This window comes from Ensifer sp. PDNC004 (assembly GCF_016919405.1).
In the GTDB taxonomy this organism is placed as follows: Bacteria; Pseudomonadota; Alphaproteobacteria; order Rhizobiales; family Rhizobiaceae; genus Ensifer.
In genome coordinates this window covers 2,226,590-2,282,123 of the sequence record NZ_CP070353.1, presented here as the reverse complement: position 1 = coordinate 2,282,123, position 55,534 = coordinate 2,226,590, and the positions used below count along the sequence as shown (strand labels likewise).

The 55,534-nt window shown below is 62.1% G+C and carries 60 protein-coding genes and 1 pseudogene (2 of these 61 cut by a window edge); 31 read left to right on the top strand and 30 right to left on the bottom strand.

Going from position 1 to position 55,534, the window contains the following annotated elements; all coding sequences use genetic code 11:
* From JVX98_RS19355 to JVX98_RS19275, 17 genes are all read right to left on the bottom strand, one after another.
* Positions 1-2,028 carry the 5' portion of a tape measure protein gene (locus tag JVX98_RS19355; RefSeq protein WP_205237123.1) on the bottom strand. The gene continues 387 nt to the left of window position 1, outside the view, so the window shows 2,028 of its 2,415 coding nt (coding positions 1-2,028); it begins with the start codon at positions 2,026-2,028; its stop codon lies beyond the left edge, outside the window.
* Between the two features lie 9 nt (positions 2,029-2,037).
* Complete coding sequence (locus tag JVX98_RS19350) at positions 2,038-3,585, bottom strand: terminase large subunit (protein WP_205239482.1); 1,548 nt, start codon at positions 3,583-3,585, stop codon at positions 2,038-2,040.
* A 22-nt stretch (positions 3,586-3,607) separates the two neighbouring features.
* Positions 3,608-4,054, bottom strand: coding sequence for a phage terminase small subunit P27 family (locus JVX98_RS19345; protein ID WP_205237122.1), 447 nt, complete (start codon positions 4,052-4,054; stop codon positions 3,608-3,610).
* On the bottom strand, positions 4,051-4,371 hold the full coding sequence (locus tag JVX98_RS19340; RefSeq protein WP_205237121.1) for a phage head closure protein: 321 nt from the start codon (positions 4,369-4,371) through the stop codon (positions 4,051-4,053). Before JVX98_RS19340 ends, JVX98_RS19345 begins: the two co-directional genes overlap by 4 nt.
* Positions 4,368-4,781 carry a DUF3168 domain-containing protein gene (locus JVX98_RS19335; RefSeq protein WP_205237120.1) on the bottom strand — a complete coding sequence of 138 codons (414 nt, stop codon included), beginning with the start codon at positions 4,779-4,781 and terminating at the stop codon, positions 4,368-4,370. Before JVX98_RS19335 ends, JVX98_RS19340 begins: the two co-directional genes overlap by 4 nt.
* On the bottom strand, positions 4,778-5,203 hold the full coding sequence (locus JVX98_RS19330) for an HK97-gp10 family putative phage morphogenesis protein (RefSeq protein ID WP_205237119.1): 426 nt from the start codon (positions 5,201-5,203) through the stop codon (positions 4,778-4,780). Before JVX98_RS19330 ends, JVX98_RS19335 begins: the two co-directional genes overlap by 4 nt.
* Entirely contained in the window at positions 5,203-5,499 is a 297-nt protein-coding gene (locus tag JVX98_RS19325; protein ID WP_205237118.1) for a head-tail connector protein, read from the bottom strand. The genes JVX98_RS19330 and JVX98_RS19325 overlap by 1 nt, the downstream gene beginning before the upstream one ends.
* Before the next feature lies 1 nt (position 5,500).
* Positions 5,501-5,989, bottom strand: coding sequence for a hypothetical protein (locus JVX98_RS19320; protein WP_205237117.1), 489 nt, complete (start codon positions 5,987-5,989; stop codon positions 5,501-5,503).
* Position 5,990: 1 nt separating this feature from the next.
* The gene (locus tag JVX98_RS19315) at positions 5,991-6,347 is read right to left on the bottom strand and encodes an HNH endonuclease (RefSeq protein WP_205237116.1); all 357 of its coding nucleotides are present in this window, start codon (positions 6,345-6,347) and stop codon (positions 5,991-5,993) included.
* On the bottom strand, positions 6,347-6,733 hold the full coding sequence (locus JVX98_RS19310) for a hypothetical protein (protein WP_205237115.1): 387 nt from the start codon (positions 6,731-6,733) through the stop codon (positions 6,347-6,349). The genes JVX98_RS19315 and JVX98_RS19310 overlap by 1 nt, the downstream gene beginning before the upstream one ends.
* 32 nt (positions 6,734-6,765) lie before the next feature.
* Positions 6,766-7,917 carry a phage major capsid protein gene (locus JVX98_RS19305; RefSeq protein ID WP_205237114.1) on the bottom strand — a complete coding sequence of 384 codons (1,152 nt, stop codon included), beginning with the start codon at positions 7,915-7,917 and terminating at the stop codon, positions 6,766-6,768.
* Between the two features lie 2 nt (positions 7,918-7,919).
* Entirely contained in the window at positions 7,920-8,465 is a 546-nt protein-coding gene (locus JVX98_RS19300; protein WP_205237113.1) for an HK97 family phage prohead protease, read from the bottom strand.
* Positions 8,462-8,854 carry a hypothetical protein gene (locus JVX98_RS19295; protein ID WP_205237112.1) on the bottom strand — a complete coding sequence of 131 codons (393 nt, stop codon included), beginning with the start codon at positions 8,852-8,854 and terminating at the stop codon, positions 8,462-8,464. Before JVX98_RS19295 ends, JVX98_RS19300 begins: the two co-directional genes overlap by 4 nt.
* A complete protein-coding gene (locus tag JVX98_RS19290; protein ID WP_205237111.1) occupies positions 8,851-10,044 on the bottom strand; it encodes a phage portal protein in 1,194 nt (397 codons plus the stop codon). The genes JVX98_RS19295 and JVX98_RS19290 overlap by 4 nt, the downstream gene beginning before the upstream one ends.
* Before the next feature lie 180 nt (positions 10,045-10,224).
* Complete coding sequence (locus JVX98_RS19285; RefSeq protein ID WP_205237110.1) at positions 10,225-11,028, bottom strand: helix-turn-helix domain-containing protein; 804 nt, start codon at positions 11,026-11,028, stop codon at positions 10,225-10,227.
* A gap of 1 nt (position 11,029) precedes the next feature.
* Positions 11,030-11,305 (bottom strand): hypothetical protein, encoded by a 276-nt coding sequence (locus JVX98_RS19280; protein ID WP_205237109.1) that lies wholly within the window; start codon positions 11,303-11,305, stop codon positions 11,030-11,032.
* A gap of 125 nt (positions 11,306-11,430) precedes the next feature.
* Positions 11,431-11,925 carry a tyrosine-type recombinase/integrase gene (locus tag JVX98_RS19275; protein WP_256442699.1) on the bottom strand — a complete coding sequence of 165 codons (495 nt, stop codon included), beginning with the start codon at positions 11,923-11,925 and terminating at the stop codon, positions 11,431-11,433.
* Positions 11,926-11,928: 3 nt separating this feature from the next.
* Here JVX98_RS19275 and JVX98_RS19270 point away from each other — a divergent pair.
* The 4 genes and pseudogenes from JVX98_RS19270 to JVX98_RS19255 all read left to right on the top strand — a co-directional run bounded on the left by JVX98_RS19270 (position 11,929) and on the right by JVX98_RS19255 (position 17,105).
* Positions 11,929-13,436: pseudogene (locus tag JVX98_RS19270) on the top strand (tripartite tricarboxylate transporter permease).
* Between the two features lie 199 nt (positions 13,437-13,635).
* A complete protein-coding gene (locus JVX98_RS19265) occupies positions 13,636-14,682 on the top strand; it encodes an acyltransferase (RefSeq protein WP_192447881.1) in 1,047 nt (348 codons plus the stop codon).
* Between the two features lie 180 nt (positions 14,683-14,862).
* Positions 14,863-16,626 carry a flagellin gene (locus JVX98_RS19260; RefSeq protein ID WP_205237107.1) on the top strand — a complete coding sequence of 588 codons (1,764 nt, stop codon included), beginning with the start codon at positions 14,863-14,865 and terminating at the stop codon, positions 16,624-16,626.
* Between the two features lie 257 nt (positions 16,627-16,883).
* Complete coding sequence (locus JVX98_RS19255) at positions 16,884-17,105, top strand: hypothetical protein (RefSeq protein WP_090294984.1); 222 nt, start codon at positions 16,884-16,886, stop codon at positions 17,103-17,105.
* A 105-nt stretch (positions 17,106-17,210) separates the two neighbouring features.
* On the opposite strand, the gene JVX98_RS19250 is transcribed toward JVX98_RS19255, so the two are convergent.
* From JVX98_RS19250 to JVX98_RS19220, 7 genes are all read right to left on the bottom strand, one after another.
* Positions 17,211-18,458 (bottom strand): glycosyltransferase family 2 protein, encoded by a 1,248-nt coding sequence (locus JVX98_RS19250; RefSeq protein ID WP_205237106.1) that lies wholly within the window; start codon positions 18,456-18,458, stop codon positions 17,211-17,213.
* A 458-nt stretch (positions 18,459-18,916) separates the two neighbouring features.
* Complete coding sequence (locus JVX98_RS19245) at positions 18,917-19,303, bottom strand: DUF930 domain-containing protein (RefSeq protein ID WP_205237105.1); 387 nt, start codon at positions 19,301-19,303, stop codon at positions 18,917-18,919.
* A 119-nt stretch (positions 19,304-19,422) separates the two neighbouring features.
* Positions 19,423-19,884 carry a YbaK/EbsC family protein gene (locus JVX98_RS19240; protein ID WP_043613094.1) on the bottom strand — a complete coding sequence of 154 codons (462 nt, stop codon included), beginning with the start codon at positions 19,882-19,884 and terminating at the stop codon, positions 19,423-19,425.
* Between the two features lie 87 nt (positions 19,885-19,971).
* The gene (locus tag JVX98_RS19235) at positions 19,972-20,160 is read right to left on the bottom strand and encodes a hypothetical protein (RefSeq protein ID WP_034796970.1); all 189 of its coding nucleotides are present in this window, start codon (positions 20,158-20,160) and stop codon (positions 19,972-19,974) included.
* Between the two features lie 127 nt (positions 20,161-20,287).
* Positions 20,288-20,542, bottom strand: coding sequence for a GlsB/YeaQ/YmgE family stress response membrane protein (locus JVX98_RS19230; protein ID WP_034796969.1), 255 nt, complete (start codon positions 20,540-20,542; stop codon positions 20,288-20,290).
* A 156-nt stretch (positions 20,543-20,698) separates the two neighbouring features.
* Positions 20,699-21,994 carry an L-rhamnose catabolism isomerase gene (gene rhaI, locus JVX98_RS19225; RefSeq protein ID WP_205237104.1) on the bottom strand — a complete coding sequence of 432 codons (1,296 nt, stop codon included), beginning with the start codon at positions 21,992-21,994 and terminating at the stop codon, positions 20,699-20,701.
* Positions 21,995-22,008: 14 nt separating this feature from the next.
* A complete protein-coding gene (locus JVX98_RS19220; protein ID WP_205237103.1) occupies positions 22,009-24,108 on the bottom strand; it encodes a bifunctional rhamnulose-1-phosphate aldolase/short-chain dehydrogenase in 2,100 nt (699 codons plus the stop codon).
* A 202-nt stretch (positions 24,109-24,310) separates the two neighbouring features.
* On the opposite strand from JVX98_RS19220, the gene JVX98_RS19215 reads away from it, so the two are divergent.
* The 20 genes from JVX98_RS19215 (at position 24,311) to visR (ending at position 45,217) form a co-directional block, all read left to right on the top strand.
* Entirely contained in the window at positions 24,311-25,123 is an 813-nt protein-coding gene (locus JVX98_RS19215) for a DeoR/GlpR family DNA-binding transcription regulator (RefSeq protein ID WP_065774466.1), read from the top strand.
* A 115-nt stretch (positions 25,124-25,238) separates the two neighbouring features.
* Positions 25,239-26,228, top strand: a complete 990-nt coding sequence (gene rhaS, locus JVX98_RS19210; RefSeq protein WP_043613083.1) for a rhamnose ABC transporter substrate-binding protein — start codon at positions 25,239-25,241, stop codon at positions 26,226-26,228.
* Between the two features lie 256 nt (positions 26,229-26,484).
* The gene (locus JVX98_RS19205; RefSeq protein ID WP_205239481.1) at positions 26,485-27,981 is read left to right on the top strand and encodes a sugar ABC transporter ATP-binding protein; all 1,497 of its coding nucleotides are present in this window, start codon (positions 26,485-26,487) and stop codon (positions 27,979-27,981) included.
* Entirely contained in the window at positions 27,978-28,958 is a 981-nt protein-coding gene (locus JVX98_RS19200) for an ABC transporter permease (RefSeq protein ID WP_205237102.1), read from the top strand. Before JVX98_RS19205 ends, JVX98_RS19200 begins: the two co-directional genes overlap by 4 nt.
* Positions 28,958-29,962 carry an ABC transporter permease gene (locus JVX98_RS19195; protein ID WP_192447873.1) on the top strand — a complete coding sequence of 335 codons (1,005 nt, stop codon included), beginning with the start codon at positions 28,958-28,960 and terminating at the stop codon, positions 29,960-29,962. Before JVX98_RS19200 ends, JVX98_RS19195 begins: the two co-directional genes overlap by 1 nt.
* Positions 29,963-29,969: 7 nt before the next feature.
* Entirely contained in the window at positions 29,970-30,284 is a 315-nt protein-coding gene (gene rhaM, locus JVX98_RS19190) for an L-rhamnose mutarotase (RefSeq protein ID WP_205237101.1), read from the top strand.
* Positions 30,285-30,288: 4 nt separating this feature from the next.
* Positions 30,289-31,677, top strand: a complete 1,389-nt coding sequence (locus tag JVX98_RS19185; protein WP_205237100.1) for an FGGY-family carbohydrate kinase — start codon at positions 30,289-30,291, stop codon at positions 31,675-31,677.
* A gap of 688 nt (positions 31,678-32,365) precedes the next feature.
* Entirely contained in the window at positions 32,366-33,982 is a 1,617-nt protein-coding gene (locus tag JVX98_RS19180) for a globin-coupled sensor protein (RefSeq protein WP_205237099.1), read from the top strand.
* A gap of 41 nt (positions 33,983-34,023) precedes the next feature.
* Positions 34,024-34,317 (top strand): STAS domain-containing protein, encoded by a 294-nt coding sequence (locus JVX98_RS19175; RefSeq protein ID WP_192447869.1) that lies wholly within the window; start codon positions 34,024-34,026, stop codon positions 34,315-34,317.
* Between the two features lie 3 nt (positions 34,318-34,320).
* On the top strand, positions 34,321-34,686 hold the full coding sequence (locus tag JVX98_RS19170; RefSeq protein ID WP_025425897.1) for a response regulator: 366 nt from the start codon (positions 34,321-34,323) through the stop codon (positions 34,684-34,686).
* A gap of 19 nt (positions 34,687-34,705) precedes the next feature.
* On the top strand, positions 34,706-36,997 hold the full coding sequence (locus JVX98_RS19165) for a chemotaxis protein CheA (protein ID WP_205237098.1): 2,292 nt from the start codon (positions 34,706-34,708) through the stop codon (positions 36,995-36,997).
* Positions 36,998-37,002: 5 nt separating this feature from the next.
* The gene (locus tag JVX98_RS19160) at positions 37,003-37,473 is read left to right on the top strand and encodes a chemotaxis protein CheW (RefSeq protein WP_043613065.1); all 471 of its coding nucleotides are present in this window, start codon (positions 37,003-37,005) and stop codon (positions 37,471-37,473) included.
* A complete protein-coding gene (gene cheR / locus JVX98_RS19155) occupies positions 37,470-38,378 on the top strand; it encodes a protein-glutamate O-methyltransferase CheR (RefSeq protein ID WP_043613064.1) in 909 nt (302 codons plus the stop codon). The genes JVX98_RS19160 and cheR overlap by 4 nt, the downstream gene beginning before the upstream one ends.
* Entirely contained in the window at positions 38,375-39,433 is a 1,059-nt protein-coding gene (cheB, locus tag JVX98_RS19150; protein WP_205237097.1) for a chemotaxis response regulator protein-glutamate methylesterase, read from the top strand. The genes cheR and cheB overlap by 4 nt, the downstream gene beginning before the upstream one ends.
* Positions 39,433-39,822, top strand: coding sequence for a response regulator (locus JVX98_RS19145; RefSeq protein WP_025425902.1), 390 nt, complete (start codon positions 39,433-39,435; stop codon positions 39,820-39,822). Before cheB ends, JVX98_RS19145 begins: the two co-directional genes overlap by 1 nt.
* Complete coding sequence (gene cheD / locus JVX98_RS19140; RefSeq protein ID WP_043613058.1) at positions 39,819-40,373, top strand: chemoreceptor glutamine deamidase CheD; 555 nt, start codon at positions 39,819-39,821, stop codon at positions 40,371-40,373. The genes JVX98_RS19145 and cheD overlap by 4 nt, the downstream gene beginning before the upstream one ends.
* A gap of 73 nt (positions 40,374-40,446) precedes the next feature.
* A complete protein-coding gene (locus JVX98_RS19135; protein WP_205237096.1) occupies positions 40,447-40,839 on the top strand; it encodes a hypothetical protein in 393 nt (130 codons plus the stop codon).
* 358 nt (positions 40,840-41,197) lie between these two features.
* Entirely contained in the window at positions 41,198-42,874 is a 1,677-nt protein-coding gene (fliF, locus tag JVX98_RS19130) for a flagellar basal-body MS-ring/collar protein FliF (protein WP_205237095.1), read from the top strand.
* A gap of 843 nt (positions 42,875-43,717) precedes the next feature.
* Positions 43,718-44,458, top strand: coding sequence for a transcriptional regulator VisN (gene visN / locus JVX98_RS19125; protein ID WP_192447866.1), 741 nt, complete (start codon positions 43,718-43,720; stop codon positions 44,456-44,458).
* Between the two features lie 12 nt (positions 44,459-44,470).
* Entirely contained in the window at positions 44,471-45,217 is a 747-nt protein-coding gene (gene visR / locus JVX98_RS19120; protein WP_192447865.1) for a transcriptional regulator VisR, read from the top strand.
* Between the two features lie 106 nt (positions 45,218-45,323).
* Here the strand turns inward: visR and JVX98_RS19115 are convergent, their stop codons facing one another.
* From JVX98_RS19115 to motA, 6 genes are all read right to left on the bottom strand, one after another.
* Positions 45,324-45,764 (bottom strand): hypothetical protein, encoded by a 441-nt coding sequence (locus tag JVX98_RS19115; protein ID WP_043613045.1) that lies wholly within the window; start codon positions 45,762-45,764, stop codon positions 45,324-45,326.
* 5 nt (positions 45,765-45,769) lie between these two features.
* Entirely contained in the window at positions 45,770-46,846 is a 1,077-nt protein-coding gene (gene flhB / locus JVX98_RS19110) for a flagellar biosynthesis protein FlhB (RefSeq protein WP_205237094.1), read from the bottom strand.
* Between the two features lie 198 nt (positions 46,847-47,044).
* Complete coding sequence (gene fliG, locus JVX98_RS19105) at positions 47,045-48,076, bottom strand: flagellar motor switch protein FliG (RefSeq protein ID WP_034796925.1); 1,032 nt, start codon at positions 48,074-48,076, stop codon at positions 47,045-47,047.
* Positions 48,077-48,105: 29 nt separating this feature from the next.
* Positions 48,106-48,714 carry a flagellar motor switch protein FliN gene (gene fliN / locus JVX98_RS19100; protein ID WP_205237093.1) on the bottom strand — a complete coding sequence of 203 codons (609 nt, stop codon included), beginning with the start codon at positions 48,712-48,714 and terminating at the stop codon, positions 48,106-48,108.
* Positions 48,715-48,774: 60 nt separating this feature from the next.
* Entirely contained in the window at positions 48,775-49,710 is a 936-nt protein-coding gene (locus JVX98_RS19095; protein ID WP_192447862.1) for a FliM/FliN family flagellar motor switch protein, read from the bottom strand.
* Between the two features lie 4 nt (positions 49,711-49,714).
* The gene (gene motA / locus JVX98_RS19090; RefSeq protein WP_043613037.1) at positions 49,715-50,593 is read right to left on the bottom strand and encodes a flagellar motor stator protein MotA; all 879 of its coding nucleotides are present in this window, start codon (positions 50,591-50,593) and stop codon (positions 49,715-49,717) included.
* A gap of 181 nt (positions 50,594-50,774) precedes the next feature.
* Here motA and JVX98_RS19085 point away from each other — a divergent pair, with 181 nt between their 5' ends.
* The 7 genes from JVX98_RS19085 to JVX98_RS19055 form a co-directional block, all read left to right on the top strand.
* On the top strand, positions 50,775-51,554 hold the full coding sequence (locus JVX98_RS19085) for a DUF1217 domain-containing protein (protein ID WP_205237092.1): 780 nt from the start codon (positions 50,775-50,777) through the stop codon (positions 51,552-51,554).
* Between the two features lie 2 nt (positions 51,555-51,556).
* The gene (gene flgF, locus JVX98_RS19080; RefSeq protein ID WP_192447861.1) at positions 51,557-52,282 is read left to right on the top strand and encodes a flagellar basal-body rod protein FlgF; all 726 of its coding nucleotides are present in this window, start codon (positions 51,557-51,559) and stop codon (positions 52,280-52,282) included.
* A gap of 18 nt (positions 52,283-52,300) precedes the next feature.
* The gene (fliI, locus tag JVX98_RS19075; RefSeq protein WP_192447860.1) at positions 52,301-53,692 is read left to right on the top strand and encodes a flagellar protein export ATPase FliI; all 1,392 of its coding nucleotides are present in this window, start codon (positions 52,301-52,303) and stop codon (positions 53,690-53,692) included.
* Positions 53,692-54,246, top strand: coding sequence for a flagellar protein (locus tag JVX98_RS19070; protein ID WP_192447859.1), 555 nt, complete (start codon positions 53,692-53,694; stop codon positions 54,244-54,246). The genes fliI and JVX98_RS19070 overlap by 1 nt, the downstream gene beginning before the upstream one ends.
* A 180-nt stretch (positions 54,247-54,426) precedes the next feature.
* Positions 54,427-54,807: a flagellar basal body rod protein FlgB gene (gene flgB, locus JVX98_RS19065; protein WP_192447858.1), complete on the top strand. Its 381-nt coding sequence runs from the start codon at positions 54,427-54,429 to the stop codon at positions 54,805-54,807.
* Between the two features lie 5 nt (positions 54,808-54,812).
* The gene (flgC, locus tag JVX98_RS19060; RefSeq protein WP_034796910.1) at positions 54,813-55,232 is read left to right on the top strand and encodes a flagellar basal body rod protein FlgC; all 420 of its coding nucleotides are present in this window, start codon (positions 54,813-54,815) and stop codon (positions 55,230-55,232) included.
* A protein-coding gene (locus JVX98_RS19055) for a flagellar hook-basal body complex protein FliE (protein ID WP_043613027.1) crosses the window boundary here: on the top strand, positions 55,232-55,534 show its 5' portion. It continues 39 nt past the right edge of the window; the window shows 303 of its 342 coding nt (coding positions 1-303); the start codon lies at positions 55,232-55,234; the stop codon falls past the right edge of the window. The genes flgC and JVX98_RS19055 overlap by 1 nt, the downstream gene beginning before the upstream one ends.

Genomic DNA, 55,534 nt, shown 5'->3' with positions numbered 1-55,534 from the left:
GCCGACCTGGTTGAAGGCGTCAACGAGGTCGTCGAGGATCTTGTCGGTGATGCGATCGAGCGTGTTGATGGCGACGTCGCCCATTTCCTGCCAATCGAGCTTGCCATCAGAGAGCGCATCCTTGAGATCGCCCAGGGCGCTGCGCTGCGTGTCTTTGCTGAACTGGAATGCGTCCCGCGCCTTGTCCTGTTCCTCGGCGAGCTGCTGCGCCTCGGCCGAGGCCTGCGCATAGGCTGTCGAAAGGGCATCGATCTGATTGCGCAGCTCCGGCGTCGCCGACTTCATATCGGCGGTCTTGATCAAACCGGCCTCTTGCGCGGCGTTCAGCAGATCCTGTTGCGCCGCTGCCTTTTCGACGGCAAAGCCGTAGTCATCGACCAACGGATTGACGGCACGTTGCGCGTCGGCTTCCGCCAGAACTGCCGTGGTGCGTCGCTCGATTTGCTCGACCTCACGCGCGAACACGTCACTATCGGACCCGCCGCCTTTGGAGCCCACCGACACGCCGCCACCACTGCCGCCGCCAGACGTGGGCTTTTGGTTCTTGTCCACTTCGGCGAGCTGCGCCGCCAACAGTTGGTATTGCCGATAGAGCGCCTTGCCCTGCGCAAGCTTCACATCCGCATCGTATTCGAGCGGCGCAAAGCGCATTTCCGTGCCGGTCATGTCCTTCGTCATCTTGCGGAAAGCCATGGCACGGTCGAAGGCCAGCGTTATTTCCGCATCATGGGCGATCGACGCTGCTTTGACCGCCTCCATCTGCATGGCGATCTGGTTGCGCAGCGAAGCCGTGTAACCCTCGGACGATTTGCGGGCCACATCGAGTGCCGCGGCGTGCTGGTGGATCGCACCTTCGGCGTCGATCATGGCCTTTTCGGCCGCCGATGCGCTGTCGCTCAAGAGGAAGATCGCGGCCGACGCTGCGCCAACCAGCAGCCCGATCGGCCCCAGCGCCGTAGTAAAGGCGCCGGCCGCGAGCGTGCCAGCGCGAAAAGCCGTCAGCAACGTGCCGAGCGCTATAACGGCATTCCCGATGCCGGCGACGAAACCGAGGATAGCGCGGCCGGCAAGCGCGCTGATGATGATCGTCGCGAACTGCACGATGGCATCCGCCGTATCCTTGAAGTTGTCGGCAAGGAATTGCAGGGCCTCGACGAGCTTGGCGCTGGCACCGGCCGAGCTGTCGGCGTGCCCGATGTAGGCCGTGAACTCGTTGTTGATGCGCGTCATCGCATCCTTGATCGTCGAGTTCTTCGCCCGGAACTGCGCCTCGATCGGCTTCTGTGCGTTGATGATCGCCCGGAAGACACGGTCAGACGTCAGCTTGCCTTCCGCGCCGAGATCCTTGAGCTGCGCGATCGTCACCCCGAACTCATCGGCAATCGCTTGTGCGAGGATAGGCGCGTTCTCGCGTAGCGACCGCAGTTCGTCCCCCTGCAGCACGCCAGAGCCGAGCGCTTGCCCGAGCTGCAGGATGCCGGCGGCCTGTTCGCTCGCCGATGCGCCGCCCGCCTTGAAGGCCTTGGCGACGATATCGGTCGCAAGGGCAATCTCCTGCTCGCTCTTGGCAACACCAGAGGCCGAGCGCACCAGGCGGGCGTAGAGATCAACATAATCCTCCAGGCTGGCCCGCGCCGCGTTCGCGCCGTCCTTCAACTGATCGAGCGAACGAACCTGCACGCCGGTCGATGCCGCCGCCGCCCGGATCTTGTTGCCGGCTTCGGTCCAAGCATCGGCGTAGGCCGCGACCTCACCAACACCAAGCGCCGCCGTCAGACCCCCGACCGACGCCATGGCCGCCTTACTATAGACGCCGATCCGCGCCGAGGTTGATGCCAGCGCCTGGTTGATCCGTGCCGTCGAGCGAATGGCGTCGTCTTCCATCTGGCGCGTCGCGCGCCGAGATCCTTGCGACATTTCGCGGTAGGCCTTGGCCGTGATGCCCGAGGCCTTCGCCATCTGCTTTTCCAGCGCGTTCAGTTTGGCGATAACCTCGATCGCCAGTTGCTCTTCGCCGCCTTCGGCCATCGTGATCTCCTAGAAATACGCCATGTCGTCGGACCAATCGTCCGAATCGTAGATGGACAGGCCGGTTTCCCCGGCAGCGCAGCGCGCTACCGCCATGGCGGCCGCAACAGCGCCGTCGATGCGATCCTTGCTCTTGCCCTTGTGGAACGCCTTGTTGCCGGCGCTATCGACGTGCACGTGAATGTTTTCGAAGTTCCAGCGGAGAATTGGGTGGCCGCCGTGACGGAAGCGCCGGCCGAGAATGGCGCGCTCCAACTCCTTGATGGCCGGCGCCATCGTCACCCAGCCTTGTCGCATCTCTACGACCGGCAAGTTGTCCTCCAGCAGGTTGTTCATGATGTTCCGCGCCATATGCGGATCGAAGGCGATCTCGCGCACCTCGAAGCGAGCGCAAAGCTCCCGGATCTGATCTTCGACGATACGATAATCGACAACGTTGCCAGGCGTCGCCGTGATCAATTCTTCTTCCGCCCAGGTCGGATAAGGGACGCCATCGCGATCGGCGCGGCCGCGCAGATTGTCTTCCGGGCAGAAAAACCATGGATGGACGATGTAGCCGTCCGCACCGTCGCGCCAGCAAGCAACGATAACCGAGAGATCGTTGACCGATGAAAGGTCAACTGCAAGCCAACAAGGTTCGCCTTCCAAATCGTCGATGTCGACCGGGAATTTGCCCTCGTCATAAACCAGCATGTCAACGAAAGGATCTGCCGAGCCGTCCAGCCAGACATTAAGGTTGAGCTGCTGGAACGAGGTTCGGGCCGCCGGCACTTCCTTTGCCTTGCGCGCAAGAACCCGCATGCCGGCAATGTCGGGATAACCGCAAGACATACCCGGATTGGCTGCGAACCACACCGCCTCATCTTCCCAATCGGCATCGCGCGACGTTTCGAAGAGAATCGGCAATACCGTCTCGTCAATCTTCTCACCGCGCGCCACCTTGCGCGCGTAGTCAAAGAACTCCCAAGCGACGTTTTCCGTGCCTCGGCCGGCCGTGCTGATGACCATCACGAGGGAGTTCGGAACTTTGATCAGGCCGCTTTCGATCGCCTCCCATAGGTCGCGTTTCGGCCACGCGTGGATCTCATCGCAGAGAGCGAAAGCGGGCGTATGGCCATGAGCAACGCGCGCGTCGGCCGAGATCGCCTCGAACCATGCACCTGTTTTCGGGTTCTGGATGCGGTTCTTACTGTCCGTCATCCGCAGCTTGCCGTCGAACCGCTCTTCGGCCTTCAGGATGCTATAGGCCTCTTCATAGGCGATGCGCGCCTGCGACCTGTCGGAGGCTGCGACCATGTTCTCGGCGCGAGGCGTGCTCTCAGGCCCGATGGTGTGCAACAGCGACAGAGCGGCGCCGAGCGAGGTTTTGCGATTGCCGCGCGGCAGCATCATCGCAACGGTGCGGATGACGCGGCGACCGTCTGGATGACGGGGACCATAGATCCGGCGCACAATACGCTCTTGCCAGCGATCGAGCTGAAACGCCTTATTTGGCAGCGTCGATTTCGGGTGCTTGAGAACGCGCAGGAACTGCACAGCTCGCTCGCCGTAGCCCATCGGATCATCGATCGGGCTGTCGTCAAATATCCACGAGTTGTCCAAAGAGATCCTCCATCTGCTGACGTTCGCCGCCCCCTGCTTCGCCACCGCCGTCGCCGCGCATCTTCGGACGCGAGCGGGCGGCCGGCGTCAGGCCGAGTTCGGCCGCGAGGCGGGAAACGGTCGATTGCGCTTTGCCGTGCAGTGTGACGGCGGGGTTTTTCACAGGGACGCCCTTCGGGCTGGCGATGACCGCGCCGAAATCATCGATCGCCTTCTGCGCGAGGCGCATGTTGTGCAGGGCCATCACGTAGGCCTCGACGCTGCCAAGCATCGCGTCCGTCAGCAGCTTTCGCTTGCGCAGATCGTCAACGACATCGAGCCATTCCTGATGCATCCCTGCCGGGATATGCGCCGGCACGTCCGGTATTTCCTCCAGCCCGCCTTCGATCACTACGAGATCCGCCTTTCGTCCGCGCGTGCTCATGTGCCTGCCACCGCCACGGTTCGAAGCTCCAGACCCCGGCGGCGCCGGATTTCCTTCACTTCCTTGATGTTGTGGTTCTGATCCTCGAACACGACGCGATCGGCGTTGCTGATGCCGTCGATGTAGCGCAGGCGAAAAATGACCAGCGTTTCATCGCTGGCGCCGTAACTGCGCATGAATTCCTCCGTGCTCGCCTGCACGATCTCGGCCCGCACCGTGGCGATCGTTGTCCAGGTGTATTGCGGCGTGCCGGCGGGATCGACTTCGTAGGTAGAGCGCTGGATGGCAATCGTGCGATCGAGGCGGCCGGCTCTCATTCGACGATCTCCACCAGCGTTTCGATCGTCACGACGCCATGGGCGGTTTCGCCGTCTGGATCTCGCAAATGCCGAACGTCGGTCACGTGGCAATCGACGCAATGAAAGTCTGCCCCAAGCTCAATACGAGCCGGCCGAATGGCCGTTCGGATCGCCCAGGTGATCGAGCGCACGCCGGCTAAGCCGGGTTCTTTTTTCCAGACGTGCACCGTGAACACGACGCGCCAACGATCGCGTGCCAAAGCGTCTTCGTCTTCGATCGAGTGGCCCTCGCCGAGAATAATGGAGGGGTCGATGATCGGACGTTGGCTGCGGTCGAGGATCTTGCCGGCCGGCACCAAAGCGGTAACGCCGGCCGTGCCAGCGAGACGCGACCGGATGCCGACCTGCACGGCGGTCTCAATGCTCATTTGCTTCCCCAGTTCTGGCGGATGGCTTTGCGGATGGCGCGATTGATGCGCCCGCTGGTCTTCTTTTTGTTGATCCGAACGGCGGGCCAGAAGAACGGCTGCGCGTCAGTCTCGGCGGTCCCGTATTCGACCAGGTGCGGATAGCGCACGCCGTCATTGCCGACCGTCACCTTCGCGGCACCTTCAGGCACCATCGTCGAGCCGCCCGGCTGCGAGTAGGGCGGCGTCGTCTGACCGGCCGGCGTGACGGTGATGCTCTCGATCAGGTCGCCCGTATCTTTCGACTGGAGCGCGATATGGCGCATGTCGTCAGCGATATCCTCGGCGGCCTTCACAACCTCCGGATAGACCGCTTCCTTGATCTTCTTCGGAATGGCATTCAGCCGCTGCTGGATGCGGGAAAGGCCGCCGTCGTTCGCCATCAGAAGGTCCAATTACGATGTTCGCGAACGATCTCGCGCACGCTGAAAGGCACCTCGACGATGCTCACGCCGACCAGAGACGTTTCGCGGTTTTCGTACCAATGCCCGACGAGCTGGAAGATGGCCTGTTTGAGATCGGCCGGAACGGTATCGCCCGGAAACTCGACGTCCATTTTGAAGCCGAGCAACCGGTTGATGTGCGCTTCCGCCGCCTCGATCTGCCGCCTGAGCAGGGCGTCATCGTCATTGCTGACGATGTTGAGGTTTTCTTTCACGTGCGCGAGATCGACGATCATTTTAGGCGGCCGATGCGTTGACGCGAACGACGTTGGAGTTGATGCCCAGCGTCGCGTTCAGCTTCATGACGTTGTTCGCCTGGTCGAGCGCTTCGGCCGCGCTCATCACCTTGGCAATGAACAGGCGCTGCGAGTTCTTCGGGCTGGCGCCAGTGGCCGGCTTATCGTTGAACTCGATCTTGAAGGCGTAATCGTGCGGCGTCTTTTCGGCGGCAAGCAATGCGACCTGACCGGCGTCGGCATAGTCGATACCCATCACCAGTTCGCAGTTTCCGGCGTTGCGCGTGCCCTTGAGCTTCTGCGTCCGGTTCTTGCCGATGTCGTCAAAGGTGATCTCTGCGCTGGTGTCGCCGAGCGAACCGATGTTCTCCATCGAGCCGATCTCGGTCCAGTCGATGTCGGTAAAGTCAGCAGCGACAAAATCGACGTTCTTGGCGGCAAGCGCCTCGCCGATGAACACCTTGCTTCCGGCAGTCGCGACAATAGGCATGTCAGTAATCCTTTTGCTGGTTGCGCCGCTCTTCCGATTGCTTGGCGCTGTTGTGGCAGGGACGGCAGAGAGGCTGCCAATTGGCGCGGTTCCAAAAGAGCCGCTGGTTGCCCTTGTGAGGCTGGATATGGTCGACGAGGGTGGCAGGGGCGCCGCAGCGCCGGCAGGCGGGGCATTCCCTCAGAAACGCCTTGCTCTCGCGCTCCCATTCCGCCGTATAACCACGCTCGCGAGCGGTCGGACGCTTGGCGTCATGCCGAGCTTTCCGCTCGCGAGCGCGTCGGATCTCGCATGCGCAGGCGGTTCCGGACGGCACCAGACGCCCACAACCGCATATGCGAGACCCCTTAACCGGCATCAGGCCACCGGCCGATCGTGAACGCCGCCCATGACAGCGACGGCGCCGGCTGCGATCGAGGTGCCGCCGTTCTTGGTCAGCACCAGGCGCACGTAACGTTTGTGGCCGCGATAGCCGACCTTGGCGACGCTGTTGGCCGCAAGATCTTCCGGCAGCTCGCCGAGAACGTAGTCGTCCGGAACGTCGGTGAAATCCGCCGGCGTGGTCGTATCGCTTTCCTGAAGCTTGGCCGTGAAGTCGCCAGCCCCGACGATCGCGCCGGAATTGATGACCAGGGCGATACTCTCGACGCCCTTGAGGTCGATGGCCGCGCCTTCGGTGGTAGCGGCAAGTACGGCCGGCGCGATGGCCTGCACGATCTTGAGGTTGTGGACGATGTCCCGCATGTCGTTGATCTCCGTTGGAAAGGGCGACGGGCTCAAGCCGCCATCTTGAGCTTGCGCAGAGCCTCACCGAGCACCGTGCCGCCACCAACACGACGGCGGGCATGGAAGCGGACAAGGCCCTTGTGAGCCATGGTGTAGGGATCGCGCAGGACGCTGAGCTGCACGCGGTCGTAGATCCGATAGGCGCGGTTGAAATCGCCAAAGACGATCGGGAAAGCGTTCTCGGCGATATCGGGCATGTCCACGGCGTCGATGACAGGGCGACCGAGAAGCGTGGACGGCTGGCCGGCCTGGTAGGAAGGCTGCCAGAGATAGTTGCCCTGTCCGTCTTTCAGCGTGCGGATGATGCCGAGTGAGGTGCCGTTGAGCATCCAGGACGCGCTGTTGCGGTAGGCTTCCGGCAGCGAATACATCATCTTGACCAGGGCATCGGGCTGGATGTTCGCGACGTGGCCGTTCTTGAACTCCTTAATGCCGGCCGCCTGCATGAAGCCTTCCGGCTTCTTCACGCCGTCGCCGCTGATGAAGGCCGGCCCTTCGATGCGACCGAACTCTTCCGACAGGTCCGAAGCCACTTCAGCATCGACGTTGATGGCGCTGTCTTCGAGGAGACGCAGGCTCACGTCGACATAGCAGGCGGCCTCATGGACCGGGATTTCGAGCTGGCCGTAGCTGGAGCCGGTTTCCTTGCGCTCCTCATCCTCACCGACCCAATGGGCGGTCGGACGGCCCGTGCGTTTCGGCAGGATGACGCCGCCGGAAGAAGTGCTGCCGACGCGGGCGGCCTGACGAACCGGCGAAAGCTCGACGAGGCCCTTGACCACTTCCGCAACGAACTCGGTCGGCGCGAGATAACCGCCCTTGGTGTCATCGCCGACGATGAGAGCGCGGATCTCTTCGGCTTCCATCGGCTCACGGCCCATGCGCAGGAAGTTGGAAAACGCGCGCTGTTCAATCGGCCGTTCGTCGTCGCTGGTTGCGCCACCGGAGCCGCCAGGGCGGTTCATGCGGGTCTCGATGTCATCGAGGCGCGTCGTAAGAGCCGCGATGCCGCCGAGCTGCTGTTCGGCGCGGGTCTGAAAATCCGTCCAGCCGGCTTGCATTGCAGCTACGGCGGCCGATGCAGCGGCGAGCGCATCGGCATCATTCGGTTCGGAACGGGTTTCGAGCACTGTGTTTTTCATGGTCACTTCCTTGGCTGAAGAGAGCGCGTTGCCTCACGGCAAGCTTTGACGAAGGCCGCTGCGCTCTCGTTCAAGCGGCCAGAGCTGCGAATGTCAGTGATCCGCGCGCCGCTGGCGCTCGGCAGACCGACGATGGAGATTTCGGCGATATCAATCGCGGACAGGAGGCGGACGCCGCCGGCTCCCCGCTTCTCGCCGCCAGGCGATACACGGAACCCGATCGAGAGGCCGTTGACGGCGCCGGCCTTCAGGCGGACATGCGCCTTACGGCCCTCGTCGATGTCGAGGATCAGATTGCCGCGCACGAAAAGGCCGGTGTCGTCTTCGCGGATCTCGGACCAAACGCCGATGATTTCGGACGGATCATGCGCCCAGAGCATCAACGGCTTGGTGCCGGCTCGCTGGTGAACCGCGAGAGACCGGGCGAACGCGCCGCGCTGGACAACCTCATTGTGGCCGTTGCGCTGGCCCCAGATGACGGCATAGCCGGAAAACTCGCCGGCATCGCTCGGCGGCTCATAGCGGGTGGAAAGGCCGAGGTGGTTCATCGCGCCGCCGCCATGAACTTGGTGCGGTCACCGGCAAAGGCATCGACCTGTTCGCGCACCCACGGAACCGACAAAACGCGGATGATGTGGGTGTGGCTGCAAGGCAACTCGACGCCGCCCTGCATGACCTTCCACCGCAGGACACAGCGCGCCAGAGATGCGATCGCGACGCGCTCGCGGACCTCGGCGGTAATGGTGCCATCGGCTTGCGCCAGGTCAGCCAGATCGTCGGCCATCTGAAGCCGCGAGCGGCGCTGCGTCAGAGAATCCGGACCTGCAAGCGTCAGCATCAGGCCTGTCAGTTCTCCGGTCGCCGGATTGCGGAGCTGCATTTCGGCGCCGCGATCCTGATCCTCGACATTGGCGAGGATGTCATCGAGATCTTTCATTCCTCGGTTTCTCCGGTGGTTTCGTCGCCCGTAGCGGCGCTGATGTTCGGGTTCACGTACTCGTTGCCGCCCTCGTAGGGCGGCAGGCCTTCCCACTTGCGGGCTTGGTTCGGGTTGATGACGCGCGCCGAAATCAGGCTCGAATAGGCCGACGCGCGCTCGCCCAGATCCGCGCGCGTAAGGTCGTCGCGGTCGAAGACGATGCGGAACCGCTTGCGCTCTTCGCGCGTCAGCAGCGCCCTTCCGAGCGAGCCTTCGAGCGTCCGCAACCACGGCTCCAGCGTGTAGGTCAGGAACTCACGGCCCATCTGTTCGGAGTTCGACCAGGTGGCCCGCTCCAGTTCGAAGAGCATCGACGGCGGCACCCGGAAGGCGCGCGCGACTTCGAGGATTTGGAAGGTGCGCAGCTCATGAAACTGCGCGTCGGTCGAGGCCATCGTGAGCGGGCGGAACGTAGCGCCTCCCCAAAGAATGGCCGTCTTGCCGGCGTTGTCAGAGCCTTCATGGCTCTCCCGCCAGCCCTTGCGCATCCGCTTGTTGCCTTCGTCCCCGAGATCCTTTTCCATCTCGATCACGCCCGAAGGCTTGGCGCCGTTCTGGAAGAGCTTGCCCGCATAGGTTTCCATGATCGCGAGCACACCGATCGCCTTGGCGGCCAGGGATACCGGGGAGCCGTCGAAGGGGCTCCGGACGTGGACCACGTTGCGAGCGCTGATAACGCTGCCGTTCAGCCGATAGGTCGGCTCGCGCGTCATGGTGTCATAGGCGACGCTCATGGCGCTGTGCTGGTAGCGGATGACCTCACGGACTTCATCACCCACGCGGTTGACCCACGCCAGCCCGCCTTCGTTACGCGTCAGCGCATCGGCAACCAGGTCGCGGATCAGCTCAAAACCCGAAGTCCAAGGATTTGCCTCTCCGCGCAGAAGACTGGAAACCGGATGATCCGGGCGGGCCACTTCGGCGCCGCCGTCCATGACCTCGACGACACAGACATCGAGCGTAGCGGCGGCCTCCGAAATTACCCGGACAGCGGCCGACACGGCCGGCACTTTCAAGGCTGCGACACCGGAGACCGAGAGCGCGCCGGGGGCCGTTCCGGTCCAAAGCGCGAGCATCATTTCATCGGGAGACGCGAACGAGCTGTCGCGGGTCTCAAGGGCGGGTGATTTTCGGAACCAATTCAGCATTCCGATTTTATGCCAGAGGGTAGATTTTTCCGAAATTAGCCAACTGCGGACACTCAAAATCAACCTAACTCATTGGTATAAAACAGAAAATTGCTCCTAATTAGAAAAAATATAGAGCGAACCTTCCCCCGCCGGTCCCGCCCAAGGGCCGAAAGACGGAGACCACCCCCCGCCGCACCCTCAGCCGGCGGCCTGCCTTCGGTCTTGGTGCATGGCGGCCACGATGAAGGCCAGTCCACCACCTTTCCGCGCCATCTCCGCCTCGGTTGCGGCATCCTGCCGATCTGCCGTGATCCAGTTCAACACCTCGACCTCGGCCGCTTCGCCAAGTCGGTGGAGCTGCGCATACCAGCGCCGTTCGGCTGCTGCGCGTGCTGCATCCGCATGGCTCACGCTCCTGCCTCCGCTGATCGGCAACAGCAAGGGTCTCTGCGCGGGCCGCTCTCTCCCTCTCCCAAGCCCCTGCTGCGCTCGCTGCGGCGCCTGTGGCTGCGGCTTATCCGGCCGCGTTTCCACTCGCTCCGGTTCGATGGGTTTATTCGATGGGTTACTTCGAAGGGTTTGGGTCGCAGGGCTGCGACGTTTAACGTCGCACGCTTGCGACCTTGAACGTCGCACGCTTGCGACCTTTGCAGGCTGTTCATCCGGGCTTGCACCGGTCTTCATTCGAGCATCCCAGTCCTCGACGACAGCACGGAAACGGTCCCAGTTCGGCCGGTATGCTGCGCGATGGGACTTGCCGCCATGGCTGGCCTTATCGATCAATTCGAGATCGTGAAGCTTCTCTGTGGCACGGATAACCGTCGCACGATCAATGCCCAGCATCGTAGCCAGGCGATCAATGCCGGGATCGCATTGACCCGTGCGTTTGTTGAAATGGTCGATGATCGCGGCAGCGACACGCTTCGTTGCCTCGGTCAATCCGGTCATGATGTTCAGCGCCTTGTGCGCGAACAGGATGTCATTCTCCTCGAGGATCGCCATGCTACGCGTGGCCGCCCTCGCGTGCCATCACCATGGCCTGTACGGCCTCAATCGCACGCAAGCCGAAGTGTTCTTTCAGCGTGGGAACGATGCGCCCGACGCACTCATCTCGGTGCAAGGAAAGCCATCGAGCAGCATCGACAACAGCGCTGCTGACGTTTGACAAATCGGTCTTAAGTGATTGATCTTCGGTGTCAGGTTTGACAGATTTTTCGCTGCAAGGTACTGAAATGGCCTGAATGACACTGGATTGAAAATCCGCGTGTCGGTGGTTCAAATCCGCCTCCGGGCACCATCACTAAAATCAACCTTTGATTTTATTGTGGTTTCTCGCCCTAAACGTCCAGAAAATCTACATCACCTTAAAAAGGTGGACACTTTTGTTCCCGCTTTGAGCGCGTGTCAGTCGTCGATTGCATCATTGTCGAAGATAGCCACAGCCGCCTTTGCCAGCAATTTCTGGCGGGCGGCTTTCGTGTGTCGCGTGACCTCTTTCGAGGTCGTGTGACCGGTCATCGACATGATCTGATGTTCACTTGCGCCGCGATCGGCGAGGCGAGCTGCGGCCGCCTTGCGCAAGCCGTGCGCAGAGCAATGAAGCAGCCCCGCTTCGTTGCAGCGTTTGCGGAACCAGTTGCCGAAACCGTTCGACGTGAAGGGCTTGTTAAACTCGGTCACCAACAACGTCAGGTCTCCGCACGGGCTCTTTTCGATGATGTCGGCGAGGGTGGGGTGGATTGGGATGGCGAGTTTTACGGGTTTGTGCCGGCGGTTCTTGAACTGGGTGAAATTGAACCAGCCGTTGGATATGTGCTGCTTGCCAAAGAGCACGATGTCGCTACGCCTCTGCGTCGTGTAGATCATCAGCGCGAGCGCAAGTCTTGCCTTGGTGCCGATCGGATGGCGTGTCTTAAATTGGGCGACCTCGGCCTCGGCATGACCGTGGCGTTTACCCTGCAGAACATCGCGCTCTGCTTTATCGGCTGTCTCATCGGCACGCTGGTGGGCGTGTTGCCCGGCGTCGGCCCGGTCTCCACCATCGCAATCCTCCTGCCGGTCACCCTCTCGCTCGATCCGACCGGCTCGCTGATCATGCTCGCCGGCATCTATTACGGCGCCCAGTACGGCGGCTCGACCACGGCCATCCTCGTCAACATTCCCGGCGAAGCGACATCGGTCGTCACCGCCATCGACGGTCACAAGATGGCGCAGAAGGGCCAGGCAGGGCTTGTGCTCGGCCTGGCGGCGATCGGTTCGTTCTTTGCCGGCACGGTTGCCACATCGTGATTGCCACCCTCGGCGTTCCGATGACGCGCATGGGCCTTCTCTTCGGCCCGACCGAGTATTTCTCGCTGATGATCATGGGTCTCGTCTTCGCCGTCGTGCTGGCGCACGGCTCGCTCCTGAAGGCGGTGTCGATGATCCTCGTCGGCGTGCTTCTTTCCTGCGTCGGCGCCGACATGGAGACGGGCCGTGGGCGCATGACCTTCGGCATTGAGATGCTTCAGGACGGCATCGAATTCGTCGTGCTGGCCATGGGTATCTTTGGCTTCGGCGAGATCTTCAAGAACCTTGCCGACCCGGAATCCCAAGATGTCGTGCGCAGCCGCATCGGCCGCCTGTGGTCAACGCCAAGGGAGCTGAAGGAAAACTTCCCGCCGATCCTGTGCGGCACCTTCCTCGGCTCGGTCCTTGGCGTTCTGCCGGGCAACGGCGCGATCCTCGGCCCCTTTGCCAGCTATGCGGTGGAAAAGCGCATGTCGAAGCGGCCGCGGGACTTCGGCCATGGCGCGCCGGCGGCGGTCGCCGGCCCGGAAAGCGCCAACAATGCCGGCGCGCAGACCTCCTTCATCCCGCTTCTCACCCTCGGCCTGCCGCCGAATGCGGTGATGGCGCTGATGGTCGGCGCGATGATGATCCAGGGCATCGTGCCTGGGCCACAGGTGATCGAGCGCAATCCGGAACTGTTCTGGGGGCTCATCGCCTCGATGTGGATCGGCAACCTCATGCTGGTCATCATCAACCTGCCGCTGATCGGGCTCTGGGTGAAGCTGCTGCGCGTGCCCTATCGCCTGCTGTTTCCGGCGATCGTCTGCTTCTGCTGCATCGGCCTCTATTCGATCGCCAACGATGCCGCCCAGGTGATGATGGCCGCCCTGTTCGGGATCATCGGTTACGCTCTCTACAAGCTCGAATTCGAGCCTGCGCCGCTGGCGCTCGGCTTCGTGCTCGGCCGCTTGCTCGAGGAGAAGCTGCGCCAGTCACTGATCATCTCCGGCGGCAGCCCGCTGACCTTCCTGCAATCGCCACTGTCGGCCATTCTGCTTGCGATCGCCGTTATGGCGCTCGTGGTCGCCATCTCGCCGTCGATGCGGCGAAACCGCGACGAGGTCTTCAAGGAAGCCTAGGGCTTGGTTTGAAACCTTGGTAAAGGCCATGGGCGTGCCGCGCCCGTGGCCTTTTTTGTTTTCGGGTCGGCGGAAGAGGTATCGCCTCTGGTCGATCAAGAACATCGCTCCTCTTCACAAGTGCGCGGAAGCGGCGTAATCTCCAAGGATATTCTTAAGTAGAAATAATTTAAGTATTATATCCTGCGGGGACAAAGGAATGGCTGCGACGGGAGCGCGCGGCGACAGGCGGGAGCAAATTGACGGGCTTCGCGTGATCGCCATGACGGGGGTATTGTACGTTCATTACTGGAACGAGCATCCCACACTTGAATCGGTTCGAGTTTCACTCTTCTTCATCATCAGCGGCTTCCTGATCGGGGTGATCCTGCTGTCGGCAAAAGACACCCAGGCAACGATCAACGTCACCAACTTCTACATTCGCCGATCGCTCCGCCTGCTTCCGGCCCTGTTCCTGATGCTGTTCGTGGCGGCGTTGTTCAACATGGACGGCATACGCAACAGCCTTGTGTGGCACACGTTTCAGATGTCGAGCCTGTATTTCGCCATCACCCAGGACTGGGAGCCCTGGGTTGCCGCGCATCTCTGGAGCCTCAACATCGTCGAGCAGTTCTACCTGACCGCTCCGCTGATCATCATCTTCCTGAGCCGGCGGCATATATTCGTGGCCTATGTCCTCATCTTCACGATGTCGGTGATCGCGCGGACCTATAGCGACGAGCTCGGTCTTCTCGCCTGGTCAAACATCGTTCTTGCCTTCGACCCCGTGGCGGCCGGGGCCATCCTGGCGCTGGTCAAGGACAATGCCGACGTGCGGGCGGTCCTGACGAGCAAACTCAACAACCTCGCGTCGGTCGCCATCATCGCGTCGCCCCTCTTCGTCGGTATCAAGTTCGGCCACTCGGAAACCTATAAGTTGCTTTGCATCTACGCGCTGGCGTCAATCGTTCTGAGCTCCTACATCGGATACAAGGGCGTGTCCGCCTATCTCCTGGCAAACCCCGTCACGCGCTTCCTCAGCCGGGTCAGCTACGCCACCTATGTGTACCATATGGCGCTCTGGTGGCTGGTCGCGGAGCAGTGGCCGGCGCTCTACAAGGCAGGGCCGATGACATTCCTCGTCATGAGCACCATCACCGTGATCGTCGCGACGATTTCCTGGCATCTGGTGGAAAAGCACTTCGACGCCCTGAAAGCCCTGTTCCCGGTAACCCAGCCGGTGCCGCTTGCCGCCGAGCGTGCCTGACCCCGGCTATGGGACGGGCCGGAGCAGGGGGCGCAATTTTTGCGAACGACCAGAAGCGCCGACGCAATATTTGCGCGTCGAGGCGGGTTTCTTAAGTCCGTGTTAACCACGTATTTGATTGTATCGCCACAATCACAGCGGCCCATGATGGGAATTTTTCAATTTTAAGATGTCACTAATATGGTCAGCATTCTCACGAACGCTGGGGCGATTTCTGCGCTCCAGACTCTGCGTACGATCAATTCCGGCATGGCCGAGGTACGCGGGCAACTGAACTCCGGCCTCAGAATTCAGACAGCGGCGGACAACGCCGCCTATTGGTCGATTTCGACAACCATGCGCTCCGACGCCAAGGCCGTGTCCGCGGTTCAGGACGCGCTCGGGCTTGGAGCGGCCAAGGTCGAAACGGCCTATGCGGCGATGGATGCCGTTACCGATATTCTCAGCGAGTTCAAGGCCAGGCTGGTGACGGCGAGGGAGCCCGGCGTCGACAAGGGCAAGCTCCAGAAGGAACTTGACCAGCTCAAGCAACAGATCCTGAGCATCGCGGATTCGGCGAGCTTCAGCGGACAGAACTGGCTGAGAACCAGCGTCTCCGACATCAATGACAGCGACCTGAACCGCACTTCCGTCGCCTCCTCGTTTTCGAGAGACGCCCAAAACGGCGTGTCGCTGAACACGGCCGACTTTTTCCTGCGGGACTCCTCGCTGTTCAACAGCACCGGCGGCGGCATCCTGCAGGCCGATACGCGGGATCTGAGAACGGTCGGCGGCATCCGCTTCGTGACCTCGGTCGATGTCGATGGTTACACGACCAACAGCAACTACAACAACCGGGCGGGCCAGGCCGGCGAATTCGTGTTCCATTTTGCCGGACCGATCAGCTTTGCGAGCCCCGGCGACACAATCACCTTCGACGCCACCGTCGACAAGGATAGCCCCTCCCAGGGCCTGTCCCTGCCGCTGCATACGGGCAAGACGATCGGCGTCACCGTGGATCGGGCGACGGTCGATACCGTGCTCGGAGCCGGCGCCAACGGCGTGATATCGGACTACACGCAGTATGCCGCCGTCCTGAAACATGCGGTCGAGCAGGCCGGAACCGGCGCCACGGTGCAGACGTACCGGCACGATTATGAGCCCTATCCGCCGATCATCGATCAGATCGGCTTCAAGACGCTGCAGAATTCCGGGCTTAACGGATCCTATGTCGAGGTCTCCAACTTGGTCATCAACACGACGACCGGAGGTGCCGGAGGGCTTTCGCCCAATGCCGGTTTCGGAACGCGCGGATCGGAGATGACGCTGACCTTCGAGCAGTTCGAGGTCTACAAGGACGTTGTCGTGTCGTTCAATTTTTCGGTGAACGGCGAGGCGCCGAGCACCCACGCCTTCGATCGCAACCAGGTCAATGCACTGCTTGGCAAGGATACGGGCAAGATCGAGACGGTGGACGAAATGGTGATGGTGCTTCAGTCGCTCATCACCCGGCCCGACACGATCATCCAGAACAACGGGTCAGGCGGGATCCTGATAAAGTCCGATCCGGCCGCCGATCGGAAATCCGGTGCCGGAACCTTTATCGGCTTCACCAACATCGATGTGAACATCGAACCGATCGCCCGCAGAAACTTCCTTGACGTCGATATCGCGGCGAACCCGCAATCGGTCGATTCCTATCTCCAATACATCGAGGTCGTCCTGCAGCGGACCATCGATGGCGCCGCAGCACTTGGCTCGATGCTGTCGCGCATCGACATGCAGACAACCTTCGCACAGACGCTGATGGCGACGATCGACAAGGGTGTCGGTCGTCTGGTGGATGCCGAAATGAATGAAGCGTCGACACGGCTGAAGGCCCTGCAGTCGCAGGAGCAGCTCGGCATCCAGGCTTTGCAGATCGCCAATTCCGACGCTCAGAACATTCTGCAGCTTTTCCGCTGAGACAAGTCGCAGCGGCCGATCTGGAGGGGTTGATTCAGGGAGGGGAGAAATCCGTCCCCCGTGCGGATCCGGCTTCGACTGACCCCGAGGCTTAACCCAGCCAAGATTCCCCGGCTGTCACCTGCGTTACAGGCGTGTCGCAGCTTCTGCCTATTCTGGCGCGCGGGAGGACCTGAGCGGCGCAGTTCGTCGCCGCACAATTTAGGCCGCGACATCCGGAAAAAACGGGGGCGCGGCCGGGTCAACGAGGATTAGACATGCGTAAACTTGCGACACTCTCTCTGGCAGCTTTGGTGACTGCGACGGTCGCCGTGGTCGGCGTTGCTCCGGCATTTGCCGGCGGAAGCTACTACAAGGGCGTATCGACAACGCCCATCAACGAAGGCCACAAGAGCGAGAAGTACAACCCTGAGGCCAAGGTCGTGAACCGCCCACCGCCGCGCAACGGCGCCTATTACAAGGGCATCATGCGCAAGTAATGCGGTATCCGTGGGGCGTGCGTGGTCAAGCGGCCTTTTTGCCCGTCGCGCTACCCGGCATAACCTGCGAAACAAACGAGGGCGCCAGCGGCGCCCTTTTATATTTTAAAGCAGAACGTGGTTGAGGATGTCGCTTTCGCTGACCACCAGGTTCGGCAGATGCCCCTTGCGAAGATAGTGCTTGCGGTCGCTGTCTGCCGTGACGAAGACGGCGGTGCGGGCAATTTCGTCCGGCGTGAGTTCCGTTGTACCGGGAACGACGGCGATATGGGAGCGCAGGCCAAGGTCACGCAACAGCTCTTCGATCGCACCATGGTCTTCGACGCCGTGCAGCACCAGGCGATCGATCTCGGCGACCGCGTTCGTATGCCACATCACCGTCTGCAGGGCGACCATGAGCGGCAGAACGCCCTTTGACCGCTGCAGTTCGGGATGGTGTTCGAAGCCGCCGAGCATCAGACGGGTATAAAGCTCATAGGCTCGGATGTAGTCCTTCTTCGCGATCCACATGCGCAGCGCGACCGTCATGCGCAGCATGGTGAAATCCCGCACCTGCGCATCGAGATAGGCCCGGCGGTCGGGCGTCAGCCGCACGGCGCCGCGCTTGGCGCCGGAATAGAGGAAATATTCAAGGCCGCCGCGGTAGCTGTCCCAGGCGGTGAGCACGTCGGCATGGCCGGCTTGCGGCCGGTCGCGGGCAATCTTCGAACGGGTGACCTGTCGGTAGAACGGCTTTCTCAGGAAGGCGACGGCGCCCTGCTCCAGAAAATGGGCGAGATAGGCGAAGGCCCAGTAGGCGAAGTTCCTGGGCACCCAGGCCGACCGTAGCGCCGACGCCCGGTAGATGCCGATTTCCGGAAACACGTGTCGCTCGCAGAGGAAGTCGAACACTTCCTCGGAAGCGCGCTTCTTGAACTTCGTGTCCTTGTCGACGATGTAGAACGGCGGATCATCGCGCTCCTCGACTTCGTCATGCGTGTACCAGGGCGCGTAGCAAGCGGTGACTTCCGGATTGAGATCCAGGTAGCGGATCGCCTCGCGCAAGCCGTCGTTGATCAGGATGTCGTCGTCGGCAAGGTAGAGCACATATTCGCCGGTCGCGCGGCTGAAGGCGCTGACGACGTTTGCGCCCGAACCGTAGTTTTCCGCCTGCCGGAGATAACGAATCGGCAAGCCCTTGGCGATGAAGCACTCGGCCACGTCGCGCGTGTCGTCCGTCGACGCGTTGTCGGAGATGATGATCTCGTACTTATACGAGAATTGGTAAAGGTCGACGAAATAGGCGAGCGCCTTTTCGAGAAACGCCGCGCGATTGTAGGTTGGAATGCAAATGCTCAGCTTAACCTGGCTCACGCGCCTCTCCATGGTGCTCATTTCGCGCGATTTCTCGTCGCTCGGACGTTGCCCGTTGCCCGCATTGCCAGCCCTGGGGCTGCCGCAAGACGCGGGGAAACCGCGCATGCAGGGAACTCCCCCTGCCCATTCGTTATTCCGCGTCGATCTTGTGTGAGCCTTGTCTTGGATAGGGTATGCCCGACCTCTCTCGGCATCGCTCGAATTAACGCTTTGTTAACCATGCGGGCGCACTCTCGGATCAGGCTCACGCCGCTCTTTGTCCGACGGATCTAAGCGGCGGACGGGATACACTGTCGCGGTCGTTCCGATGGTGGCGAGGTAAGGGTGATATGGCAGAGCACATGATGAAAATGCTGATGAGCATCATGGCGGCGTTGTCGTTCGGCTCGCTGCTCTTTCTCGTGGCCATCCTTTAGGGCTGCCACCTTTAACGCCGCCGCGTCCTTCGACGTCCGTCAGGGGTAGAGGTAGAATTCGTCCCAGCTCTCGTGCGGCACCAACTCGCCGATCTTGTATTCGAAAGACAGGACATCCAGGTGCTCGGCGTCGGTGAGGCACTTGAACTTCAGCTTGTACCATTCCCCCTTGCTGCGGAACACGGCGCCCGGCGCCTTCATCTTGTCTTCCTTCACGACCGGTTCGGCGAAAGTATAGGCAATCACTTTGTCCGGTTTGAAGCTCGACTTGTCGGCGTTGATGCGCTCCATCGCTTCGGTGTCACAGCGCTGCTCCAGACGGGTCTGCGGATCGAGCTTCTCGAACTGGCGTACCAGGGACTGATCCATCGCCAGCGCCGGGGAAAACGTGGCGGCGAAGATGAGCGGGTACGCGAGTAGCTTCATGCTTGACGGACTCCTGGCAACGGAAGGACGGACCCAGCAAATCACTGCCGGGACGCGCCAGCGGTTTCAGTTAAGCTTTGTGGCCATTCCAAGGCAGGCCGCGTTTCCGAAACGGCAAACTACGTTTCGGATACGTCGATCCACTCGGCGCCGGTCAGTTCGGCGATGCGGGTCGGGCTGATGTGCACAGCCGCATTGGTGGCGCCGGCGGCCGGCACGACGATGTCGTAGGCCTTCAGCGACATGTCGCAATAGATGCTGTGCGGCTTGGCAAGACCGAAGGGGCAGACGCCGCCGACTGGATGGCCGGTTTCGGCCTCCACCTCGTCGAAGCCGAGCATGCGCGCCTTTGTGCCGAAGCGGGCCTTGTATTTCTTGTTGTCGAGGCGGGCGTCGCCGCGCGTGACGATCAGGATCACGTCGTCGCCGACGCGAAGCGCCAGCGTCTTGGCAATTTGCGCCGGCTCGACACCATGGCCCTCGGCCGCGAGCGCGACCGTTGCGGTGCTTTGCTGAAGCTCGATGACGTCGATGTCGGGGGCATGCTCTGAGAAAAAGTCTTTGACGGAGGTCAGGCTCATGGCGAACAGTTCACGTTATTGAAAGGCAATGGCGGTCGGCCGCGGCGCGAAGAGCGCGATGATCTTGTTGCCGGGCGCGCAAATCTCTCAATCGTCGTTGGAAGCGTCAAGGTCTTCCGGACGCAGACCTTCCTGCTGCGGTGGCAGGTAGCCGTGATTGGTGAACCAGTTTTCGAGGATCGCGATAATCGCCTGATCCCGTGTCTGCATTCCCGGGTGATCGGCAATGAACGACTTGAGCGCCGTTTCGATCTTGTCGGTGTAAAGCGCGTTCATGCTCGCCTCCGTCTGGCTAAATGCGATGTCCCGTCCGGCAGATCACAGTGCTACAGCGCCCTTCGCGCGTCCAGATGGAACGACCGGGGACATCCCGGGCGCGAAGGGTACCGCCGCCGGCGATGGGTCAGGCTTGTTTGACGATGCGGATCAGCACCAGAAGGATGACGGCGCCGATCGTCGCGTGCAGGATCGCCGAGAGGATGCCGGTTCCGAGACTGATGCCGATCGCCGGGAAGAGGAAACCGGCGATGAAGGCGCCGATGATGCCGACGACCATATTGCCGATGAGGCCGAAACCGCCGCCCTTGACGATGAGCCCGGCGAGCCAGCCGGCGACCGCGCCGACGATCAGGAAGACAAGAATGCTTTCAATGCCCATGAACGGGTCCCTTTCCGTTGGATCTCCAAGGGAAAGATAGATCAGGAATTGAAATCAGATAGGGGGCAATTTCATCGCGCAGCGATTTTTTGAGCTGTCGAGGGTGGGATGCGGCGCCGGGCCTCAAATGGCAGCCCGGTGCCGCTTGGTTCAGGGTTAGACGATACCGCCCCCGCCGCCGGCAACGGCCGGGCGCTCAGCCGCGACTTTTGCGCGGTAACCGCTCTTGCGGTAGGTTGCAACAGGTGCGATTGCGCCGCCGCCGTCGAGCCGCGCCATTGCGAGGATCGGCTCGACATCAGTGCGGAAGGCTACCTTCAGCGTCTCGCTTGCCATCAGCGCATCATTGTCGTCCTGGTAGCCTGCGAGCGCCTGGCGGTCGACGATCAGCGCCTGGGCATAGGCGCGGCAGACCTCGGTGGCGCTCGTCACCAGGCTTTCGATCGAGTCGGTGACGTTGTGGCTCTGGTCGAGCATGTGCGCCGGCTGGAACCCCTTGGCCTTGCGGGTCTCCGCATCGACGAGTTCGTTGAAGACGAGGAACAGCCGGTAGGGATCGATCGAGCCGGTGTCGAGATCGTCGTCACCGTACTTCGAATCGTTGAAGTGGAAGCCGCCGAGCTTGCGGAACTGGATGAGGCGGGCGACGATCATCTCGATGTTGACGTTCGGCGCATGGTGGCCAAGATCGACGAGGCAGAAGGCCTTGGGGCCGAGTTCCTGGGCGATCAGGTAGTTGCTGCCCCAGTCCTGGACGACGGTCGAGTAGAAGGCCGGCTCGAACATCTTGTGTTCGGTGTAAACGCGCCAGTCATCCGGCAGCGCCGCATAGACCGATTTCATCGCATCGAGATAACGCTCGAAAGCGCGGGTGAAGTTGCTCTGGCCGGGGAAGTTGGAGCCGTCGCCGACCCAGACCGTCAGCGCCTTGGAGCCGAGCTGCCGGCCGATCTCGATGCATTCGAGATTGTGCTCTACCGCTTGGGCGCGCGTGGCGGCGTCGGCATGCGACAGCGAGCCGAACTTGTAGGAATGTTCCTGGCCCGGCGCATCGGAGAAGGTATTGGAGTTCATCGCATCGAAACCGAGGCCGAGCGACGTGCCCTTCTCTTTCAGTTCGGAAATGTCGTTCACCTTGTCCCAGGGGATATGCAGCGACACGGTCGGCGTCGCCCGCGTCAGTTGCTGGATGACGGCGCAATCTTCGAGCTTGTCGAAGATGTTGCGCGGCTCGCCCTTGCCGGGGAAGCGAGCAAAGCGCGTGCCGCCGGTGCCGACACCCCAGGAAGGAACGGCAACGCCGTAGGCGGCGACCTTGCGCTTGATCTCGTCGATCGCGATGCCGCGCCGGCCAAGCCTCTCGCCGAGGCTTTCATAGTCCCGGCGAAGTGCGCTGAGCCGGCTTTCATTCTCGGCCTCGACCGTCGCCTGGCTGATCATGGTGGTCGTCATGAAACTCTCCTTGATCAGCGGGTAAACGACTGGGCGTTGCCCGCGTCGACATTGATGATGTTGCCGGTCGATTTCGCCGACATGTCGGATGAAAGGAAGTAGATCGCCTCGGCGATATCCTCGGGAAAGACGCTGAGCTTCAGCATCGAGCGCTCGCGATAATGCGCCTCGAGGTCGTCGACATCCATCTTGTAGGCGGCGGCGCGCTGTTCCTTCCACTCGCCGGTCCAAATCTTCGAGCCGCGCAGCACCGCGTCCGGATTGACGACGTTGACGCGGATCTGGGCGGAAGCGCCTTCGAGCGCCAGGCAGCGGGCGAGGTGGATCTCCGCCGCCTTGGCGGTGCAATAGGCCGATGCGCCGGGGGAGGCGGCAAGACCGTTCTTGGAGGCGACGAAGACGACGTTGCCGCCGGCCTTCTGCTGGCGGAAGATGCGGAAGGCTTCTCGCGAGACGAGGAAATAGCCTGTCGTCAGGATGTCGATGTTCTTGGTCCAGAGCGCCAGCGTCGTGTCTTCGATCGCGGCAGACGAGGCGAGGCCGGCATTGGAAACGAGGATATCGAGGCCGCCGAAGGCGAGCAGCGCGTCGGCAAAGCCGCCCTCGACCGCCGTCTCTCTGGTGACGTTCATGCTGACGGAGCGGACGAAATCCTTGCCGTAGCGCTTGGAGAGTTCGCCTTCGGCCGCCGCAAGCGCGGTCTCGTCGATATCGGCGAGCACGACGCAGGCGCCCTCCTGCATCAGCCGGTTGGCCGTCGCCTTGCCGATACCGCCGGCGCCGCCGGTGACGAGCGCGATCCGGCCGGCGAGGCTCTTCGGCTTCGGCATGCGCTGGAGCTTTGCTTCCTCAAGCAGCCAGTATTCGATGTCGAAGGCTTCCTGTTCCGGCAGGCCGACATAGGTTGAGACGCCGGAGGCGCCGCGCATGACGTTGATGGCGTTGACATAGAACTCGCCGGAGATGCGGGCGGTCGCCTTGTCCTTGGCAAAGGTGATCATGCCGACGCCGGGCACGAGATAGACCACTGCATTCGGATCGCGCATCGCCGGGCTGTCGGCATGTTTGCAGCGCTCGTAATAGGCGGCGTAGTCGGCGCGGTAAGCCGCGATCGCGTCGGGAAGTGCCGCCAACGTCTTGTCGACATCGGGGCTGGCCGCGTCGAAATCGACCACCAGCGGCCGGATCTTGGTGCGCAGGAAGTGGTCGGGGCAGCTCGTGCCGAGGGCGGCCAGCGGCTTCAGATCCATCGACGTGACGAAATCGAGCACGGCCTGGCTGTCGTCGAAATGGCCGACCTTCTTCTCGTCGGCGCTGATCAGGCCGCGGATGACCGGCATCAGCTTGCGCGCGACGTCGGCGCGGGCCGCCGCGTCGAGCGCCGGCCTAACCGCACCGCCAAAGGCCGGCTTGGCGTTCTCGGCCTCGAACCAGGCGATTGCCTTGTTGATGATCTCGACCGTGGTCCCGTAGGCTTCTTTCGCCGTGTCGCCCCAGGTGAAGAGGCCATGGCTTTCAAGCACGACACCGCGCGCCCGGGGATTTTCCAGGCAGAATTTTTCGAGCCACAGGCCGAGCTCGTAGCCCGGGCGCTTCCACGGCAGCCAGCCGATGTCGTCGCCAAAAATCTTTGCCGTCAGTTCACGGCTGTTCTTGGCTGCGGCAATCGCGATGATCGCGTCGGGGTGCATGTGGTCGACATGCTTCTTCGGCACATAGGCATGCAGGGGCGTGTCGATCGAGGCGGCGCGCGGATTGAGGTTGAAGGTGCAGTGCGGCAGGTAGCCGACCATCTCGTCTTCGAACGCGACGCCGCGATAGATCGACTTCAGCGCGTTGAGCTTGTCCATATAGAGCGTGGCAAAGCCGTCGAGCTTGATCGTTCCGACGTCGCCGCCCGAACCTTTGACCCAGAGAACCTCGACCGTGCCGCCCCCAAGCGGGTCCTTCTCCATCACCTTGGCCGAGGTGTTGCCGCCGCCGTAATTGGTGATGCGCTTGTCGGAGCCGAGCAGGTTGGAGCGATAGAGCAAGCGCTCGGATTCGCTCATGCCGGCAGCCTTTGCCTCGTCCCAAAGGTTTGCAAGTCGCGCACCCTGCTGCTTGTCGAGCATCTCGATTTCCTCCCGGTCTGATGTCGCGCGGCTTGGCGACCGCGCAGAGATGTGGTTGGCATCAGATCACAGGACTTGAGCGTTAAAGTCAATCAAAAACGATCAAGTTCGCGCATATTGCGCTGCACAATGAAAAAATATGATTGTTTGTGATTGACAATGGTCGATCGTGATGGAAGCATGAACGCCATCGGAGGAACGCATGCACGAGAAAGAAAGACACCGGATCATTCAGTCGGCGGTTCAGGAAAAACCCGTCGTCACCGTCCAGGAACTGGTCGATCTGACCGACAGTTCCGAGGCGACGATCCGGCGCGATATTGCAGCCCTCCACGTGCAGAAGAAGCTGCGCCGGGTGCGCGGCGGCGCCGAGGCGATCAACCCGCCGCAATTCGTCGGGCTCGCCGGCCGGCCGTTCAAGGTCAACGAAGGCCTGCATGCCCGTGAGAAGCAGGCGATCGCCAAGGAAGCAGTGGCGCTTTGCGAGGACGGCGAACCGATCATCATCAATGGTGGCACCACCACCTTTCAGATGGTGCATTTCCTCAGCAATCGCCGGATGCAGGTTTTCACCAATTCGTTTCCGATCGCCGAGCATCTTCTGAAGCACTCGAAGAACACGGTAATGCTGTCGGGCGGCACGATCTACCGCGAGCAGAACATCATCCTCAGCCCCTTCGACAATGACGTGACGCGCAATTTCTATGCGCGCCGCATGTTCATGGGCGCGCAGGGCCTCGGCCCGCTCGGCCTGATGGAGGCGGATCCGCTGTTGATCCAGGCGGAGCAGAAACTGATCGACCAGGCCGACGAACTCGTCGTGCTGGTCGACTCCTCGAAATTTCACAAGCGTTCCAGCCTGATCCTGTGCGGATTGAAGCGGATCGCCACTGTCATCACGGATTCGGGCATCGAGGACAGGCATGCCGCGATGCTCGAGAATGCCGGCGTGCGGCTGGTCGTTGCCAGCTCGAGAGCCGGCGCAGATGCGGAGAACATGTCCTCGTCCGCCTGAGGCAGGCGAGGAGAGGGGAAGGTGACGCTCACGACCGGAGGGGCCGGGGCATCGCCAATGGAGGAAATCGCGCCGGTGACGCTTGTCGCGTGCCGGTCATTGGGAGGAAATGAGCATGAAGATCCTGAAGTCACTGATGGTCACGGCCGCCGTTTCGCTGGCGCTGATGGCCAATGCCGCGCATGCGGAAAACAAGAAGATCGCGCTCGTGGTCAAGGCGCTCGGCATCGGCTTCTTCGAAGCCGCCAACAAGGGCGCGCAGGAAGCCGCCAAGGAGCTGGGCGACGTCGAGGTGATCTATACCGGCCCGACGACGACGACCGCCGAAGGCCAGATCGAGGTGATCAACTCGCTGATCGCTCAAAAGGTTGATGCCATCGCCGTTTCCGCCAACGACACCGACGCCCTCGTTCCGGCGCTGAAGAAGGCGATGGATCGCGGCATCAAGGTCATCTCCTGGGACTCGGGCGTCGCCAAGGATGGCCGCCTGATGCACCTCAACCCGTCGTCGAGCCCGCTGATCGGCAACATGATTATCAAGCTCGCCGCCGACAACCTGCCTGAAGGCGGCGACGTTGCGGTGCTGTCGGCAACGGCGACCTCGACCAACCAGAACACCTGGATCGCCGAGATGAAGAAGGTTGAGGGCAACTACAAGGGCATCAATGTCGTCGCGACCGTCTACGGCGACGACCTCGCCGACAAGTCCTACCGCGAAACGCAAGGCCTCATTCAGTCCTATCCGAACCTGAAGGCGATCATCGCGCCGACCTCTGTCGGCATTGTCGCAGCCGCCCAGGCCGTCACCGACGCCGGCAAGATCGGCCAGATCAACGTCACCGGTCTCGGCCTTCCCTCGGAAATGGCAGGCCACGTGAAGTCGGGCGCCTCCAAGTCCTTCGCGATCTGGAACCCGATCGATCTCGGCTACTCCGCAACGATGATTGCCTACGACCTGATCAACGGTGCCGAAGCGAAGCCCGGTGCTGAACTGAAGATGGGCCGCATGGGGGCCGTCAAGCTCGACGACAACAACGAAGGCGCGATGGCCGACCCGTTCGTCTACGATGCCAAGAATGTCGAGGAATTCGCCAAGATCTTCTGATCCGGCGAAAGCCCCTCATCCAGCTGCCGGCACCTTCTCCCCGTTCGACGGGGAGAAGGGACAAGCGGCAACGGTTTGCCCCCTTCCCGACGACGTGGGAGGCGTGCGGCATACTCGTTCCCTGTCTCCGTTCGCGGAGAGAGGGCAGGGTGAGGGGCAACCTCGCGCGGCGTAACCGTCGCCTCGACAAGCTTTGCATAATCGAAACGACTGAATGGTGGACTGTCTCTTGCTGCAGGATACGCTCACATCGCGGATGAAGCCCGCCATTGCGCTCGAGGGGATTTCGAAGTCCTTTCCCGGCGTGAAGGCGCTCTCCGATGTTTCGCTGGCGCTCTATCCGGGATCGGTGACCGCGCTGATCGGCGAAAACGGTGCCGGAAAGTCGACGCTGGTGAAGATCCTGACCGGAATCTACCAGCCGGACGAGGGCACGATCTCCGTCAGTGACCAGGAGGTTCATTTCCCGACGGCGCTTGCGGCCGCCCGCGCCGGCGTCACCGCGATCCACCAGGAAACCGTCCTCTTCGACGAGCTCTCGGTCGCCGAGAACATCTTTCTCGGCCACGCTCCGCGCAATCGCTTCGGGCTGATCGACTGGAAGAAGCTCAATGCCGATGCACGCGCGCTGCTTGCGCGCGCCGGCGCCGATCTCGATCCGACCATCCGCCTACGCGATCTCGGCATCGCCAAGAAACATCTGGTCGCGATCGCCCGCGCGCTGTCGATCGATGCGCAGGTGGTGATCATGGACGAGCCGACGGCCGCCCTGTCGCACAAGGAAATCCACGAACTCTATGCCCTCGTCGAACGGCTGAAGGCAGACGGCAAGGCGATCCTGTTCATCAGCCACAAGTTCGATGAGATCTTCCGCATCGCCGACCGCTACACGGTGTTTCGCGACGGAACGATGGTCGATGAAGGGCTGATCGCCGATGTCAGCCAGGACGAACTGGTGCGCCTCATGGTCGGCCGCGCCGTCGGCTCGGTCTACCCGAAGAAGGACGTAGCGATCGGCGAACCGGTGCTTACCGTTTCGGGCTATCGCCATCCGACCGAGTTCGAGGACATCAATTTCGAGCTGCGTCGTGGCGAGATCCTTGGCTTCTACGGCCTCGTCGGCGCTGGCCGTTCCGAATTCATGCAGTCGCTGATCGGCGTCACCCGGCCATCGGCCGGCGCCGTCCGGCTCGATGGCGAGGTGCTGGTGATCCGCAGCCCGTCTGAAGCGATCCGGGCTGGTATCGTCTATGTGCCGGAAGAGCGCGGCCGCCAGGGTGCGATCATCGGCCTGCCGATCTTCCAGAACGTCACCTTGCCCTCGCTGTCGCGCACCTCGCGCTCAGGCTTTCTGCAACTCGCCAACGAGTTCGCGCTCGCCCGCGAATACACCGCGCGCCTCGACCTTCGCGCCGCCTCGCTCGATCAGGACGTCGGCACGCTTTCGGGCGGTAACCAGCAGAAGGTCGTCATCGCCAAGTGGCTGGCGACGAAGCCGAAGGTGATCATCCTCGACGAGCCGACCAAGGGCATCGACATCGGCTCCAAGGCAGCGGTCCACGCCTTCATGAGCGAACTGGCGGCGCAGGGCCTCAGCGTCATCATGGTCTCCTCGGAAATCCCGGAGATCATGGGCATGTCTGATCGGGTCATCGTCATGCGCGAGGGGCGGATCGCCGGGCGCTTCGAGCGCGCGGATCTGACGGCGGAAAAGCTGGTGCGTGCCGCTGCCGGCATTCAGGAGGCCGCGTGATGGCAAACATCCTCAGGAACCGCGAACTGTTGCTGGTCGGCGCGATCGCCGTGCTGCTGGCGCTGATCACCTGGCGTTTCCCGCCCTTCGTCGTGCCGGCGAACCTCGCACGCGTCTATAACGACACGTCGATCCTGATCATTCTGGCGCTTGGCCAGATGGCGGTGATCCTGACACGCTGCATCGATCTTTCGATGGCCGCCAACCTCGCGCTCTCGGGCATGGTGGCGGCAATGCTGAACGCCGCCTTTCCGGGCCTGCCGATCCCGCTGATCATCCTTGCGGCGGTCGCGCTCGGCACGCTGCTCGGCATGATCAACGGCGCACTCGTCTGGAAGCTCGACATTCCGCCGATCGTCGTAACCCTCGGCACACTCACCATCTATCGCGGCATGATCTTTCTCCTGAGCGGCGGCAAGTGGATCAACGCCCACCAGATGAGCGACGCCTTCAAGGCCTTGCCGCGCGACGAACTCCTTGGTTTCCCGGTTCTCTCCTGGCTCTCGCTGGTGATGATCGCGCTCGTCTTCCTGTTGATGAGCCGCACGGCCCTCGGACGCGCCTTCTATGCGGTCGGCGGCAATCCGCATGCGGCGGTCTACACCGGCATCGATGTCGGCCGCACCCGCTTCTTCGCCTATTGCCTTTCGGGCGCGCTCGCCGGGCTCTCGGGTTATCTTTGGGTGTCGCGTTATGCCGTCGCCTATGTCGACATCGCCGCCGGCTTCGAACTCGACATCATCGCAGCCTGCGTCATCGGCGGCATATCGATCGCCGGCGGCATCGGCACGGTAGCAGGCGCGGTGCTCGGTGCGCTGTTCCTTGGCGTGATCAAGAACGCCTTGCCGGTCGTCAATATCTCGCCCTTCGCCCAATTGGCGATTTCGGGCTTGGTTATCATTGTCGCTGTTGCCGTCAACGCCCGCGCCGAGCGGCGCAAGGGCCGCGTCATCTTGAGAAAGGCGGAGGCTGTCTGATGGCCGAGACCCACCTTACCCCACGCCATATTCCCGACCGGCTGGAAGGCCGAGGCGCGCGGTTGCTGAAGAGCTGGGAAAGCCTGCTGCTCGTCGTTGCCTGCCTCATCTTTCTCGGCAACTCGCTGGCCTCGCCCTACTTCCTCGACCCGTGGAACCTTTCGGACGCGACCTTCAACTTCACCGAAAAGGCGATGATCGCCTTCGCCATGGCGCTGGTGATCATTTCCGGCGAGATCGATCTGTCGGTGGCCTCGATCATCGCGCTCGCCTCGACGGCGATGGGCTATGCCGTGCAACTCGGCTTCGACACGCCGGCGCTGGTGCTGATCGGCCTCTCCGTCGGGCTCATTTGCGGGGCGATCAACGGCTTGTTGATTACCGGTCTCGGGCTGCCGTCGATCGTGGTGACGATCGGCACCATGAGCCTTTTCCGCGGGCTCTCCTTCATCATTCTCGGCGACCAGGCTTTCACCGGTTATCCCGACAGCTTCTCCTGGTTCGGCCAGGGTTATGTCTGGTGGGTGTTCTCCTTCGAGTTCACGCTCTTCGTTGCCCTTGCGGTCGTCTATGGCGTCGTCCTGCACAAGACCAATTTCGGCCGTGCGGTCTATGCCATCGGCAACAACCAGACGGCAGCGCTCTTCTCCGGCATCCGCGTTGCGCGCATCAAGTTCATCCTGTTTCTTTTCACCGGGTTGATGGCCGGGCTCGCCTCGATCTGCCTGACCTCGCGCCTCGGCTCGACGCGCCCGTCGATCGCGCTCGGCTGGGAGCTGGAGGTGGTAACGATGGTGGTGCTTGGCGGCGTCAACATTCTCGGTGGCTCCGGCACCATCCCGGGCGTCGTGCTGGCCGCCCTGATCATGGGTATGGTGACCTTCGGTTTCGGCCTGCTCAACGTGCCGGGCATCGTCATGTCGATCTTCATCGGCCTGCTGCTGATCTCGGTGATCGCGCTCCCCATTGTCTGGCGGCGCGCCCGCCAGCGTCTCGCACATTGAGGATCTGATGGAAAAATACGCCTTCCGCATGCGCTTGAACCCGGGCATGGCCGCCGAATACAAGGCGCGGCACGATGCCATCTGGCCGGAACTGGCCACCCTGCTGAAGGAGGCCGGCGTCTCCGACTACTCCATCCATCTGGACGAGGAGAGCGATCTGCTCTTCGGCGTGCTCTGGCGAACGGACGACCATCGCATGGCCGAGCTGCCATCCCATCCCATCATGCAGAGATGGTGGGCGCATATGGCTGATATCATGGAAACCAAGGCCGATAACGAACCGGTCGCGGTGCCGCTCAAGACCGTCTTTCATATGGAATGATCGCATGCGGGTTGTTGGCGTTATCGATATCGGCAAGACCAATGCCAAGGTTGCGGCAGTCGATCTCGACCGTTTCGAGGAGATCGCCGTCCGTAAGACGGCGAATGCGGTGCTGACCGATGGTCCTTATCCGCATTTCGATGTCGAACGTCTCTGGGCCTTCCTGCTCGAAAGCCTCGCAGCACTCCATGCCGAACACGCCTTCGAGGCGATCTCGATCACCACCCATGGCGCGACCGCCGTCGTGCTCGATGCATCAGGCAATCTGGCGCTTCCGGTGCTTGACTATGAACATGCCGGCCCCGACAGCCTCGCCGCCGAGTATGATGAAGTGAGGCCGCCCTTTTCCGAGACCGGTTCCGCGCGGCTGCCGATGGGGCTCAATGTCGGCGCCCAACTCCATTGGCAGCAGAAGACATTTCCCGACGCCTTCGACAGGGTCGCCTCGATCCTCACCTATGCGCAATACTGGACCTATCGGCTGACCGGCACGCTTTGCAACGAGCTGACCTCGCTCGGTTGCCACACCGATCTCTGGAATCCGCGGGCCGGCGCGTTCTCGACCCTGGTCGAACGCCAGGGGTGGGCGCCCCTTTTCGCACCGGTGTTGAAGGCGAGCGATATCGCCGGTGCTCTGCGGCCGGAGCTCTGTGCTGCAACGGGCATCGCATCAGGGACCCCGGTCTATTGCGGCATTCATGATTCCAATGCCTCGCTGCTGCCGCATCTGCTGACGCGGGCCGCGCCCTTCTCGGTGGTCTCCACCGGCACCTGGGTGGTGATGCTCGCGGTCGGCGCCGAGGCGAAGGCGCTCGACGAACACCGCGACACGCTTGTAAACGTCAACGCGCTTGGCGATCCCGTACCCTCCGCCCGCTTCATGGGTGGCCGCGCCTTCCAGCTTCTGTTGGGGGAGGGGGCGGTCCCTGTGTCGCCGGAAACGGAAGAGGCCGTGGCCACCACCGGCCACATGCTGCTGCCGTCCATTCCCGAGGGATCCGGTCCCTTTCCGGCCGCAAAGGCGATCTGGACGACGGACGAGGAGGAGCTTGACCCCGCCGAACGTTTCGTCGTCGTCTCGTTCCACCTGGCGCTGATGACGGCCACCTGTCTCGACCTGATCGGAGCCCGCGGCGACATCGTCGTCGAAGGGCCCTTTGCTTCCAACGGGACCTATCTGCGCATGCTTGCGGCAGCGACCGGCCGGCCGGTCTTTGCCGATCCCAACAATATAACGGGTACGAGCCTCGGTGCTGCGTGCCTCGTTAAGGGATCCGCGGTCCGGTCCGGGGTCACGCCGCTTGCGGGTGAGATCAAGAAGAGCTTCGCCGCCTATGCGCAGGCATGGCAAAAGGCGACGCAGGACCATGTGGGCAAAGAAAAGCGGCCGTAGAACATCCGTCCCCGGCCGCAGAGATGCCTGGTTGTGTCAGTAAGAGACGGGCTAAAGCCCTATCAAAACACAGAACTGCGCTTTGCCGACCGGTTGTGCTCGATGTTGAGAACGATCGATACTGCCATCATTGTCAGGATTGCTGTGAGTGCGGCGCCAATGCCAAGAACAATCATTGTTCGTTTCCTGTAAGCGCATCGTCATGATGTCGCTTTGCGTGATGCGAAGGTTTCTTCGCGCATGCAGCGCCCACTTCACTTTCGCTTCGATACGCGAGCGCAAGTCGAAGTACAATTCTAAACTCTTGTGATTGAGAACCTGTTGGTTTCAGGGGCGTTTATTACAGTTTTGTTGCAGCGCAAAAATGGCGCGTGAAAACACCCTGTGAATTTTAGTGATTCCGATTAGAGGTGAGGGACCGTTAACCTTCAAGCAAGGAATTAACCATAAACATGGTCCCACACGTCGGAATGGGATAATTCACAAGTCTCCTCAAGGCATGATGCCGCCCCGCCGTACCGGTTCCGGTCCGGTATCCATTCTTCACCGAATTTACTTGCGGGATGAACGACAGCAGACGCTTTTCGGCGGAGGCTGATCTCATCGATGTGGCGTGCACGTCCGGTGGACCGTGGCCCTCCCTGATGCTCCCCAGGCAAGTTCCGAACGTGCACACCGGGGATCAGCGTTGAGGCAGGAAGCATCGTCAGAACAGGCAAAAAAGGGCCAGGCAGGCAGCCTGCTGGAGCGCCTGCGCTTTGCCGGGCTCGATGACGAGAGCTGCAACCGCGTCCGCGATCACAGGCAAAAGCTTTCTCCCCGGATCGATCAGGCGCTTCGCGACCTCTTCCAGCGCCTCCAGACCTATCCCGACGCCGCCCGCCATTTCGACAGCGACCGACAGATCGATCGCCTCCAGGATCTTCAGTCGTCGCACTGGAACGTGCTGACCGACGCACGCTTTGACGGGCTCTATGCCGAGCGCATCAAGGTGCTCGCAGACACCGCAAGCCGCATGGGCCTCGACCCGCGCTGGCAGATGGCAAGCCATGCTGTCGTACTCGAACATCTCATCGTCGGGCTCATCGAAGACGCCTGGCCGCGATCTTTCCTGCCGATGGGCAAGGCGCGCCGCCGCGAACTTTGCGACCTCGTCGCCGCTCTGGTGCGCACGACCTTCGTCGACAGCGAGATCGGCGTTTCGCTTCGCTTCAACGCCCTTCGCCAGCAGCACCAGCGGCAGCTCGCCGAGCAGCGCAGCGCCGACGAGCTGGAGGTCAAGGCGCTCTTCGGCGACTTTGCCGAAGGCGTGAGCCAGGGTGATCTCGGCGCGCGGTTGCCGGAAACGGCGGTCGAAGCCTATCAGCCGATCGTGGCGAGCCTGAACGCGGCACTCGAACAGATCCAGCAAAGTCTTCAGGCCTCCGATCAGCGCAACCAGGCCGCCGGGGTACTGGTCGACCGCATGCGCGACGGCGCGACAGCCTTCACGGACAAGGCGAGCGCTGAAGCCGACGCGCTTTCCGGGCAGCTTGCCGTGCTCTCCGACATGGCCGGACGCATGGCGACCGGTTCCGGCCGGATCAGCGCCACGGAAACGAAGGCCAACGAGACCCGCATTGCCGTCGAGCGCAGCGGCGAGATCGCCGGCCAGGCGATTTCCGCCATGGCCGACATCGAGGCGTCGGCCGAAAAGATCGGCCAGATCATCGGCGTCATCGACGAGATCGCCTTCCAGACCAATCTCCTGGCGCTCAACGCCGGCATCGAAGCGGCGCGCGCCGGCGACAGCGGTCGCGGTTTTGCCGTCGTTGCCCAGGAAGTGCGCGCGCTGGCACAGCGCTCCGGCGAAGCGGCGCGCGAAATCAAGCAACTCGTTTCCGGCACCAAGGCGCAGGTCGAGACCGGCGTCGAGATTGTCGGCCGCACCCAGGACGCGATCAGCAGCATCGTCGAGCAGGTCACGTCGATCAATTCCGCCGTCTCCGGCATCGCCCGCGAGGCGGAGCAGCAGGTCGGCGACCTCCGCGGCGTCGCGACCGAGATCGGCACGATCTCCAGGGGCGTCGAGGCAAGTGCCGCGCTCGCCGGCGATACCGTCCGCTCGTCGGACGATCTTCACACAGTCATCGTCGAACTCGGCGAGACCATCCGTCAGTTCCGCCTGGAGCGCCGCCATCCGGCCGCATCGGCACGCACCGGTCGCGAGCCCTTCCGTCACGCATCGGCCGCCGTTGCCGACGAGCCGGCCGCACCGCTGTTTGACGAGGGGCCGCAGCGGCAGCTCGCCGGTTGGCAGCGCTGATTTTTAGGGCAGTAAAGAGTTAGCAGTCGAGGAAGACAGGAATGGCCAGCAAGAAGACCGCTCAGAAGACGCTTAGCCTCGCTCCGGTTTTGGACCTGAACGAGGCGACGGCACTGCACGAGAAGCTGCTCGCGCTCAAGGGCAGCCACATCGTGATCGACGCTTCCGCGGTCGAGCGGGTCGGGACGCTTTGTGTCCAGGTGCTGATGGCCGGCGCCAAGACCTGGGAAGAGGATCATTTGTCTTTCACCTTCAGCAAGGTGTCGGACGCTTTCGACAAAACGACACAGCTCATCGGGGTCGAGATCGACCACCTGATGGCAAAGGAGATTTGAGAAATGAAGAAGCGAGTTCTGACGGTCGACGACTCACGGACGATCCGAAACATGCTGCTGGTCACGTTGAACAATGCCGGTTTCGAAACGATCCAGGCCGAGGACGGCGTGGAGGGCCTTGAGGTCCTGGAGGAAGCCAATCCGGACGTGATCGTCACCGACATCAACATGCCGCGTCTCGACGGTTTCGGCTTCATCGAGGGCGTGCGCAAGAACGATCGCTACCGCGCCATTCCGATCCTGGTACTGACCACTGAAAGCGACGCGGAGAAGAAGAACCGCGCGCGTCAGGCGGGTGCAACCGGCTGGATCGTCAAGCCGTTCGACCCGACCAAACTCATCGATGCAATCGAGCGCGTAACGGCCTGAAGTCCGGGGATAGCCTCCAATGGATATGAACGAAATCAAAGAGATCTTCTTCCAGGAATGCGAGGAACAACTCGCCGAACTGGAATCGGGTCTGCTGAAGCTCAATGATGGCGACCGCGACCCGGAAACGGTCAATGCCGTTTTCCGTGCGGTGCACTCCATCAAGGGTGGCGCCGGCGCCTTCGGGCTGGACGACCTGGTCTCCTTCGCGCACGTGTTCGAGACGACCCTTGATTGCGTTCGTTCCAACAGGCTCGATCCCGGTCCGGAAGTTCTGAAGGTGATGCTGAAGTCGGCCGACGTGCTCGCCGACCTCACCAACGCTGCGCGCGATGGCGGCAGCGTCGACGAGGCGCGCAGCCGCCAGCTGATCAAGGAACTCGAGGCACTCGCAAACGGCGAAGTGCCGCAGGCGTCGGCAGCACCGGCCGAAGCGGTTGCCAAGCCCGTCGCCGCCGTGGCGCCGCCGCCGGTCAACGACGAAGGCTTCCAGCCTGTCGCCTTCTCCTTCGATGACTTCGACGCGGCCGAAGAGCCGCCGCTGATGGAAATGCCCACCTACGAGATCGTCTTCAAGCCGAAGTCCGATCTCTACGCCAAGGGCAACGAGGCAACGCTGCTTCTGCGCGACCTCTCGCGCCTCGGCGAGATGAGCATCCATTGCGACATGGGCGCACTGCCGACGCTCGATCGGCTGAGCCCGGAAAGCGCTTACTTCTTCTGGAAGATCTCGCTCAAGACCGACAAGGGCGAGGAAGCGATCCGCACCGTCTTCGAATTCGCCGAGTGGGATTGCGACCTGGAGATTTCGCGGATCGAAGACGAGGCTACGCAGTCGGGCGAAGAGCTGCCGATGCAGCCGGTTCCCTTCGACCTGTCGATCCTTGATGACGAACCGGCGGTATCGGTCGGTGTCGTCGAGGAAGAAGAACAGCTTGCCTCCCAGCAGCAGGATCGCGACGCCGCGGTTTCTGCTGCCGGCACGGCAAGCAACGTCTTGCAGATGGCGCAGTCCGCCGCCCGCGGACCGGCCGAAAAGGCGGCACCGGCTGCCAGTGCCGCTGCCCAGAGCGCTGCCGCGCAACAGGCTGCCGCATCGGCTGCAACGCCGACCATCCGCGTCGATCTCGATCGCGTCGACCGCCTGATCAACCTTGTCGGCGAACTCGTGATCAACCAGGCGATGCTCTCGCAGAGCGTCGTCGAGAACGACACCAACGGTACGTCCTCGATCAACATGGGCCTCGAAGAGCTGCAGCAGCTCACCCGCGAGATCCAGGATTCGGTGATGGCGATCCGCGCCCAGCCGGTGAAGCCGGTCTTCCAGCGCATGTCGCGTATCGTTCGCGAAATCGCCGACATGACCGGCAAGTCGGTCCGCCTCATCACCGAAGGCGAGAACACCGAAGTCGACAAGACGGTCATCGACAAGCTCGCCGAGCCGCTGACCCACATGATCCGCAACGCGGTCGACCACGGCCTCGAAACGCCGGAAAAGCGCCTCGCCGCTGGCAAGAGCGCCGAAGGCACCGTGCGCCTGACGGCGAAGCACCGTTCCGGCCGCATCGTCATCGAGCTTGCCGACGACGGCGCGGGCATCAACCGCGAGAAGGTGCGCCAGAAGGCGATCGACAACGACCTGATCGCCGCCGATGCCAACCTGTCGGACGAAGAGATCGACAACCTGATCTTCCACGCCGGCTTCTCGACGGCTGACAAGATCTCCGACATTTCCGGCCGCGGCGTCGGCATGGACGTGGTCAAACGCTCGATCCAGGCGCTCGGCGGTCGCATCAACATTTCGTCGAAACCGGGCCACGGTTCGGTCTTCACCATGAGCCTGCCGCTGACGCTCGCCGTCCTCGACGGCATGGTGGTCACCGTTGCCAACCAGACGCTGGTTGTGCCGCTGACAGCGATCGTCGAAACGCTGCAGCCGGAAGCCTCGGCGATCCACTCCTTCGGCTCCAACCAGCGGCTTATCTCGATCCGCAACTCGTTCTGCCCGCTCGTCGACGTCGGTCGCATCCTCAACTTCCGCGCCATCCAGGCGAACCCGGTCGAGGGCGTCGCGCTCTTGGTGGAATCGGAAGGTGGCGGCCAGCGCGCTTTGATGGTCGATGCGATCCAGGGGCAGCGCCAGGTGGTGATCAAGAGCCTGGAAGCCAACTACACCCACGTGCCGGGCATCGCCGCCGCGACCATTCTCGGTGACGGCCGCGTGGCGCTCATCCTCGATGTCGACGCGATCGTCGCCGCCTCGCGCGGGCATTCGCTGAAACCTGAAATGTCACTTGCTGCAGTCGGATAATGACAATGACCTATGCCGCAAAAAATCTGACGACGGACGGACGGGAGCTGATCGCTTTCCGCGTCGGTGATCAGGAATTCTGCGTAAACATCATGCAGGTGCGCGAGATCCGTGGCTGGACGCCTGCGACATCCATGCCGCATGCGCCATCCTATGTGCTGGGTGTCATCAACCTTCGCGGCGCGGTGCTGCCGATCGTCGATCTCTCGGCCCGGCTCGGCATGAAACCGGCCGAACCGAACGTGCGCCACGTCATCATCGTCGCACAGGTCAAGAGCCAGGTCGTCGGCCTTCTGGTCGACGCTGTCTCCGACATCCTGACGATCACAGACGACAAGATCCAGCCGACGCCGGATGTCATCTCGTCGGAGTTCGAAAAGAGCTTTGCGCGCGGCGTGCTCGCGATCGAAGGCCGGATGATCTGTCTTATTGAACTGGAAGCGATCTTCCCGCAGGAAGAAAGGGAAGCCGCATGAGAAGCCAGATCATCGCCGAACAGAAACTGTCGCCGGACGAGTGCCTGGCGAGCGGCGAGTATCCGTTGACCCGTCGCGATCTTACCGAGATCGCCGCGATGATCTATGCGGATGCCGGCATCTACCTCAACGAGACCAAGGCGTCGCTCGTCTATTCGCGGCTGTCGAAGCACATTCGCAATCTCGGGCTCAAAGGCTTCCGCGAGTATTGCCAGCTGGTCGCTTCGCCCGCCGGTGCGGCCGCACGGCGCGACATGCTTTCGCACCTGACGACGAACTTCACGCGCTTCTTCCGCGAGAACCATCACTTCGAGCACCTGAAGACCGACGTGCTGCCGGACCTGATCGCACGGGCCAAGGCCGGTGGCCGGGTGCGCATCTGGTCGGCCGCCTGCTCGGACGGGCAGGAGCCCTATTCGATCGCACTGACGGTCCTGTCGCTGCTGCCGAACGCGGCCGACTACGATTTCCGGATCCTTGCGACCGACATCGACCCGAAGATCCTGGCGCTCGCTCGCGCCGGTGCCTACGACGCGACCGCGCTCGAAACCGTCAATCCGGCCATGCGCAAGCAATATTTCTCCGAGGTCAACAGCGGTGGCCGCTTCAAGTGGCAGGTCGATGATCGCGTCAAGCGGCTGATCACCTTCAACGAACTGAACCTGATGGCGCAGTGGCCGTTCAAGGGCCCTTTCGATGTCATCTTCTGCCGCAACGTCGTCATCTATTTCGACGAGCCGACGCAGATGAAGATCTGGTCGCGCTTCGCCGGCATGCTGAACACCGACGGTCACCTTTATATCGGCCATTCCGAACGTGTGTCCGGTGACGCAAAGGCGCACTTCGACAACATCGGCATCACCACCTACCGCCACACCGGCAAATTTCATGGAGGACGGGCATGACCACTCCCGCTCGCGTTCTCGTCGTTGACGACTCCGCCACAATGCGTGGCCTGATTACAGCCGTGCTCAACGCGGATCCAGACGTGACCGTCGTCGGCCAGGCGGCCGACGCCATGGAAGCGCGCCAGGCGATTAAGCAGCTCGATCCCGATGTCGTCACCCTCGACATCGAAATGCCGAACATGAACGGCCTCGAATTCCTCGACAAGATCATGCGGCTGCGGCCAATGCCGGTCATCATGGTCTCGACGCTTACCCACAAGGGCGCTGAAGCCACGATCGCAGCACTCGAGATCGGCGCCTTCGATTGCGTCGGCAAGCCGCATCCCGGCGACCCGCATCCCTTTGCCGGCCTCGTCGACAAGGTGAAGGCTGCGGCTCGCTCGCAGCGCAAGTTCATCATCACCGGCAATAAGGTCGCGGCGCCGGCTCCGGCCAATGCGAATATGGCGTCCGAGTACCGGGCCGGCCGCAAGATCATCGCCATCGGCGCCTCGACCGGTGGTGTCGAAGCCCTGATCACGGTCCTGCAGAAGTTCCCGGCCAATTGCCCGCCGACGGTCATCACGCAGCACATGCCGCACACCTTCACCAAGAGCTTCGCGGAGCGGCTGAACCGTCTCTGCGCGCCGGCGGTGCAGGAGGCGACGGACGGCGCGCGGCTCGAAATCGGCAAGGTCTACCTGGCGCCCGGTGGCGAGCGCCATCTGCAGGTCGCCAACCCGACGGCACCCTGCTGCCGCCTGGTGGACCGCGACCCGGTCAACGGACATCGGCCTTCGGTCGACGTGCTGTTCGATTCGGTCGCCGAGCTTGCCGGACGCAATGCGATCGGTGTCATTCTGACCGGCATGGGGCGCGACGGCGCCTCCGGTCTCCTGAAAATGCGGCATGCCGGAGCAAAGACCTTCGGCCAGAACGAAAAGACATGTGTCGTCTACGGCATGCCGAGAGTCGCCTATGAATTGGGCGCCGTTGAAACCCAGCTCCCCCTCGGATCCATCGGGGAGGAGGTCCTGAAAGCAGCGGCGCTCCGCAAGGAAGGAAGCGAATAATGTCCATCGCCGAAAAAATCAAAGTTCTGATCGTTGACGATCAGGTGACGAGCCGCCTGCTCCTGGGTGACGCCCTGCAGCAGCTCGGCTTCAAGCAGATCACCGCCGCCGGTGACGGGGAGCAGGGCATGAAGATCATGGCTCAGAACCCGCACCACCTGGTGATCTCCGACTTCAACATGCCGAAGATGGACGGGCTCGGCCTGCTGCAGGCTGTCCGTTCGAACCCGGCGACCAAGAAGGCGGCCTTCATCATCCTGACGGCCCAGGGCGACCGTGCCCTGGTTCAGAAGGCAGCGGCCCTCGGTGCCAACAACGTTCTGGCCAAGCCCTTCACCATCGAAAAGATGAAGGCTGCGATCGAAGCCGTATTCGGGGCGCTCAAATGAACATGGAAGCCGCCGGCAAGCGCGTGCATGTCATTCAGGGCGAGTACAAGGTCTTCAACGATCCGAACATCGTTCTGTCGACCATTCTCGGCTCCTGTGTGGCAGCCTGCATGCGCGATCCCGTGGTCGGCGTCGGCGGCATGAATCACTTCCTGCTGCCAGGTTCCGCGACGTCGCCCACATCCGGCGGCGACGCGACCCGCTACGGGGTCCACCTCATGGAGTTGCTCATCAACGGCCTCCTGAAACAGGGCGCCCGGCGAGATCGTCTCGAAGCCAAGATCTTCGGGGGCGCCAAGACGATCGCGCGGTTTTCCAATGTCGGAGAACAGAACGCCGCCTTCGCGCGCCAGTTCCTGCTCGACGAGGGCATCCGCATCGTCGGCGAGAGCACCGGCGGCGAGCACGGTCGCAAGCTCGAATACTGGCCGTCGTCCGGCCGCGCCCGGCAATATGCCCTGACCGGCGTCGAAACGCAACGCACGGTGCAACTGGAGGAACGCCCGATCGTCGCGCCGAAGCCGGCCGAAAGCTCCATCGAATTCTTCTGATACTGCGAGGCAGGCGCCTCGCAGGCCCGAAATACGACTTCTACCGCAGCCCCGAGCCACGTGAGACATACACATGCAGACCGACTACCAGGCCCACATGCCGCACGTGGAAGAAGCGCTCCCCGAAGTGCTGATGCGCATCGTCACCGAATTGCACGACGTCGCCTATCTGATCGAGCGGATCGAGCCGCAGCTTGCCGGTGACCATGGCGCCGATGCGCTTGCCAATCCCGACAAGATGATGGTGCTGCAGGGCATCGACCTTGCCGTGCAGAAGACCCGCGGGCTGGCCGAATTCATCGACACGATTACCGCATCGATCCCGGACGCCTGGATGGTCGACGTCACCACGGCCGTCAATCTGGTGAAGCTTGCCGATATGAAAAAGGCACTTGGCAACGGCATGTTGCGCCGCGGCCACTCCCAGCCGCTGACGAAGGCGGCCGGCGATTTCGAAGCGTTCTGACGCTTGCGAAGCGCGCTTCAGGGCGCGCGTCTGAGAATATCCTTTTATATTCAGCAGCTTGCTGCAGCGTGTCCCGATGCCGCCGCAGTTCTGCGGCGAGGCTTGGCTGCGCCCGACGGCCCGCTTCGCGCCGGTGGATAAGTTTTTTGGCGAGGCTTCCGCCGCTTCGATTGGGCTCATCAAGCCAAGTTCGCGCAAGTTTCGTTTCCTACGGTCCGGATCGGGACTGGTGGATTCGCCTGCATTGGAAGTCGATACTCGGCATGTCGATACCCAGAAAACCCGAATGTTGGAACTGCGCAGGGCGCTCGGCCGATGATCGGCCCGATGACCTTGCGATACTGGGTGCGGAAACAGAATGAGTCTGTTGGATCAACTCTCGACGTTCACGAAGAACCTGAGCAGTCTCGGGCAAGGCAAGCTGATCGCGTTGGCGGCGGCTGGCATTGTTGCGGTCGGCATGGTGCTCGGGGCTGGAATTTACGTCAACAGACCCTCGTTCGAGACGCTCTATGTCGGGCTCGAACGCAGCGATGTCACCCAGATCAGCATCGCGCTGGCTGAGGCCAACATCGATTTCAATGTCGGGGCTGACGGTGCCAGTTTGCAGGTTCCGGTCGGCATGACCAGCAAGGCGCGCCTGCTGCTCGCAGAGCGTGGCCTGCCGAGCAGCGCAAATGCCGGCTATGAACTCTTCGACAATGTCGGTTCGCTCGGCCTCACCTCCTTCATGCAGGAAGTGACCCGCGTGCGTGCCCTCGAAGGTGAAATCGGCCGCACCATCCAGCAGATTTCCGGTATCGCCGCCGCCCGCGTCCACATCGTGATGCCGGAGCGCGGCAGCTTCCGCAAGGCAGACCAGAACCCCACCGCCTCGGTCATGATCCGCGCCAGCGCCACGGTCGGCCGCAGCGCCGCCGCTTCGATCCGTCATCTCGTCGCCTCGTCCGTACCGGGGCTCGACGTCGATGACGTGACCGTGCTCGATTCGACCGGGCAGCTTCTCGCCTCCGGCGACGACCCGGCCAACAGCGCCCTCAACCAGTCGCTCGGCGTTGTCCAGAACGTGCAGACCGAGCTTGAGAAGAAGATCGACAATGCGCTTGCTCCGTTCCTCGGCATGGACAACTTCCGCTCGAGCGTCACGGCACGTCTGAACACCGACACGCAGCAGATCCAGGAAACGGTCTTCGATCCGGAATCGCGCGTCGAGCGCTCGACCCGTGTGACCAAGGAAGAGCAGAAGTCCAGCCAGCAGCAGCCGGACAATGCCGCGACGGTACAGCAGAACATTCCTCAGGCCGCCCCGAAGGGCGGTGCCGGCCCGCAGTCGAGCGACCAGGCCGAGAAGAAGGAAGAGCAGACCAACTACGAAATCAACAGCAAGACGATCGCCACCGTCAAGAACAGCTACACCGTCGAGCGGCTCTCCGTTGCCGTCGTCGTCAACCGTGGTCGCCTGGCAGCGATGGTGGGCGAGCCTGCCGACCAGGCCAAGATCGACGCCTATCTCGCCGACATGCAGAAGATCGTCGCCTCGGCTGCAGGCCTCGACACCAGCCGCGGCGATATCGTGACCTTGACCGCCATGGACTTCGTCGAGACGCAGCTGCTCGACCAGGCGGTTGCCGGCCCGGGTGTCATGGAAACGCTTACCCGCAACCTCGGCGGCATCATCAACGCGCTCGCCTTCATCGTGGTCGCCTTCCTGGTGGTCTGGATGGGCATGCGACCGCTGGCACGCCAGCTCGGTCTCGGCGGCGGCGCCGGCCAGATCCAGGGCGAAGCCGCTGGCCTCGAACTGCCCGACTTCTCTCCGGCCACTGCCGGCGCCGGCGGCGCGCTCATGGAAGGCTTCGGCTCGGACTTCGGCTTCGACAGCACCGACGACCTGCTCAGCATGGGCGACGACAGCGGCAGCTTCAATCGCCGCGTTAAGGAAGGGCCGGAGCGGCGCCTGGCCCGCATGGTCGAGATCAGCGAAGAGCGCGCGGCGAAGATCCTGCGCAAGTGGGCTCTCGACAAGGCGGCCTGACGGACAGAAAACGGCCCTGGAACTTCTTGCAAATCCCGCCCTTGTGGCGGGATTTTTCTTGTCGCCGCCACGCCTCATCGGGCCTGCGGTGGGTTTTGGTGTTCAGGTCAAATATTGTCGGAGTTCGGCCGTCATATTTCATCTGGCGCCGAAATTGCTTCAAGTTTCCAAGGGAGTCCGGCGGAGTCCCGGCGGTTACCCAGATGGTAATATTTTAACGATATCTTAATTTATAGATTCGGCCCGCCCGCATGGCGTGCATTCCGCGTTGCTATCTACTATTCCGGATTCGGGCTATACAGAGTTCATTGCAAATATAACATTATTGCTCTCGAAATTTATTCTTTGAGTTTCACAATTTATATATCGGTAAAATGAGGGAGGTCTGAAAATAGGCTGGTGCATTTGAGCAACAGCTATGAAAACAAAGTATAATATCGCGCGCATTCGAAATTCTCTGTGCGCGAAAAACCGTCCTTTTTTGGGATGAGATCCCATCGTTTTCCACTCGCAACGCCGCCCTCCTTCTCGTTCGCCGCGCGAAAATCGCCGATTTTCAAGAGAAAAGGCTTTTTCTTTCAAGGTATTGCGGCTCTTTGTCGGTCCTGTCCGCAACAGATGGGTGTTGGCAGGGGGCGTGCGATTGCGAATCGCGACATGCCGGCGATACGAAGTAAATAGCCAGAAGAGGGCGATGTTTTTTTTCTCGCGTCGATGTACATTTTTAGCAGTTGATTCGCGTCCTGATCTGCGACTGGTGGTAATATTCGGCTTCGGCCGGCTGTTGGCGGCGGCAGCGCAAATGCAGTTCCGGGATGTGGATCCGGCACAGGGGCTGAACTCATGGACATTTCGCAAGCAGACATTGCTGTCTGGCCTTTGCCGACGGCACCGACACGCGCACGCGGCGGCGGGTTTTCGCGCGAGCAGCTTTTGCGACGACTGGGCGAAGTCGCCGGGCGCGGCGGTCTCGGAAGCGGCCTTTCGGCTCTGACGGAATATGTCGGAGCGAGCCATTATCTGTTGGCGCGTTATGATCTGTCGCAGGACAGCGGACTCGACCACGTGGTCTGCTCTGATTGGCCGTTCGACGTCGTCCGGCGGCTTTCCGGCGTGATCACTGCGCTTCATGCCAAGACGACGGAACTGGAAAAGTGCCTCGCGGTGCTGCAGCCGTGTTTTCATGCGCTGCCCGACAATGCCGAGTTGCCGCGCGGCATCAGCCGCGAATACTGCGCGATCACCTTCAATGTCGGGCGCCTGCGTTTCTCCCTGATGCTGCTGGTCCCGGACGACGTGATCCTGTCGCAGGAGAGCCTGCGTGACGTCACGCTTCTGGCGGGCTATCTGGCAAGCTTCACCACGCGCGCCGAAGTCCGCCATGACCGCGACTTCGAGCTGACCGAGCGCGAACTGGAGTGCCTGTTCTGGATTGCCGAAGGCAAGACGAGCGAAGAGATCGCTGTGATCCTCGGCATCTCGCGCAACACCATCAACAACTACATCACCAGCGTCATGCGCAAGACCGCGACCCGGACACGGTCCGAAGCGATTGCCTACGCGGTGCGCAATAATCTTGTGTAAGGAACGGGCGCGATGACGCATTTTCTTGGCGGCGGGCGGATCGAGGACGAGCAGAAGCTCGCAAGAAACGGCAACCGCGCCGCGCGAGCGGCCACCTTGGTCACGCGCCTGCAGGCCATGCAGCGTCAGATCAACGCCAAGCACTTCGCAGTCTTGCGCCTCAACAGCAAGGGAACCGGCAGCGCCCGAAAGCTCACCTGCGTCCTCGACAACTGGGGCGTAGCCGCGGAAGCCAACGCCCATGATCTCGTCAACGCTTATGGCGAAGAACTGGTCGCGCATCTCGACCAGTCGCTGCTGCCGATCCTTTGGGATGGAGCCGGCGAGCACCAGGCGGCCGAGCTTTCCGAGCTTGCGCCTTTCGCGCATCGCCTGAAGGGCCGCAAGCTTCCCTATTCTGGCATTGCTTTCCCCGTCAGGCTCGGCGCCCAGGGCAACGGTTACGTCGTCTTCGCCGGCAGCTACGTCGACGCCTCCACGGAACAGGTGGTCGATCTGCACGGCCGCAGCTGCATGATCATGACCGATCTTCTGGCGGCCGACGAGAAGCGCGTCGCCCCGGCGGAAACCTTGAGCGACCGCGAGATCGCCTGCCTGCAGATGGCGGGCGACGGTCACATCAGCGAAGAGATCGCGGAGCGCATGGGACTTTCGGTCCACACGGTCAACGCCTATCTGGGGGCTGCGACCACCAAGCTCGATTCGGTCAACCGCATCCAGGCGATCGCCAAGGCGATCCGCCTCGGCTACATCAGCTAGCTCCGGACACGACGGACCGCGCCGGCCTTTTGAGCGGCGGAGCCGAGGGAATTTAACTTGCCAGCGTCAATCGCACGCCAAGACGAGATCCGTCCGAGCGGCGCTTTCAACTCGCCAGCGGCAACTCATAGGACTTGATGAATTTCGCCTCTGCGAGGCTCCGCGCCAGGAAGGCCGTGTTCTCGTCCGGGTCGGACGACGGGTTCTGGAAATTGATGTGGCTGATTTCGATCCCGGCCGTCTCGTTGCCGAGCGACAGGCGGACATAGATGGTCACGCCGCGGGGCTTCAGTTCGAGGTCGAGCACGATTTCCGGCTCGCTGTCCCAATCCAGATTGTAGTTACCGCCGAGGCCGAAATTGACCGTGCCGGGCAGAAAATAGAGCTCCGCTGCCGATTCGACGAGGTCAGCGAGGCTGGCATAGGACTCGAACCGCAATAGCGCGATGAAATCGGCGGCGTCGATGAGGCGCAGTTCGGTCGCCACAGGGCGAATTGCTTCAGCTACGATCTGTTCTCGTTTCTCGGAGAATTCGCACTTTTTCATCGGAGTTATGTCATCCGTTTTGGTTGCGACGCATGCACGCGGTGAATGAGTTCGGCAACAGCCTTGTAAAACACCGGTGGAATCACACTATCGACCGAGACTTGTGCAAACATGGAGCGTGCAAGCGGCGGGTCCTCGAAGACGGGAATGCCGTTTTTCTCTGCGATTTCACGGATCTTGAGGGCAACCAGGTCCTGGCCCATTGCCACGACGATAGGCGCGTCGCTCTCCTCGCGGACATAACGCAAGGCGACGGCATAGTGGGTCGGGTTGGCGATGACCAGCGTGGCGCGCGGCACCGACGAGATCATGCGCTTGCGCGCCCGATCACGCTGCATCGAGCGCAGGCGCGACTTGACGATCGGGTCGCCCTGCGCCTGCTTCATTTCTTCCTTCACTTCCTGCTTGGTCATCATCAGTTCGGTGTACCAATGGTGCCGCGACCAAAAGAGGTCGGCGATCGCCAGCACTGCGGTCGACAGCAGAATGACGATCATGATCTGGTTGAGGTCGCTCGCCATCGTCGAGAACATCGTGACCGGATCGGAAAACATCAGGTCGAGCGTGGCGAAATAGTCGTTCCAAAGCACCAGAACGACGACGACCGACACGATGATGATCTTGAACAGCGACTTGCCGAATTCGACCAGGCCCTGGATGCCGAAGATCCGCTTGAGCCCCGCCATCGGTGAAACCCGATTGAGCTTGGGCTGGATGCGGTCGAGAACCGGCAGGGGCAAGTTCTGGAAGATGGAGGCGCCGACGCCGAAGACGATCAGCAGGACGAAAACCGGGACAACCAGAGCCGTCGATTTCCAGATCAGATGGGTGATCAGGGCCACGACGTCGGTGGCGTTTTCCAGCCGCCAGGCCTCGGGTTGCTCGAAGATATCCTTGAGCGCCTCGGTGAGGGTGGCGACGCCGTCTGTCAGGAAGAAGACGAAGAAAATGTAGATCGCGAGCGTCGATGCGAACATCGTGGCTTCGCGTGAAAAGGGCACATTACCCTTCTCGGCGGCGTCCGAGATCTTCTTCTCTGACGGGGCTTCTGTTTTGCTGTCTTTATCCTGATCGTCCGACATGAGACAGGACGGCTCCCAGTTCCTCTACAGTGACGCGCGTCCGACGGACATACGCCCTGCATTGCGCCTCCTGTAGTGGACCCAGCGCGGGAACCAGGCAAGAGTTGAGCCCCGGCATTCGCCGGGGCTCAACAGAAATTACCCTTCGGGGAGCGGTCCGTTGGCCGCGTTGCGCGGCCCGTTGGACGGAGGCACGCCTCAGGCGGCCTGCACATCCTTTTCCTTGAGCTCGAGCTGCCCGTTCGCAGCCAGCCTGATGGCTTCCTGCGTGATCGAACGCCGTGCGATGGCGATATCGCGCGGGTTGATGCCGGCATCGCCCATGGCGAGATCGGACTCGATCATGCGGCGCTGGCGCGCGCCGATGGAAGCAAGCACCGATTCGCGCAGTTCCGACGTCGAGCCGCGCAGCGCCATCGTGATGATGTCGGTCGACACGTCGTTGAAGAGCTGAACGCGGCTGCGCTGCGGCATGTAGAGCACGTCGTCGAAGAGAAAGATCTTCGGACGAACCTTGTTGGCCGACGCGGTGCTGAGCGATTCGAGCGAGGCAAGCAGCGTATCGACCTGCGGCTTGTCGAGTTCGTTCATCACCTCGGCGATCTTCGCCGGGCCTGCCGAATTGCGCTCCGCTTCCATCTCGCCGATCATTTCCATGACGCGGTTTTCGATGATTGCGGCGGCCTTCGGGTTGACGTCCTTCATGTTGACGGCGCGCTTCAGGATGTCCGGGCGCTGTTCTTCCGACAGCTGCAGCAGCACCTTGGCACCGAAGCTCGAAGGCATCATCGACAGCACGTAAGCGATCGTCTGTGCATGTTCCTTGGCAAGCTGGACGGAAACGGCGACCGGGTCGCATTCCTGCAGGCGATCCCAGATGTTGGCTTCGTAAGACTGGAACGTGGCGCGTCGGCCGAGAAGGCCGTCGACTTCGTCCGGCGTCAGGCCTTCCTCGAGAATGCTCTCAATCGCCTTGGCGTTGTCCATGAGGCCAGCGCCCTCGGTGAAGAGGTCTTCGAACTCATTGACGAGGGCTTCGAGCTCATGCGGCGGAATGGCGCGTAGCGACTGCGCCGAGGCGATGATCGACTGCAGTTCGCTCTGGGTGAAGAACTTCAACAGCTTGCTGGCGACGCCCTTGCCCATCGCAAGCAGAACGGCCGCCGCCTTGTCCGTCTGGCTGAGCGGCCTTGATAGCGCCTGAGCCTCGAAACTTTCGAAATCCATCATGGATTCATCCTTCGCCCAATCATTGGGCCCTATGACTTCTTATTGCCCTTGATCTCGATGAGTTTGACGCCGAAGCGGGTATCGTCGCCTTCGAGAACGGTAATTTCGCCACGGCCGATCACGCGACCGTTGACCATGATCTCCACCGGCTCGCCGATGCGGCGATCCAGCGCGATCGTTGCGCCTTCGCTGAGGTTCATGAGGCCCGAGACCTGCATCCGGCTCGAGCCGAGCACGATCTGCACGTCGATCGGAATGTCCATGATCAGATCGAGATTGGCGTTCATGCCGCTGCCGGGCGGCGTATCGACGGCCGCATCAGCGCTGTCGAAGGACGTCGCGGCAAAATCCGTGCCGCCGAAATCGCTCGTCGCGGCCGCGCCGCCGAGATCGGCGCCGAAGTCGCTGGAGCCGAAATCGCCGCCGAATGCGTCGAGGCCGCCAGCGGCCGGTGCGCCAAAATCACTGCCGAAATCGGTGGTGCCAAGCGCTTCGCCGCCGAATTCGGAGCCGAAAGCATCAGGCGTGTCGGAATCCTGCTTCAGGACACCGCGCAGATCGTTAATCGCCTGGTCGAGTTCCATATCTCCGACAGCGACTTCGGCCTGTTCGTTGATGGGTGCTTTTTTGGGTGCCATGTGAGAACTATTCCAGTTGAAGCTTGCCTCAGGCATGCTGCGAGCGCGCGGCAGGCCGATTTAACTCATGATGTGGCGAAGGATGTCCTGTTCGGATCCGTGCGTATCCTTGACCCGAACCGTGTATTTCGATCCGGCGCGCCCGAATTCGCAGACATAGAGGTCGCGGCCATTGGCGTTGACGTCGACGCGAACGTCCTGGGCGTCGAGGAAGGGAATGACGTCGCCCGGTTGCAGACGGCTGATCGTGTCGAGCGTCAGGCTTTCGAGCCGGATACGTGCCTCGATCGTCACCGCCGAACGGCGAACCTGCTCCTCCAGCTGTTCCGTCCACTCGGCCTTCGCCTTGCGCTGCTGTCCGCTTCCCTTGGGGAAGACGATCGTCGTCTTCAGAAGCACGCTTTGCGGAACGATGATCGAGAAGGTGGAAAGCACGGGGCCGAAGCCGATCGTCATGTCGATCGCGCCGGCGTGAACGTCCTCGATCATCGGATCGGGCTTGGGGCGCGCGACGCTGTTGATCGGGCGTTCGACGATCGGCTCGAAGCTGCCAGGCGCATTGACGGCGGTCCTGAGCACGTCGGCGATCTTCTCGAACAGCGGCACGGCCACGTCGATTTCGATCTGGGAAAGAGCGCGCGGCTGCGGCTCCTCGATGCCGGCGGGCTCGGCGCCGAGCAGCGCCTCCACCAGAGCGATGATGATCGGGCTGTCGCAGCCGATCTGAAAGTCCGTGCACCAGTTGCGCAGCGAAACCTCGCTGATCAGCACGCCCGTGCCCATCGACGAGATCAAGTCGCGGCGCATCCCGGTCCGGTGGCCGGCATAGCCGATGGTGATGTCGAGACCCGTCTCCGCCCGGCACATGTCCGGCAGGAATTCGCCGAAGACCTGGCCGAGTTCGAGGGCCAGCCGGCCGATCACCCGGTCGTCGCCGAGCGCGCCGGTCATACGCGCGAGGAGCTTGCGGTCGAATGCGTGAACATTGGAGGTCATCAGATCAAGCCGCCTTGCTTTCGCCGCCGCCGCCGGGGTTCATCATTTCCTGCTCGACCGCGTCGATCGACGGACGCTCGTAGGCCGAAATGGTCTTGCGGCCATATTCGAGAGCGACCTGCGGAACCGAGCCGTTCATGTAGGCAAGTAGTGTCTGCTTGACGATGATGTAGAGCCGGTTCTGCTTCTCGCGCACCGATTTGACGTTGGCCACGAGCGGCGCGACGATCGAATAGGAGAGAAACACGCCGAGCAGTGTGCCGACGAGAGCGGCCGCGATCTTGGCGCCGAGAACTTCGGGCGCCTCGCTGATCGCGCCCATCGCCTTGATGACGCCGAGAACGGCCGCGACGATACCGATCGCCGGGAAGGCGTCGCCCATCGTGTTCAGCGCGTGGTAGCACTTCATCTTGTCGTGGGTGATGGTCTGGATTTCCTCGTCCATCAGCGCTTCGATCTCGTGCGAGCGGGCGTTTCCAATGATGATCAGACGCACGTAGTCGCAGATGAAGGCGGTCAGTTCCTTGTTCTTCAGAACCGTCGGCGCCGACTGGAAGATCGTGGATTCCTCGGGGTTGTCGATGTGGCTTTCGATCTCGTTGCGCGACTTGGTGCGCAGGTCGCGCATCAGCGAATAGAGAACGCCGAGCGTGTCGAGATACTCGCGCTCTTTCGGCACCTTGTGGCGAAAGGCTTCGCCAAGCGCCTTGCCGGTATCCTTCACCACCTTCATCGAGTTGGCCATGATGAAGCCGCCGACGCCGGCGCCGCCGATGATCAGCAGTTCGAACGGCTGGTTGAGGACTTCCATGTGGCCGCCCATCGCCAGATAGCCGCCGAGGATACAGCCGAACGTCACAAGAAGTCCGATGATGATGTTCATATTCGATACCTGTCGCGATCTTATTTTCCGCTAACGGGATACGGTTTCATCCTTGCGTGAGGCTGGCCGGTCCTGGCGACAGGGCCACCTGGCGGAACAGGTTCGCGCAAGGCTGTCCGGTCAGGATTTGTCAGAACAGGCTCAGGGCTGCCTGTCTCATTCCGGCAGGGGCGGAGCGATCGTGACCACGACCTATACGAGCTACAAGTTGATTACGGCCGACTTGACGAAGTCGCTGGCCCGTGTTGCCGAGCAGCCCGATGTGGCGCGCGAGACCGCGTACTATCTGTCGAAGATCGGCGACGTCAAAACGATCGACGACTTCTTTGCCGATACCCGCCTCTACAATTACGCGATGAAGGCGCACGGCCTCGAAGACATGGCCTATGCCAAGGCCTTCATGCGCAAGGTGCTGACGGAAGGCGTCGACAACGAAGATGCCTTCGCCAACAAGCTGACCGACAACCGCTACAAGCAGCTCGTCGAATCGCTGAATTTTGCAGCCCACGGCGCGGCCGCCACGTCTTTCGATCGTGCGCAGAAGGGCGTCGCAGAAAAATACACCCGCCAGACCCTGGAACAGGACGCAGGCGAAGAGAATGCCGGCGTCAGGCTTGCGCTCTATTTTTCCCGCATGGCGCCGACAATCAACAGCGGTTACGCCATCATCGCCGACGAGGCGATCGCCCAGGTGGTGCGCACGGCCCTGCAGCTGCCCAACGAATTCGCTGCGACCAATGTTGATCGCCAGGCCGAGACCTATGAACAGGCGCTCGATTTCAAGGACTTCCAGGACCCGACCAAGGTAGCCGAGTTTCTCGACCGGTTCACCGCGCTCTGGGAAACCAAAAATTCAACGGACGGTTATGATCCGCTCGCGGTCTTCGGCTCGTCGAGCGGCTACGGCATTTCTTCCGATCTTCTCCTGTCCATCAACAGCCTGAAACTCGGGGGAAACTGAGCGTGCAAACCGGTCTTTACGTCGCAATCTCGTCGCAGATGGCGCTTGAAAAGCGCCTCAACACACTTGCCGACAACATCGCGAACTCTAACACCGTCGGCTTCCGTGGAACCGAGGTGAAGTTCAACCAGATGCTCGGCGACACCAAGCCGGTGAAGGTTTCCTATGTCAGCAAGGGCGAGGAGTTCCTGAACACTAGCAACGGCTCGCTCTCGCGCACCGGTTCCTCGCTCGACTTTGCCATCAAGGGCGACGCCTGGTTCCAGATCGAGACGCCATCCGGTCAGGCGCTGACGCGCGACGGTCGTTTCACGCTGACGGACACCGGCGAACTCGTCACCATCCGCGGCTATCCGGTGCTCGACGCCGGCGGCGCGCCGATCCAGTTGAACGGCAATGGCGGTGAAATCACCGTCGGCGCCGATGGTGCGCTTCATCAGAACGGCGTCGCCGTCGCCTCGCTCGGCCTTTACGAGGCCGATTTCAGCCAGGGCTTCATCCGTCTCGACAACAGCGCCGTTCAACCGGCAGCGCAGGTCGAGCCGGTGGTCGACCGGTTCGATGTGGGCGTCATGCAGGGTTTCGTCGAGGAGTCCAACGTCAATGCCATCCAGGAAATGTCGCAGCTGATCATGGTCACCCGCGCCTTCGACCAAATCACCGCCCTCTTGCGTGACAGCGAAGGATCGCTCGAAGAAGCGGTCAAGACGCTTGGCGGCAGTCGTTAATCTGTGACGGACATCGGCATGCAAAGCGAAGGCCTGAAACCGAGCGCGGGATCGACATCTCTGGCGGCACTTGCCGGCCTGGTCGAGCGCTATGCCAAACCCGAATTCTCGATCGCACCCGGCGGTCACGTCCAGACGATCTCGCCCGGCCACTACACGGTGACCGGCCTGTCGCGGCATGTCCGGCTCGGCGATTTCGTCGCCCACAAGAGCGTCACCGGAACCCATCTCGGTGAGGTCGTTCGGGTCGAGCCGGAGCGGGTGGTCGTCTGCCCGATCGAGCCCGGCGACCCGATCGGCATCCACGACACGGTCATCCGCAAGGGCGCCTTCCGCGTCGCGCCGACCGACCAATGGTGCGGTCGTGCGATCAATGCGCTCGGCGAACCGATCGATGGTCTCGGTCCTCTGCAGCAGGGCGACGTGCGCCGCTCGATCACCAACACCGCGCCGCCGTCGATGACCCGCAAAAGGGTCGAGAAGGGCTTCCTGACCGGCGTGCGTGCGATCGACATCTTTTCTCCGCTCTGCCTTGGCCAGCGTCTCGGCATTTTCGCCGGCTCCGGCGTCGGCAAATCGACGCTGCTCTCCATGCTGGCGCGGGCCGATGCCTTCGACAAGGTGGTGATCGCGCTGGTCGGCGAACGCGGCCGTGAAGTGCGCGAATTCATCGAGGATACGCTGGGCGACAATCTGGCGAAGTCCGTCGCAGTCGTCGCGACCAGCGACGAGAGCCCGATGCTGCGCAAGATGGCGCCGCTGACCGCCGTCACCATCGCTGAGCATTATCGCGACAACGGCGACAACGTTCTGTTGATCGTCGACAGTGTCACCCGCTTCGCCCACGCGATCCGCGAGGTCGCAACCGCGTCCGGCGAGCCGCCGATCGCGCGCGGCTATCCGGCCTCGGTCTTCACCGAACTGCCGCGCCTGCTGGAGCGCGCCGGCCCGGGAACCGAAGGCGCCGGCACGATCACGGCGATCATCTCCATTCTCGTCGACGGCGACAATCACAACGATCCGGTCGCCGACTCGACTCGCGGCATCCTCGACGGCCACATCGTGCTCGAGCGCAGCCTTGCGGAGGAGGGGCGGTACCCGCCGATCAATCCGCTCGCCTCGATCTCGCGTCTCGCGCGCAAGGCCTGGACCCCCGACCAGGAAAAGCTGGTCTCGCGCCTGAAGGCGCTGATCCACCGCTTCGAAGAGACCCGCGACCTTCGCCTGATCGGTGGCTATCGCCCAGGTGGCGATCCGGATCTCGACATGGCGATCAAGCAGGTGCCGGTCATCTACGAGGTATTGACGCAGACCGCCGGTGAGCGCCCGGCGCAGGATGCCTTTTCCGATCTCGCCAACGCGCTGAAGGCGGCGGCGATGGGCAATCAGCCGGGTGCGAGAACGAGGTGATGACCATGACCGATTATGATGCGGACGAGATGGTTCACCAGCGCAAGCGAAGCCGCATGCCGATGACCGACAAGTTCCTGGCTGCGACCGGCGTGGCGCTTGCCGCGTTCGCGACCTTCTTTCCCTGGTATGCCTTCTTCCACCAGGACCAGTTCACCATGCCGCCTTTGTGGCAGGGTTCGACCCGCGAGCTGCCGGAGCGCGCCGCGCGCAACGTCGTCTCTGTCTCCCCGCTCGCCATGCCCGACGCGGACGGCGAGACCTTGGCCGCCATCGACCAGCTGACGACGGCGACGGTGCCGGGCATCGGCGCCGGTCCGGGACCGGAAGGGACAGCCGCGGAAGAGGGGCTGTCGCAGCCCTTTCCCGGCAAGTCCGGCTTCAAGCTGATGCATGTCGCCAACGGTCGCGCACTGATCGAGGATGCGAGCGGCATGTACATCGTGCGCGTCGGTTCGGTTCTGCCCGACAACACGCGTCTTGCCACGCTCGAGCAGCGGGATGGCCACTGGGTGATGATCACCTCCTCCGGCGAAATGTACCAGGCCAACTGACGCAGATCCGTATTCCTTTCCCGTGACCGCCGCGCCATCTCTGACGGATGACGCGGCTTTTCTGCCTTTTGCAGGTAATCTCCGGCGGCCGCGGTCCCGATCCCGCGGGCATCGCTTTCCGACGAAAGTCCCACGCAAGATTACCGGCCTAGGTTCGCATCAGCAAGCATGGAGCTTTTGATGCAACCGATTCAGCTTTTCGACCTCGCGTCCCGGCAGGCCCAGTGGCTGACCGTTCGTCAGAACGTGGTGGCCGGCAACATCGCCAATGCGAACACGCCGCACTACAAGGCCAAGGACGTCAAGCCGTTCGAAAGCGTTCTGCAGGACGCCGGCATCCAGATGGCGGCGACCAACAAGATGCATTTCACGGACGGCCTCGCAGCCTCTCAGGTGGCTGAAGTCGGCATGGTCGACGGCGTGCAGATCCAGCAATCGGGCAACAGCGTCGCGATCGAGCAGGAAATGATGAAGACCGGCGAAATCAAGCGCGACTACGAGCTCTCCGCGGGCCTCGTAAAGGCCTTTCACCGAATGATGCTAATGGCGGTACGGAAGTAAGAACCATGGATCCATTGACCTCGGCCCTCAAGGTATCGGCCTCCGGCCTGCAGGCGGAATCGACCCGCCTGCGCATCGTCTCCGAAAACATCGCCAACGCCCGCTCCACCGGCGATACGCCGGGCGCGGATCCCTATCGGCGCAAGACCATCAGCTTTGCCGCCGAAGTGGACCGCGCAAGCGGCGCCTCGCTGGTTGAGATCGAGCGCCAGGGCACGGACGATTCGGACTTCAACATCGAGTTCGATCCGGGCAATCCGGCCGCCAACGAAAAGGGCATGGTCAAGCTGCCGAACGTCAACATCCTGGTCGAGATGGCCGATATGCGCGAAGCCAACCGCGCCTATGAGGCGAACCTGCAGACCATCAAGCAGTCCCGCGACCTGATTTCCCAGACAATCGACCTGTTGAGAGCCTCGCAATAATGATCGATGCAGTTAAATCCCTCGGCGCGTTCTCGGTCACCAAAGAGACCGATGGCACCCACTCTACGTCATCCTCGTCGTCGATCTTCGGCATGCCGGCCGCCACCCAGGGCGTGCCGCAGGGGCAGAGCTTCGCTTCGGTTCTCGGCGACATGGCGACCGACGCCATCGGCGCGATGAAGAAGGCGGAAGGCATGTCACTCGACGGCATTCGCGGCCAGGCAAACACCCGTGAGGTGGTCGATGCGGTGATGAGCGCCGAACAGTCGCTGCAGACCGCGATCGCGATCCGCGACAAGGTG

Bases quoted from the DNA above. Each gene is read 5' to 3' on its own strand.
- JVX98_RS19350 (WP_205239482.1), bottom strand. From the start codon at position 3,585: ATGGGCTACGGCGAGCGAGCTGTGCAGTTCCTGCGCGTTCTCAAGCAC.
- JVX98_RS19345 (WP_205237122.1), bottom strand. From the start codon at position 4,054: ATGAGCACGCGCGGACGAAAGGCGGATCTCGTAGTGATCGAAGGCGGG.
- JVX98_RS19340 (WP_205237121.1), bottom strand. From the start codon at position 4,371: ATGAGAGCCGGCCGCCTCGATCGCACGATTGCCATCCAGCGCTCTACC.
- JVX98_RS19335 (WP_205237120.1), bottom strand. From the start codon at position 4,781: ATGAGCATTGAGACCGCCGTGCAGGTCGGCATCCGGTCGCGTCTCGCT.
- JVX98_RS19330 (WP_205237119.1), bottom strand. From the start codon at position 5,203: ATGGCGAACGACGGCGGCCTTTCCCGCATCCAGCAGCGGCTGAATGCC.
- JVX98_RS19325 (WP_205237118.1), bottom strand. From the start codon at position 5,499: ATGATCGTCGATCTCGCGCACGTGAAAGAAAACCTCAACATCGTCAGC.
- JVX98_RS19320 (WP_205237117.1), bottom strand. From the start codon at position 5,989: ATGCCTATTGTCGCGACTGCCGGAAGCAAGGTGTTCATCGGCGAGGCG.
- JVX98_RS19315 (WP_205237116.1), bottom strand. From the start codon at position 6,347: ATGCCGGTTAAGGGGTCTCGCATATGCGGTTGTGGGCGTCTGGTGCCG.
- JVX98_RS19310 (WP_205237115.1), bottom strand. From the start codon at position 6,733: ATGCGGGACATCGTCCACAACCTCAAGATCGTGCAGGCCATCGCGCCG.
- JVX98_RS19305 (WP_205237114.1), bottom strand. From the start codon at position 7,917: ATGAAAAACACAGTGCTCGAAACCCGTTCCGAACCGAATGATGCCGAT.
- JVX98_RS19300 (WP_205237113.1), bottom strand. From the start codon at position 8,465: ATGAACCACCTCGGCCTTTCCACCCGCTATGAGCCGCCGAGCGATGCC.
- JVX98_RS19295 (WP_205237112.1), bottom strand. From the start codon at position 8,854: ATGAAAGATCTCGATGACATCCTCGCCAATGTCGAGGATCAGGATCGC.
- JVX98_RS19290 (WP_205237111.1), bottom strand. From the start codon at position 10,044: ATGCTGAATTGGTTCCGAAAATCACCCGCCCTTGAGACCCGCGACAGC.
- JVX98_RS19285 (WP_205237110.1), bottom strand. From the start codon at position 11,028: ATGGCGATCCTCGAGGAGAATGACATCCTGTTCGCGCACAAGGCGCTG.
- JVX98_RS19265 (WP_192447881.1), top strand. From the start codon at position 13,636: ATGGCTGCGACGGGAGCGCGCGGCGACAGGCGGGAGCAAATTGACGGG.
- JVX98_RS19260 (WP_205237107.1), top strand. From the start codon at position 14,863: ATGGTCAGCATTCTCACGAACGCTGGGGCGATTTCTGCGCTCCAGACT.
- JVX98_RS19255 (WP_090294984.1), top strand. From the start codon at position 16,884: ATGCGTAAACTTGCGACACTCTCTCTGGCAGCTTTGGTGACTGCGACG.
- JVX98_RS19245 (WP_205237105.1), bottom strand. From the start codon at position 19,303: ATGAAGCTACTCGCGTACCCGCTCATCTTCGCCGCCACGTTTTCCCCG.
- JVX98_RS19240 (WP_043613094.1), bottom strand. From the start codon at position 19,884: ATGAGCCTGACCTCCGTCAAAGACTTTTTCTCAGAGCATGCCCCCGAC.
- JVX98_RS19235 (WP_034796970.1), bottom strand. From the start codon at position 20,160: ATGAACGCGCTTTACACCGACAAGATCGAAACGGCGCTCAAGTCGTTC.
- JVX98_RS19230 (WP_034796969.1), bottom strand. From the start codon at position 20,542: ATGGGCATTGAAAGCATTCTTGTCTTCCTGATCGTCGGCGCGGTCGCC.
- rhaI (WP_205237104.1), bottom strand. From the start codon at position 21,994: ATGACGACCACCATGATCAGCCAGGCGACGGTCGAGGCCGAGAATGAA.
- JVX98_RS19220 (WP_205237103.1), bottom strand. From the start codon at position 24,108: ATGCTCGACAAGCAGCAGGGTGCGCGACTTGCAAACCTTTGGGACGAG.
- JVX98_RS19215 (WP_065774466.1), top strand. From the start codon at position 24,311: ATGCACGAGAAAGAAAGACACCGGATCATTCAGTCGGCGGTTCAGGAA.
- rhaS (WP_043613083.1), top strand. From the start codon at position 25,239: ATGAAGATCCTGAAGTCACTGATGGTCACGGCCGCCGTTTCGCTGGCG.
- JVX98_RS19205 (WP_205239481.1), top strand. From the start codon at position 26,485: ATGAAGCCCGCCATTGCGCTCGAGGGGATTTCGAAGTCCTTTCCCGGC.
- JVX98_RS19195 (WP_192447873.1), top strand. From the start codon at position 28,958: ATGGCCGAGACCCACCTTACCCCACGCCATATTCCCGACCGGCTGGAA.
- rhaM (WP_205237101.1), top strand. From the start codon at position 29,970: ATGGAAAAATACGCCTTCCGCATGCGCTTGAACCCGGGCATGGCCGCC.
- JVX98_RS19185 (WP_205237100.1), top strand. From the start codon at position 30,289: ATGCGGGTTGTTGGCGTTATCGATATCGGCAAGACCAATGCCAAGGTT.
- JVX98_RS19175 (WP_192447869.1), top strand. From the start codon at position 34,024: ATGGCCAGCAAGAAGACCGCTCAGAAGACGCTTAGCCTCGCTCCGGTT.
- JVX98_RS19170 (WP_025425897.1), top strand. From the start codon at position 34,321: ATGAAGAAGCGAGTTCTGACGGTCGACGACTCACGGACGATCCGAAAC.
- JVX98_RS19165 (WP_205237098.1), top strand. From the start codon at position 34,706: ATGGATATGAACGAAATCAAAGAGATCTTCTTCCAGGAATGCGAGGAA.
- JVX98_RS19160 (WP_043613065.1), top strand. From the start codon at position 37,003: ATGACCTATGCCGCAAAAAATCTGACGACGGACGGACGGGAGCTGATC.
- cheR (WP_043613064.1), top strand. From the start codon at position 37,470: ATGAGAAGCCAGATCATCGCCGAACAGAAACTGTCGCCGGACGAGTGC.
- cheB (WP_205237097.1), top strand. From the start codon at position 38,375: ATGACCACTCCCGCTCGCGTTCTCGTCGTTGACGACTCCGCCACAATG.
- JVX98_RS19145 (WP_025425902.1), top strand. From the start codon at position 39,433: ATGTCCATCGCCGAAAAAATCAAAGTTCTGATCGTTGACGATCAGGTG.
- cheD (WP_043613058.1), top strand. From the start codon at position 39,819: ATGAACATGGAAGCCGCCGGCAAGCGCGTGCATGTCATTCAGGGCGAG.
- JVX98_RS19135 (WP_205237096.1), top strand. From the start codon at position 40,447: ATGCAGACCGACTACCAGGCCCACATGCCGCACGTGGAAGAAGCGCTC.
- fliF (WP_205237095.1), top strand. From the start codon at position 41,198: ATGAGTCTGTTGGATCAACTCTCGACGTTCACGAAGAACCTGAGCAGT.
- visN (WP_192447866.1), top strand. From the start codon at position 43,718: ATGGACATTTCGCAAGCAGACATTGCTGTCTGGCCTTTGCCGACGGCA.
- visR (WP_192447865.1), top strand. From the start codon at position 44,471: ATGACGCATTTTCTTGGCGGCGGGCGGATCGAGGACGAGCAGAAGCTC.
- JVX98_RS19115 (WP_043613045.1), bottom strand. From the start codon at position 45,764: ATGAAAAAGTGCGAATTCTCCGAGAAACGAGAACAGATCGTAGCTGAA.
- flhB (WP_205237094.1), bottom strand. From the start codon at position 46,846: ATGTCGGACGATCAGGATAAAGACAGCAAAACAGAAGCCCCGTCAGAG.
- fliG (WP_034796925.1), bottom strand. From the start codon at position 48,076: ATGATGGATTTCGAAAGTTTCGAGGCTCAGGCGCTATCAAGGCCGCTC.
- fliN (WP_205237093.1), bottom strand. From the start codon at position 48,714: ATGGCACCCAAAAAAGCACCCATCAACGAACAGGCCGAAGTCGCTGTC.
- JVX98_RS19095 (WP_192447862.1), bottom strand. From the start codon at position 49,710: ATGACCTCCAATGTTCACGCATTCGACCGCAAGCTCCTCGCGCGTATG.
- motA (WP_043613037.1), bottom strand. From the start codon at position 50,593: ATGAACATCATCATCGGACTTCTTGTGACGTTCGGCTGTATCCTCGGC.
- fliI (WP_192447860.1), top strand. From the start codon at position 52,301: ATGCAAAGCGAAGGCCTGAAACCGAGCGCGGGATCGACATCTCTGGCG.
- JVX98_RS19070 (WP_192447859.1), top strand. From the start codon at position 53,692: ATGACCATGACCGATTATGATGCGGACGAGATGGTTCACCAGCGCAAG.
- flgB (WP_192447858.1), top strand. From the start codon at position 54,427: ATGCAACCGATTCAGCTTTTCGACCTCGCGTCCCGGCAGGCCCAGTGG.
- flgC (WP_034796910.1), top strand. From the start codon at position 54,813: ATGGATCCATTGACCTCGGCCCTCAAGGTATCGGCCTCCGGCCTGCAG.